The organism is Brevundimonas sp. (assembly GCF_035626975.1).
GTDB lineage: Bacteria > Pseudomonadota > Alphaproteobacteria > Caulobacterales > Caulobacteraceae > Brevundimonas.
This window is the reverse complement of record NZ_DASPMQ010000028.1, coordinates 1-52,965: the sequence shown is the minus strand read 5'-3', so window position 1 is coordinate 52,965 and position 52,965 is coordinate 1. Positions and strand designations below refer to the sequence as shown.

The 52,965-nt window shown below is 70.9% G+C and carries 62 protein-coding genes, 1 tRNA gene and 1 pseudogene; 39 read left to right on the top strand and 25 right to left on the bottom strand.

Annotated features, from left to right (window positions below; all coding sequences use genetic code 11):
• Positions 1 to 198: 198 nt before the first annotated feature.
• Genes VEB62_RS07555 through VEB62_RS07540 form a run of 4 tightly spaced genes read left to right on the top strand, consistent with a single transcriptional unit; the run spans position 199 to position 2,112 of the window.
• Complete coding sequence (locus tag VEB62_RS07555) at positions 199 to 501, top strand: metalloregulator ArsR/SmtB family transcription factor (RefSeq protein ID WP_324797557.1); 303 nt, start codon at positions 199 to 201, stop codon at positions 499 to 501.
• Positions 498 to 1,163, top strand: a complete 666-nt coding sequence (locus VEB62_RS07550; RefSeq protein ID WP_324797555.1) for an SdpI family protein — start codon at positions 498 to 500, stop codon at positions 1,161 to 1,163. The genes VEB62_RS07555 and VEB62_RS07550 overlap by 4 nt, the downstream gene beginning before the upstream one ends.
• Before the next feature lie 21 nt (positions 1,164 to 1,184).
• Entirely contained in the window at positions 1,185 to 1,484 is a 300-nt protein-coding gene (locus VEB62_RS07545; RefSeq protein WP_324797552.1) for an alpha/beta fold hydrolase, read from the top strand.
• Positions 1,465 to 2,112: an alpha/beta hydrolase gene (locus VEB62_RS07540; protein WP_324797549.1), complete on the top strand. Its 648-nt coding sequence runs from the start codon at positions 1,465 to 1,467 to the stop codon at positions 2,110 to 2,112. Before VEB62_RS07545 ends, VEB62_RS07540 begins: the two co-directional genes overlap by 20 nt.
• On the opposite strand, the gene VEB62_RS07535 is transcribed toward VEB62_RS07540, so the two are convergent.
• From VEB62_RS07535 to VEB62_RS07525, 3 genes are all read right to left on the bottom strand, one after another.
• The gene (locus tag VEB62_RS07535) at positions 2,109 to 2,288 is read right to left on the bottom strand and encodes a hypothetical protein (protein WP_324797546.1); all 180 of its coding nucleotides are present in this window, start codon (positions 2,286 to 2,288) and stop codon (positions 2,109 to 2,111) included. The genes VEB62_RS07540 and VEB62_RS07535 overlap by 4 nt on opposite strands.
• Positions 2,289 to 2,340: 52 nt before the next feature.
• Positions 2,341 to 3,672 carry a dihydroorotase gene (locus VEB62_RS07530; RefSeq protein WP_324797543.1) on the bottom strand — a complete coding sequence of 444 codons (1,332 nt, stop codon included), beginning with the start codon at positions 3,670 to 3,672 and terminating at the stop codon, positions 2,341 to 2,343.
• A gap of 167 nt (positions 3,673 to 3,839) precedes the next feature.
• Complete coding sequence (locus VEB62_RS07525; protein WP_324797540.1) at positions 3,840 to 4,796, bottom strand: glycosyltransferase family 9 protein; 957 nt, start codon at positions 4,794 to 4,796, stop codon at positions 3,840 to 3,842.
• An 84-nt stretch (positions 4,797 to 4,880) separates the two neighbouring features.
• On the opposite strand from VEB62_RS07525, the gene ygfZ reads away from it, so the two are divergent.
• Positions 4,881 to 5,675 carry a CAF17-like 4Fe-4S cluster assembly/insertion protein YgfZ gene (ygfZ, locus tag VEB62_RS07520; RefSeq protein ID WP_324797537.1) on the top strand — a complete coding sequence of 265 codons (795 nt, stop codon included), beginning with the start codon at positions 4,881 to 4,883 and terminating at the stop codon, positions 5,673 to 5,675.
• Here ygfZ and VEB62_RS07515 read toward each other — a convergent pair.
• Positions 5,672 to 6,130 carry a hypothetical protein gene (locus tag VEB62_RS07515; RefSeq protein WP_324797535.1) on the bottom strand — a complete coding sequence of 153 codons (459 nt, stop codon included), beginning with the start codon at positions 6,128 to 6,130 and terminating at the stop codon, positions 5,672 to 5,674. The genes ygfZ and VEB62_RS07515 overlap by 4 nt on opposite strands.
• Positions 6,131 to 6,217: 87 nt before the next feature.
• Between VEB62_RS07515 and VEB62_RS07510 the strand changes: the two genes are divergently transcribed.
• The 3 genes from VEB62_RS07510 (at position 6,218) to rnhB (ending at position 8,129) form a co-directional block, all read left to right on the top strand.
• Positions 6,218 to 6,871, top strand: a complete 654-nt coding sequence (locus VEB62_RS07510) for a cyclase family protein (protein ID WP_324797532.1) — start codon at positions 6,218 to 6,220, stop codon at positions 6,869 to 6,871.
• Entirely contained in the window at positions 6,868 to 7,449 is a 582-nt protein-coding gene (locus VEB62_RS07505) for a DNA-3-methyladenine glycosylase I (protein ID WP_324797529.1), read from the top strand. The genes VEB62_RS07510 and VEB62_RS07505 overlap by 4 nt, the downstream gene beginning before the upstream one ends.
• 77 nt (positions 7,450 to 7,526) lie before the next feature.
• Positions 7,527 to 8,129, top strand: a complete 603-nt coding sequence (rnhB, locus tag VEB62_RS07500) for a ribonuclease HII (RefSeq protein ID WP_324797562.1) — start codon at positions 7,527 to 7,529, stop codon at positions 8,127 to 8,129.
• 16 nt (positions 8,130 to 8,145) lie between these two features.
• Here rnhB and VEB62_RS07495 read toward each other — a convergent pair whose 3' ends face one another.
• From VEB62_RS07495 to VEB62_RS07465, 7 genes are all read right to left on the bottom strand, one after another.
• Positions 8,146 to 8,409 carry a hypothetical protein gene (locus VEB62_RS07495; protein WP_324797527.1) on the bottom strand — a complete coding sequence of 88 codons (264 nt, stop codon included), beginning with the start codon at positions 8,407 to 8,409 and terminating at the stop codon, positions 8,146 to 8,148.
• A gap of 47 nt (positions 8,410 to 8,456) precedes the next feature.
• On the bottom strand, positions 8,457 to 9,497 hold the full coding sequence (locus VEB62_RS07490; protein ID WP_324797524.1) for a DNA adenine methylase: 1,041 nt from the start codon (positions 9,495 to 9,497) through the stop codon (positions 8,457 to 8,459).
• Between the two features lie 27 nt (positions 9,498 to 9,524).
• The gene (gene pyk / locus VEB62_RS07485) at positions 9,525 to 10,961 is read right to left on the bottom strand and encodes a pyruvate kinase (protein ID WP_324797522.1); all 1,437 of its coding nucleotides are present in this window, start codon (positions 10,959 to 10,961) and stop codon (positions 9,525 to 9,527) included.
• A 90-nt stretch (positions 10,962 to 11,051) separates the two neighbouring features.
• Positions 11,052 to 11,636, bottom strand: a complete 585-nt coding sequence (locus VEB62_RS07480) for an alpha-ketoglutarate-dependent dioxygenase AlkB (protein WP_324797520.1) — start codon at positions 11,634 to 11,636, stop codon at positions 11,052 to 11,054.
• A 27-nt stretch (positions 11,637 to 11,663) separates the two neighbouring features.
• Positions 11,664 to 11,748, bottom strand: a tRNA-Leu gene (locus VEB62_RS07475).
• A 47-nt stretch (positions 11,749 to 11,795) separates the two neighbouring features.
• Complete coding sequence (locus VEB62_RS07470; RefSeq protein WP_324797518.1) at positions 11,796 to 12,095, bottom strand: hypothetical protein; 300 nt, start codon at positions 12,093 to 12,095, stop codon at positions 11,796 to 11,798.
• Between the two features lie 72 nt (positions 12,096 to 12,167).
• Positions 12,168 to 13,607 carry a M20/M25/M40 family metallo-hydrolase gene (locus VEB62_RS07465; RefSeq protein ID WP_324797515.1) on the bottom strand — a complete coding sequence of 480 codons (1,440 nt, stop codon included), beginning with the start codon at positions 13,605 to 13,607 and terminating at the stop codon, positions 12,168 to 12,170.
• Between the two features lie 169 nt (positions 13,608 to 13,776).
• Here VEB62_RS07465 and VEB62_RS07460 point away from each other — a divergent pair, with 169 nt between their 5' ends.
• Together VEB62_RS07460 and VEB62_RS07455 are read left to right on the top strand one after the other, a co-directional pair.
• On the top strand, positions 13,777 to 14,145 hold the full coding sequence (locus VEB62_RS07460) for a hypothetical protein (RefSeq protein ID WP_324797511.1): 369 nt from the start codon (positions 13,777 to 13,779) through the stop codon (positions 14,143 to 14,145).
• Positions 14,109 to 14,552 carry a hypothetical protein gene (locus VEB62_RS07455; protein ID WP_324797508.1) on the top strand — a complete coding sequence of 148 codons (444 nt, stop codon included), beginning with the start codon at positions 14,109 to 14,111 and terminating at the stop codon, positions 14,550 to 14,552. The genes VEB62_RS07460 and VEB62_RS07455 overlap by 37 nt, the downstream gene beginning before the upstream one ends.
• Positions 14,553 to 14,554: 2 nt before the next feature.
• Here VEB62_RS07455 and VEB62_RS07450 read toward each other — a convergent pair whose 3' ends face one another.
• Positions 14,555 to 14,791 (bottom strand): DUF3297 family protein, encoded by a 237-nt coding sequence (locus VEB62_RS07450; protein WP_168044841.1) that lies wholly within the window; start codon positions 14,789 to 14,791, stop codon positions 14,555 to 14,557.
• Between the two features lie 122 nt (positions 14,792 to 14,913).
• Between VEB62_RS07450 and VEB62_RS07445 the strand changes: the two genes are divergently transcribed.
• The 14 genes and pseudogenes from VEB62_RS07445 to VEB62_RS07380 all read left to right on the top strand — a co-directional run bounded on the left by VEB62_RS07445 (position 14,914) and on the right by VEB62_RS07380 (position 25,733).
• A complete protein-coding gene (locus tag VEB62_RS07445) occupies positions 14,914 to 15,774 on the top strand; it encodes an alpha/beta hydrolase family protein (RefSeq protein ID WP_324797505.1) in 861 nt (286 codons plus the stop codon).
• A 79-nt stretch (positions 15,775 to 15,853) separates the two neighbouring features.
• On the top strand, positions 15,854 to 16,402 hold the full coding sequence (locus VEB62_RS07440; RefSeq protein WP_324797503.1) for a tetratricopeptide repeat protein: 549 nt from the start codon (positions 15,854 to 15,856) through the stop codon (positions 16,400 to 16,402).
• Between the two features lie 103 nt (positions 16,403 to 16,505).
• Entirely contained in the window at positions 16,506 to 17,033 is a 528-nt protein-coding gene (locus VEB62_RS07435; protein ID WP_324797500.1) for a hypothetical protein, read from the top strand.
• A gap of 46 nt (positions 17,034 to 17,079) precedes the next feature.
• Positions 17,080 to 17,931, top strand: a complete 852-nt coding sequence (locus VEB62_RS07430) for an aldo/keto reductase (RefSeq protein WP_324797498.1) — start codon at positions 17,080 to 17,082, stop codon at positions 17,929 to 17,931.
• Between the two features lie 35 nt (positions 17,932 to 17,966).
• Positions 17,967 to 18,215, top strand: a complete 249-nt coding sequence (locus VEB62_RS07425; protein ID WP_324797495.1) for a helix-turn-helix domain-containing protein — start codon at positions 17,967 to 17,969, stop codon at positions 18,213 to 18,215.
• A 51-nt stretch (positions 18,216 to 18,266) separates the two neighbouring features.
• Positions 18,267 to 19,796, top strand: coding sequence for a UbiD family decarboxylase (locus VEB62_RS07420; RefSeq protein WP_324797492.1), 1,530 nt, complete (start codon positions 18,267 to 18,269; stop codon positions 19,794 to 19,796).
• 13 nt (positions 19,797 to 19,809) lie between these two features.
• Positions 19,810 to 20,430: pseudogene (locus tag VEB62_RS07415) on the top strand (hypothetical protein); the annotation flags it as partial.
• Positions 20,431 to 20,499: 69 nt separating this feature from the next.
• A complete protein-coding gene (locus tag VEB62_RS07410) occupies positions 20,500 to 22,332 on the top strand; it encodes a M14 family metallopeptidase (RefSeq protein ID WP_324797490.1) in 1,833 nt (610 codons plus the stop codon).
• Positions 22,333 to 22,334: 2 nt separating this feature from the next.
• On the top strand, positions 22,335 to 22,742 hold the full coding sequence (locus tag VEB62_RS07405) for an MAPEG family protein (RefSeq protein WP_324797487.1): 408 nt from the start codon (positions 22,335 to 22,337) through the stop codon (positions 22,740 to 22,742).
• Positions 22,743 to 22,793: 51 nt separating this feature from the next.
• The gene (locus VEB62_RS07400; protein WP_324797485.1) at positions 22,794 to 24,149 is read left to right on the top strand and encodes a TldD/PmbA family protein; all 1,356 of its coding nucleotides are present in this window, start codon (positions 22,794 to 22,796) and stop codon (positions 24,147 to 24,149) included.
• Positions 24,146 to 24,955 (top strand): 3'(2'),5'-bisphosphate nucleotidase CysQ, encoded by an 810-nt coding sequence (locus VEB62_RS07395; RefSeq protein ID WP_324797482.1) that lies wholly within the window; start codon positions 24,146 to 24,148, stop codon positions 24,953 to 24,955. Before VEB62_RS07400 ends, VEB62_RS07395 begins: the two co-directional genes overlap by 4 nt.
• A 22-nt stretch (positions 24,956 to 24,977) precedes the next feature.
• On the top strand, positions 24,978 to 25,232 hold the full coding sequence (locus VEB62_RS07390; protein WP_324797479.1) for a DUF4170 domain-containing protein: 255 nt from the start codon (positions 24,978 to 24,980) through the stop codon (positions 25,230 to 25,232).
• Between the two features lie 79 nt (positions 25,233 to 25,311).
• Positions 25,312 to 25,506, top strand: a complete 195-nt coding sequence (locus tag VEB62_RS07385) for a hypothetical protein (protein WP_324797476.1) — start codon at positions 25,312 to 25,314, stop codon at positions 25,504 to 25,506.
• Complete coding sequence (locus VEB62_RS07380; RefSeq protein WP_324797473.1) at positions 25,503 to 25,733, top strand: hypothetical protein; 231 nt, start codon at positions 25,503 to 25,505, stop codon at positions 25,731 to 25,733. Before VEB62_RS07385 ends, VEB62_RS07380 begins: the two co-directional genes overlap by 4 nt.
• 16 nt (positions 25,734 to 25,749) lie before the next feature.
• On the opposite strand, the gene VEB62_RS07375 is transcribed toward VEB62_RS07380, so the two are convergent.
• Together VEB62_RS07375 and VEB62_RS07370 are read right to left on the bottom strand one after the other, a co-directional pair.
• Positions 25,750 to 26,415, bottom strand: coding sequence for a protein tyrosine phosphatase family protein (locus VEB62_RS07375; RefSeq protein WP_324797470.1), 666 nt, complete (start codon positions 26,413 to 26,415; stop codon positions 25,750 to 25,752).
• Between the two features lie 142 nt (positions 26,416 to 26,557).
• On the bottom strand, positions 26,558 to 28,957 hold the full coding sequence (locus VEB62_RS07370; RefSeq protein ID WP_324797468.1) for a DUF305 domain-containing protein: 2,400 nt from the start codon (positions 28,955 to 28,957) through the stop codon (positions 26,558 to 26,560).
• 152 nt (positions 28,958 to 29,109) lie between these two features.
• Here VEB62_RS07370 and VEB62_RS07365 point away from each other — a divergent pair, with 152 nt between their 5' ends.
• The 5 genes from VEB62_RS07365 to lpxK all read left to right on the top strand — a co-directional run bounded on the left by VEB62_RS07365 (position 29,110) and on the right by lpxK (position 34,692).
• Entirely contained in the window at positions 29,110 to 30,951 is a 1,842-nt protein-coding gene (locus VEB62_RS07365; RefSeq protein ID WP_324797465.1) for an ABC transporter ATP-binding protein, read from the top strand.
• A 163-nt stretch (positions 30,952 to 31,114) separates the two neighbouring features.
• Complete coding sequence (locus VEB62_RS07360) at positions 31,115 to 31,801, top strand: lysophospholipid acyltransferase family protein (RefSeq protein ID WP_324797462.1); 687 nt, start codon at positions 31,115 to 31,117, stop codon at positions 31,799 to 31,801.
• 1 nt (position 31,802) lies between these two features.
• The gene (locus tag VEB62_RS07355; RefSeq protein ID WP_324797459.1) at positions 31,803 to 32,387 is read left to right on the top strand and encodes a GNAT family N-acetyltransferase; all 585 of its coding nucleotides are present in this window, start codon (positions 31,803 to 31,805) and stop codon (positions 32,385 to 32,387) included.
• The gene (locus VEB62_RS07350; RefSeq protein WP_324797456.1) at positions 32,384 to 33,682 is read left to right on the top strand and encodes a 3-deoxy-D-manno-octulosonic acid transferase; all 1,299 of its coding nucleotides are present in this window, start codon (positions 32,384 to 32,386) and stop codon (positions 33,680 to 33,682) included. Before VEB62_RS07355 ends, VEB62_RS07350 begins: the two co-directional genes overlap by 4 nt.
• Complete coding sequence (gene lpxK, locus VEB62_RS07345) at positions 33,679 to 34,692, top strand: tetraacyldisaccharide 4'-kinase (RefSeq protein ID WP_324797454.1); 1,014 nt, start codon at positions 33,679 to 33,681, stop codon at positions 34,690 to 34,692. Before VEB62_RS07350 ends, lpxK begins: the two co-directional genes overlap by 4 nt.
• Positions 34,693 to 34,695: 3 nt before the next feature.
• Here the strand turns inward: lpxK and VEB62_RS07340 are convergent, their stop codons facing one another.
• Positions 34,696 to 35,166, bottom strand: coding sequence for a CHRD domain-containing protein (locus VEB62_RS07340; protein ID WP_324797451.1), 471 nt, complete (start codon positions 35,164 to 35,166; stop codon positions 34,696 to 34,698).
• 103 nt (positions 35,167 to 35,269) lie between these two features.
• Complete coding sequence (locus VEB62_RS07335) at positions 35,270 to 36,589, bottom strand: metal-dependent hydrolase family protein (RefSeq protein ID WP_414641995.1); 1,320 nt, start codon at positions 36,587 to 36,589, stop codon at positions 35,270 to 35,272.
• A 131-nt stretch (positions 36,590 to 36,720) separates the two neighbouring features.
• Between VEB62_RS07335 and VEB62_RS07330 the strand changes: the two genes are divergently transcribed.
• The gene (locus VEB62_RS07330; RefSeq protein WP_324797448.1) at positions 36,721 to 37,422 is read left to right on the top strand and encodes a murein L,D-transpeptidase catalytic domain-containing protein; all 702 of its coding nucleotides are present in this window, start codon (positions 36,721 to 36,723) and stop codon (positions 37,420 to 37,422) included.
• 4 nt (positions 37,423 to 37,426) lie between these two features.
• Here the strand turns inward: VEB62_RS07330 and purD are convergent, their stop codons facing one another.
• Both purD and VEB62_RS07320 read right to left on the bottom strand, forming a co-directional pair.
• Positions 37,427 to 38,701, bottom strand: a complete 1,275-nt coding sequence (gene purD / locus VEB62_RS07325; RefSeq protein ID WP_324797445.1) for a phosphoribosylamine--glycine ligase — start codon at positions 38,699 to 38,701, stop codon at positions 37,427 to 37,429.
• Between the two features lie 112 nt (positions 38,702 to 38,813).
• Positions 38,814 to 40,355, bottom strand: a complete 1,542-nt coding sequence (locus VEB62_RS07320) for an alpha-N-arabinofuranosidase (RefSeq protein WP_324797441.1) — start codon at positions 40,353 to 40,355, stop codon at positions 38,814 to 38,816.
• A 131-nt stretch (positions 40,356 to 40,486) separates the two neighbouring features.
• Here VEB62_RS07320 and VEB62_RS07315 point away from each other — a divergent pair, with 131 nt between their 5' ends.
• Together VEB62_RS07315 and VEB62_RS07310 are read left to right on the top strand one after the other, a co-directional pair.
• The gene (locus VEB62_RS07315; protein WP_324797439.1) at positions 40,487 to 40,966 is read left to right on the top strand and encodes a GNAT family N-acetyltransferase; all 480 of its coding nucleotides are present in this window, start codon (positions 40,487 to 40,489) and stop codon (positions 40,964 to 40,966) included.
• Between the two features lie 68 nt (positions 40,967 to 41,034).
• A complete protein-coding gene (locus tag VEB62_RS07310) occupies positions 41,035 to 41,382 on the top strand; it encodes a hypothetical protein (protein WP_324797437.1) in 348 nt (115 codons plus the stop codon).
• A 52-nt stretch (positions 41,383 to 41,434) separates the two neighbouring features.
• Here the strand turns inward: VEB62_RS07310 and VEB62_RS07305 are convergent, their stop codons facing one another.
• Complete coding sequence (locus VEB62_RS07305) at positions 41,435 to 41,695, bottom strand: hypothetical protein (RefSeq protein WP_324797434.1); 261 nt, start codon at positions 41,693 to 41,695, stop codon at positions 41,435 to 41,437.
• Positions 41,696 to 41,830: 135 nt separating this feature from the next.
• Between VEB62_RS07305 and xseA the strand changes: the two genes are divergently transcribed.
• The 4 genes from xseA (at position 41,831) to VEB62_RS07285 (ending at position 45,038) form a co-directional block, all read left to right on the top strand.
• Entirely contained in the window at positions 41,831 to 43,306 is a 1,476-nt protein-coding gene (xseA, locus tag VEB62_RS07300; RefSeq protein ID WP_324797431.1) for an exodeoxyribonuclease VII large subunit, read from the top strand.
• A gap of 49 nt (positions 43,307 to 43,355) precedes the next feature.
• Positions 43,356 to 43,556 (top strand): DUF2093 domain-containing protein, encoded by a 201-nt coding sequence (locus tag VEB62_RS07295; RefSeq protein ID WP_324797428.1) that lies wholly within the window; start codon positions 43,356 to 43,358, stop codon positions 43,554 to 43,556.
• The gene (locus VEB62_RS07290; RefSeq protein ID WP_324797425.1) at positions 43,553 to 44,395 is read left to right on the top strand and encodes a M23 family metallopeptidase; all 843 of its coding nucleotides are present in this window, start codon (positions 43,553 to 43,555) and stop codon (positions 44,393 to 44,395) included. The genes VEB62_RS07295 and VEB62_RS07290 overlap by 4 nt, the downstream gene beginning before the upstream one ends.
• A 115-nt stretch (positions 44,396 to 44,510) precedes the next feature.
• Positions 44,511 to 45,038, top strand: coding sequence for a response regulator (locus tag VEB62_RS07285; RefSeq protein ID WP_324797424.1), 528 nt, complete (start codon positions 44,511 to 44,513; stop codon positions 45,036 to 45,038).
• Between the two features lie 163 nt (positions 45,039 to 45,201).
• On the opposite strand, the gene VEB62_RS07280 is transcribed toward VEB62_RS07285, so the two are convergent.
• Positions 45,202 to 46,101 (bottom strand): lysophospholipid acyltransferase family protein, encoded by a 900-nt coding sequence (locus VEB62_RS07280; protein ID WP_324797422.1) that lies wholly within the window; start codon positions 46,099 to 46,101, stop codon positions 45,202 to 45,204.
• A gap of 19 nt (positions 46,102 to 46,120) precedes the next feature.
• Entirely contained in the window at positions 46,121 to 46,903 is a 783-nt protein-coding gene (locus VEB62_RS07275; protein WP_324797419.1) for an SDR family NAD(P)-dependent oxidoreductase, read from the bottom strand.
• A gap of 107 nt (positions 46,904 to 47,010) precedes the next feature.
• Here VEB62_RS07275 and tipF point away from each other — a divergent pair, with 107 nt between their 5' ends.
• Complete coding sequence (gene tipF, locus VEB62_RS07270) at positions 47,011 to 48,279, top strand: flagella assembly cyclic-di-GMP phosphodiesterase TipF (protein ID WP_324797416.1); 1,269 nt, start codon at positions 47,011 to 47,013, stop codon at positions 48,277 to 48,279.
• Between the two features lie 9 nt (positions 48,280 to 48,288).
• On the opposite strand, the gene VEB62_RS07265 is transcribed toward tipF, so the two are convergent.
• Complete coding sequence (locus tag VEB62_RS07265; protein WP_324797413.1) at positions 48,289 to 48,630, bottom strand: Dabb family protein; 342 nt, start codon at positions 48,628 to 48,630, stop codon at positions 48,289 to 48,291.
• 78 nt (positions 48,631 to 48,708) lie between these two features.
• Between VEB62_RS07265 and VEB62_RS07260 the strand changes: the two genes are divergently transcribed.
• Positions 48,709 to 49,770, top strand: coding sequence for a hypothetical protein (locus tag VEB62_RS07260; protein ID WP_324797411.1), 1,062 nt, complete (start codon positions 48,709 to 48,711; stop codon positions 49,768 to 49,770).
• Here VEB62_RS07260 and VEB62_RS07255 read toward each other — a convergent pair.
• Both VEB62_RS07255 and VEB62_RS07250 read right to left on the bottom strand, forming a co-directional pair.
• Entirely contained in the window at positions 49,722 to 51,164 is a 1,443-nt protein-coding gene (locus VEB62_RS07255; RefSeq protein ID WP_324797409.1) for a hypothetical protein, read from the bottom strand. The genes VEB62_RS07260 and VEB62_RS07255 overlap by 49 nt on opposite strands.
• Positions 51,161 to 52,354: an aminotransferase class I/II-fold pyridoxal phosphate-dependent enzyme gene (locus VEB62_RS07250; RefSeq protein ID WP_324797406.1), complete on the bottom strand. Its 1,194-nt coding sequence runs from the start codon at positions 52,352 to 52,354 to the stop codon at positions 51,161 to 51,163. The genes VEB62_RS07255 and VEB62_RS07250 overlap by 4 nt, the downstream gene beginning before the upstream one ends.
• Before the next feature lie 208 nt (positions 52,355 to 52,562).
• Between VEB62_RS07250 and VEB62_RS07245 the strand changes: the two genes are divergently transcribed.
• A complete protein-coding gene (locus VEB62_RS07245) occupies positions 52,563 to 52,739 on the top strand; it encodes a hypothetical protein (protein ID WP_324797403.1) in 177 nt (58 codons plus the stop codon).
• A gap of 22 nt (positions 52,740 to 52,761) precedes the next feature.
• Here VEB62_RS07245 and VEB62_RS07240 read toward each other — a convergent pair.
• Positions 52,762 to 52,965 (bottom strand): glycine zipper 2TM domain-containing protein (locus tag VEB62_RS07240; RefSeq protein WP_324797402.1); only part of this gene is annotated, 204 nt, incomplete at its 5' end.

Sequence of the window (52,965 nt, the reverse complement as noted above, 5' to 3'; positions counted from 1 at the left end):
GCCGGAGGCGCTGCGGTAAGGCGTTAAGAGCGCCACCCGACGCAAGCTCCCGGAAAATCTCCGCGCGGAGCGTCTGTCTGCGTCGAAACGGTAAAACCAAACGAACTCCGGGCGCAGGCCCGGCGCTCCGCACGCCTTCCCGACCCGCTCGCAACGGGCTTCTTGCAATTAGTCATTTTCCTAATTAGCCTCCTTCCTATGAACTCGCTGTTCAAGGCTCTGTCGCATCCGGTCCGCCGCCGCATCATCGAGATGCTGCGCAAGGGGCCGATGGCGTCCGGCGACATCGCCGCCGCCTTCGACATGAGCTGGCCGACCATCACCGGACACCTCAACGCGCTCAAGGAGGCGGGGCTGGTCTCGCCCGAGCGCGCCGGGGCCTCGATCCGCTACCGGCTCGAGATTTCGGCGGTCGAGGAGGCTCTCGCCTTCCTGCTCGCCATGACCGGCGTCCGCGCGCCCGATCCAGACCCCGATCCTGACAGGAAGGACCGCCCATGACCCGCCTTTCCGCCGCCGACCGCGCCACCGTCGTGGTCACCCTGATGATCGTCGCCGCGGGCGTGTGGGTCTTCCTCGCCGGACCGCTGGAACTGATGCCCTACCACTTCGGCGCCGACGGCCAGGCGGACGCCTGGGCCGGGCGGGAGGCGATCGGCGCCGGCCTCGCCGGGCTCGGCCTTCTGACCGGGATTCTCGCGGGTGGCATGGGGGCCGCCGCGGGACGGGCGGAAGACCCCGCCCGGGTCCGGGCCCTGCGCTCCGGCCAGGTGCTGGTCCTGATCTGCCTGCTCGGCGTCAGCCTCTTCGCGGGTGTCTCAAGCGTGAGCGGCCTGACCTCGATGAGCGCCGCCGCCCCCATGGCCGGCCTGTCCGCCTTCTTCCTCGTGATCGGCGCCGTGCTCGGCCGGGTCGGGCCCAATCCGGTCGCCGGCGTCCGCACGCCGTGGAGCTACAAGAGCCGTCTCGCCTGGGACCGCTCCAACCGGCTGGCTGGCCGGCTGTTCTTTCTGATCGGCCTCGTCGGTCTCGCCGCCGCCCCCATCGCCCCGCAACCCCTGGGCTATCAGGTCCTGATCGGCGCCGTGGTCGCGGCCGCCCTCTGGTCGGTCGTCGAAAGCTGGCGCGTGTGGCGCGCCGATCCCGACCGCCAGCCCTTCTGAACCCTGCCCCGGGAGACCGCCATGCTCAGCCTGATCCTCGCCGCCGCCCTGCTGACCGACCCGGTCGCCACCCCGGTGACCCTGCCGTCGCAACCCGCGCCCCTGCACGGGACTCTGCTGAGTCCCGGGACGCCGCCGCGCGCCGTAGCCGTGATACTGCCGGGGTCCGGGCCGACCGACCGGGACGGAAACAGCCCGTCGGGCGTCAACGCCGGCTCCTACCGCCTGCTGGCCGAAGGGCTGGCCGAACACGGCGTCGCCACCCTGCGGATCGACAAGCGGCATCGGCGAGAGCGCCTCCATGGCGATGGCCGAGACTGACCTGCGCTTCTCGCACTACGTCGACGACGCCCGCGCCTGGGCCGCCGAGGCGACGTCCCGGACCGGCCGGCCCTGCGCCTGGCTGATCGGTCACAGCGAGGGCGCGCTGATCGCCCTGGCCGCCGTGGCGGAGGGAAACGACGGGATCTGCGGCCTCATCCTGCTGTCCGGCGCCGGTCGACCGGCGCGGGCGGTGATCGAGGAACAACTCGGATCGCAGTTGCCGGAGCCGATGCGGTCGCAGGCGTTCCATGCCCTGGCGGAGTTGGAGGCGGGCCGCCTCGTGGCCGATCCGCCGCCGGCGCTGGCGGCGCTGCTGCGCCCGTCGGTGCAGCCCTACCTGATCTCGTGGCTGAGACTGGACCCGGCGACCCTGATCGCCGCCTGGGACGGGCCGGTCATGATCGGCCAGGGTCTGACCGACCTCCAGACCACCGAAACCGACGCCCGCGCCCTGGCGACGGCGCAACCGGAAGCGAAGCTGGTGCTGTGGGCCGGCGTCAACCACCTGCTGAAGCCCGCTCCCGCCGACCGCGCCGCCAATTTCGCCACCTACGGCGACCCGGCCCTGCCGCTGGCGCCCGGCGTCGTGGACGACGTGGCCGGCTTCATCCTGCAGCCGCGCTAGTGGCGGCGGTCGCCCCGGTCGCCCTGACCCTTCGACGCGGCGTGTTTCGCCTGCCGTTTCTGGTCCTGGGCCGACGACCGGCCGACGTCGTCCATCTCGGTGAAACGGCCGTCGTCGTCGCGTCGGGCGTAGCGCTTGTCGCCGGGGGTCGGTTCGATCAGTTCGCGTTTGCTCATGGCGTAACTCCTTCCACCGAAAAGGAATCCGGCAGGAGTCATCCGGTTCCCGTCAGGCCAGCGTCTCCTGGAACCGCACCGGCCGCCCGTGGGCCGAGCCGATCAGATCGCCGTCGCGCATCACCACCCGGCCCCGGACGATCGTCGCCATCGGCCAGCCGGTCGCCTCGAAGCCGTCGAACGGGGTCCAGCCCGACCGCGTGGCCATGTCCTCATGCTTGATGACCCGCCTCGCCTTCAGGTCGACCAGGGTCAGGTCGGCGTCATAGCCCTCGGCCATCCGCCCCTTGCCGGCGATGCCGAACACCCGGTTGGCCCCGTGCGAGGTCAGGTCGATGAAGCGATCCAGCGTCAGCCGCCCGTTGGCGACATGGGTCAGCATCACCGGCACCAGCGTCTGCACGCCCGGCATGCCCGACGGCGAGGCCGGATAGGGCCGCGCCTTCTCCTCCAGCGTATGCGGCGCGTGGTCCGAGCCCAGCACGTCGGCGACGCCCTGCTCGATGCCGCGCCACAGGCCGGCGATATGGTAGTTGTTGCGGATCGGCGGGTTCATCTGCGCCAGCCCCTTGAGCCGCTCATAGGCCTCGTCGCCATCCAGCGTCAGGTGCTGCGGCGTCAGCTCCATCGTCGCCACATCCTTGTGGTTCGCCAGGAACTCGACCTCCTCGGCCGTGGTCACGTGCAGCACATGGATGCGCGCGCCCGTCTCCCGCGCCAGCCGCACCAGCCGGCGGGTCGACATGATCGCGCTCTCGGGATCGCGCACCTCGGGATGGCTGGTCCAGTCGCCGGTGCGGGCCAGCGGCCGGCGCTCGACCAGCCGGTACTCGTCCTCGGAATGGAAGGTGGCGCGGCGCTTCACATGGCGCAGCACCTCGCGCACGCCGTCGTCGTCGGCCACCAGCAGGGTGCCGGTCGACGCCCCCATGAACACCTTGACCCCGCAGCAGCCCGGCAGCCGCTCCAGCTCGCCCAGGAAGCGGGCGTTCTCGTGCGTCCCGCCCATGTAGAAGGCGTGGTCGGTCCACATCCGGTCGCGCGCCCGGACCAGCTTGTCGGCCAGGGCGTCCGGATCGGTCGTCGAGGGCTCGGTGTTCGGCATCTCGAACACGGCGGTGACCCCGCCCAGCGCCGCGGCGCGCGAGCCGGTCTCGAGGTCTTCCTTCCACTCCAGCCCCGGCTCGCGGAAATGCACCTGGGTGTCGATCACCCCGGGCAGCACGGTCAGGCCGGCCGCGTCGACGCTCTCGCCGGCGCTGGCCTGCGACAGATCCCCGATGAAGGCGATCCTGCCGTCGATCACCCCGACGTCGGCCATGTCGCGCCCGGCGTGATTGGCCACCTCGCCGCCGCGGACGATCAGGTCGAATGTCTGAGTCATGGACAGCCTATTACCACGCACCCAACATCCGTCATCCTCGGGCTTGACCCGAGGATCAGATTATCCGGTGCGCGGTGGGTCCATCGGGGCGCGATGTCAGGGCCGCGACGCAACGCACAGCTCGCCACCCTCGTCTGATCCTCGGGTCAGGCCCGAGGATGACGGCGTTAAACGCCCCGCTCCGCCAGCAGCTTGCGAGCCGCCTTCAGCACGCGCTCGGCGGGCAGGTCGTTCATGTGCAGGATGGCCTGGTCCAGACGCGGATCGATCTTGCGGTATTCGTCGACCGAGCGCGGCCCGCGCACCGCGACCCCGCCCCACGGCCCCCGCTCGACCTCGTCCGACGGGCCGTAGGCGGCCACCACCGGAACGCCCGAGGCCACCGCCAGATCGGTCCACAACGAGTCGCCACCGAGGTACAGCGCGCTCCGGCCCACCGCCGCCACAATCTGGAGCGGCGTCAGCCGGCCCTGCAGTTCAATGGTGCGGTGGCGCGGCAGGGACAGACGGATGGTGTGGGCGGCGTCGCGGTCGGTTTCGTCGCCGACGACCAGCACGCGGCCGCCCTCCAGCGGACCGCCCTCGCCGACCAGGCTGGAGGCGACCTTGGCGAACCGCTCGGCGGGCCAGCGCCGGCCCATCCATTCCGCGCCCGGGCCGACGGCCAGCATCGGGCCCTCCCCCGGCGGGATCAGCGCCTCGACCGAGGCCCGGGTGGCTTCGGAGACGAACAGCCGGGGCGCGGGAACCTCGTCCAGCTGCAGCACCCGCGCCGCCAGCTCCACGGCATGCACCCCCGGCTCGCGCTCGCCGCGCACCGCCCGCTTCTGGCGCTTCAGCTTGCCGGACAGGGCCGAGCCGCGCATGTCGACCACGCAGCCCCAGTGGGTCGCCCGCACCTGGTTCCACAGGCCGATCCAGTCGAGCCGGCTTTCCTTCTCCAGCACGATCAGCCGGTCCAGCCGGGGGGTGTCAGCGAACAGCGGGGCGCTGGCCGGGGATCCCACAATGGTGAGGCTCGCCTGCGGCATGGCCTCGACCAGATACGCCAGCACGCCAGACGACAGCACCGCGTCCTGCGCGCCCGCCTCGGCGATATACAGGATGGGAAAACGGGCCGTCATGATTGGACCGTATACGGATTCTCCGCTTCCATCAGCGTTTCACGGGGTGTGGTCCACAGGCGCGCGACACCCTATCTGGTCCGTATGACGACCCACATCGCCCGCCTCGACAGCCGCGCCCTGATCCGGGTCTCCGGGCCCGACGCCCGGCCCTTCCTGCACAACCTGCTGACCCAGGACGTCGAGACGCTGGCCGCGGGAGACCTGCGCTTCGGCGCCCTGCTCTCCCCGCCGGGCCGGCTGCTGTTCGACCTGTTCCTTTGGGGGGAGGCCGACGGGGTGGTGCTTGACGCCGCCGCCGACCGCCGCGAGGCGCTGCTGCAGCGGCTGTCGATGTACAAACTCCGCGCCCGGGTCACGGTCGAGGCGGATGACCGACCGGTCCTCGCCTGCTGGCCGGACATCGCCGGGGGCTTCACCGCCGACCCCCGCGCGCCGGGGCTCGGCGGCCGGCGCTGCGGCGGCGGGATCGATGCGAACGCCACGGAGGCCGACTGGCAGGGACACCGGCTCGCCCTCGGCGTTCCCGATCCGGCGCTCGACGCGCCATCCGACAAGGCCTACCCGATCGAGGCCGATTTCGACCTGCTGAACGGCATCGATTTCCAGAAGGGCTGTTTCGTCGGCCAGGAGACCACCTCCCGGATGAAGCGCCGCGGGGCGATCAAGACCCGCATGCTGCCGATCGCCTTCGACGGCCCGCCCCCGGCCTCTGGAGCGGAGGTGCTCAACGGCGACCTCCGCGCCGGCGAAGTGCTCAGCGGTCGGGACGGCGCCGCCATGGCCCTGCTGCGGCTGGACCGGCTGGACGGATCCCTGACGGTCGATGGCCGGCCGGTCGAGGTACGTTGGCCGATGTGGATGGAGCGCCCGGCCTAACCGGCCCCGGACGCGAGCACGATCCGGCCGTAGCAGCCGCTGATATAGGGCGCCCCGCCGGCTACATGCTGCGGCGGCGGACAGGTCGTGATGGTCCCGTTGTTCAGCGGCACTACGTAGATGCGGCTCTCGCCGGGCGTGACGCCCCCGGAGCGATGGCCCATGCAGTCGGGGGCCCCGTTGGTCTCCAGCGTCTCGCTGACGATCCAGTGGCCATCCCGGTCGGTCTCCGTGCGGTAGCGCTTGCGCACCCGCTCCTGACCGCTCTCGACCAGCATCACGCCGTCGGGACCGAACTCCCAGGTCTCCATGCACACGGGCTGCCCGTCCCGCTGGTCGAAGGTATGGAACAGGTACAGCCCCTCCAGCGTGAGCGGCTCCCGGTCCTGCGCCAGGGCGGGCGCCGGCGCGCCGATCGTCAGCACCGCCAGTCCCACCGCTATCCGTCTCATCATCCATCCCTCCCCGCTCGACGCGAACGTCACAGGAAGCATAGGGTCGCGACGGCTTCAATGCCGCCGCGCCCCACGAGGACCCGACCCATGCCGCTCATTGATCTCAGCCACACGATCGAGGCCGGCATGATCACCTACAAGGGCCTGCCGGCGCCGCTGGTCTGCGACCACCTGAGCCGCGAGGCCTCGCGGGCCAACTATGAGCCCGGGACCGAATTCCAGATCGGCCGGATCGAGATGGTCGGCAACACCGGCACCTATCTGGACAGCCCCTTCCACCGCTACGCCGACGGCGAGGACCTCAGCCAGGTCGGACTTGAGCGCGTCGCGGGCTTGCCCGGGATCTTGGTCCGGGCGCCCGACACGCAGGCCGTGGACGTCGACCGCTTCGAGGGCCGCGATCTGCGCGGCAGGGCGGTGCTGGTTCACACCGGCTGGGCCCGCCACTGGCGCACCGACGCCTATTTCGAGGACCACCCCTTCCTGACCGAGGCGGCCGCCGCCTTCCTCGTCGAGGCCGGCGCGGCCCTGGTCGGCATCGACTCGCACAACATCGACGACACCCGCACCCGCGCCCGCCCGGCGCATACCCTGTTGCTCGGCGCCGGCATCCCGATCTGCGAACATATGCGCGGCCTGGAGCTGCTGCCCGACGCCGGCTTCCGCTTCACCGCCGCCCCGCCGAAGATCAAGGCCTTCGGGACGTTTCCGGTGCGGGCGTTCGCGGAGGTGGCGGTATGACCGTCCATCGCTGCGCCTGGTGCGGGACCGATCCGCTGTACGTCGCCTATCATGACGAGGAGTGGGGCGTGCCCGAGTACGACGCCCGCGCCCTGTGGGAGAAGCTGGTGCTGGACGGCTTCCAGGCCGGGCTGGCGTGGATCACCATCCTGAGAAAGCGCGAGGGGATGCGCGACGCCTTCGACGGCTTCGATCCGGAGAAGGTCGCCGCGTATGGCGAGGCCGACATAGAGCGGCTGCTGGGCGACGCCCGCATCATCCGCTCCCGCGCCAAGATCAACAGCGCCATCAAGGGGGCGCGGATCTGGCTGGAGATGCGGGAGAACGGCGAGGACTTCAGCGAATGGCTGTGGTCGTTTGTCGGCGGCGCCGCGATCCAGAACCAGTGGCCCGACAGCGGCGCCCGCCCGGTGGCGACGCCGGAGTCCGAGGCCATGGCCCGGGCGCTGAAGAAACGGGGCTTCACCTTCTGCGGCCCGGTGATCGTCTACGCCTTCATGCAGGCTGTGGGCATGGTCAACGATCACGGGATCGAGTGCTTCCGTCACCGGCAGGTTCGTGCGATGGCCGACCGGTGAAGACCCCGTCGAAGAAACCCGCCAAGGCCAGGCCCGCCGCGAAAACGCCGGCGAAGGCGTCGCGCGGCTTCCCGACCCTGGCGCTCGAGACGGTGCTGATCCAGTCGTGCGGCGGCCCGGTCTGTGGCGTCGACGAGGCCGGGCGCGGCCCGTGGGCGGGGCCCGTTGCGGCGGGGGCGGTGATCCTGAACCCCGACGACCTGCCCGGGGGCATCGACGACTCCAAGGTCCTGACGGCCGAACGGCGCGAGGCGCTGGAGATCGAGATCAAGGCCCGGGCCATCGCCTGGGGCGTCGGCTTCGCCTCGGTCGAGGAAATCGCCGAGCTCAATATCCTGCACGCCACGGGACTGGCCATGTGCCGGGCGGTCGAGGCGCTGGCGGTCCAACCGGTCGCGGCCCTGGTCGACGGCAACTACCGCTTCAAGCTGCCCTGCGATGTGCAGACGGTGGTCGGCGGCGACGGCCTGTCGCTGTCGATCGCGGCGGCCTCGATCCTCGCCAAGACGGCGCGCGACCGGCTGATGATCGCCATGGACGCCGACTATCCGGGCTACGGCTTCGCCTCCCACAAGGGCTACAACGCCCCGGTGCATCAGGCGGCGTTGAAGGCGCTGGGCCCCTGCCCGGCTCACCGCCGCGGCTGGGCGCCGATCCGGGCGCTGCTGGAAACAGACTGAGTCCGCATCCCGCGGATCAAAGGGCCATCATGCCGCCCAGCAAGGCGCCCATCAGGGCGGCGATGATCCCGCCGAGCACCACGACCAGCCAGCCCGGAATGCCCTCGACCATCTCGGCCAGGGTCGGTTCCGGGCCGGGCGCGACGTCGTTGGCGATTCGGCCGTCGAAACGCGCCGGCGTCGGCGGCCTCCAGGCGGCGGGCTCGAAGGCGTCCGCTGCCCGGCCATAGGCGTGATGAGCCTGAAGGCGGCTCGAGGCGGCAGTGGTTATCCGTTCCATGCCGGACTCAACGGCCCGAAGGTCAGGGGCGTTCCGTACGCCCGCGCTCAGGCCGCGTCCGCGAGATTCACCCGCCGGTCGCTGACCACGAACAGGTACTCGACATTGCGCAGCCGCCCCACCGTCCCGACCTTGTCGCCCTTGGGATTGTGGATGCCGATGCGGGCGCCGACGTAGCGCGGCCGGGCGATCTCGATGACCTGCACCTCGCCGCGGCCCGACAGCATCTCGACCAGTTGATCGCGGCCCAGATAGCCCTCGTCGTTGAACGACACGATCAGGTTGGGGGCCTTCACCCCCTCGATCACCGTCTTGAGCGCCGGGGCGATCCCGGGCCGGCTGTTGAAGGCGCTCTTGCGGGTGCGGACGTCGATCCGCTTGTTGGCGATCCCGTAGGTCTCGGGCCTGTCCCACAGCACCAGGCTCTCCCAGCAGTGGTAGTTGCCGAGGTAGGAATGCTGGTTGTAGGGCGGGTCCAGATAAACGAGGTCGGCCTCGACGGCCGGGGCCAGTTCGACGGCGTCGGCGCGGGTCGCCTTGCAGGGTCCCGCCGCCACGCCCGGCAGGATGTCGGGCATCCTCAGCTCCAGCGGCTTCAACGCCCGGCTGGCCCATGATTTCATGTAGGCCATCTGCAGGCCGGCGGTGGAGTCGACCCGGTCGGCGGCCTCCATGAGGCTGACCAGGGCGATGGCCTCGAGCTCGGGCTCCAGCGCCAGGGCCGCGATGCGGTCGCGCATGGCGTCGATGCGGGCGCCGTTCTCCGGCGTGAAATAGCGGGCGTCCTCGCAGAAGGTCTTCGTAAACCAGCCGGGTTCCGGCGCCAGGGCCCGGAGCTCAGCCAGCACCGCTTCGGCCCGCGCCAGCCAGCGCTCGCGGTCGGCCTGGACATAGGCGGTGGCCAACACATGGGCGTAGGCGTTGTGGTCGTTCGACCAGACCCGGAACCCCTGCCCTTTCAGGGCGTGACCGACCCGCGCGGTGCCCGAGAAAAGATCGCACACCGTTCCGCCGTCCGGCAGGGCCGCCGCCACCGCTGCCGTCACATGGCCCAGCAACGCACGCTTGGAGCCGATGTATTTGATCATGCCGACCCTTTGGAACGACGTTCCGGGCTAGCCCTTGCGGCCGCCCTTGGCCGGAGCATGGGCCAGTCGCAGCAGATTCGCAGCCCCCGGAGCGCCGAAGGGGGTTCCGGCGAGGATCAGGACGCGCTGCCCCGGTTCGGCCAGGCCGTATTCGACGGCGCCGGCGACGGCGTCCTCGGTGACGTCCTCCAGCGAGGCCGGCTCCTTGCCCAGCCGGTTCTCCAGGCCCCAGACCAGCGACAGGCGGCGCGCCGTGTCGGGATTGGGGGTCAGGGCCAGAATGGGCTGCAGCGGCCGTTCGCGGGCCATCCGCCGGGCCGTGCCGCCCAGGGTGGTGAAGACCACGATGCAGGCGGTGGACTGGGCCTCGGCCGCCTTGCGGGCCGCGGCGACCAGGGCGTCGGCGTCGATGTCGTCCATGCCGGCGTGTTCGGCGTCCATCAGGCTGGGCCAGATCGGATCGCGCTCCACCCGTTCGATGATCCGGTTCATGATGCCCACCGACTCCAGTGGATAGTCGCCCGACGCCGTCTCGGCCGACAGCATCAGGGCGTCGGCGCCCTCGTACACGGCGTTGGCGACGTCGGAGGCCTCGGCCCGGGTCGGGGCGGGGGCGCTGGTCATCGATTCCAGCATCTGGGTAGCCACGATCACCGGGACGCCGCGCTGGCGGGCGGCGCGGATGATCTGCTTCTGGACCACCGGGACCTCTTCGGGATCCAGTTCGACGCCGAGGTCGCCGCGCGCGACCATCACCCCGTCGCAGTAGTCGAGGATGCTCTCAAGCTGGCTCAGCGCCTGCGGCTTCTCGATCTTGGCCAGGCAGGCGGCCCGGCCCTTCACGATCTGCTTCAGCTCGGCCATGTCCTCGGCCTTCTGCACGAAGCTGAGCGCCACCCAGTCGACGCCGATGCGCAGGGCGAAAGCCAGGTCCTCACGGTCCTTCGGGGTCAGCGCCGAGACCGGCACCACCGCCTCCGGCACGGCCACGCCCTTGCGGTCCGACAGTTTCGAACCGCTCTCGACGGTCACGTCGGCCCAGTCGTCGGTGCGCTCATTGACCCGCAGCCGCACCCGGCCGTCGTCGAGCAGCAGCAGCATGCCGGTGCGCAGCGCCTTGAAGATCTCCGGATGCGGCATCTGCACCCGCGTCTCGTCGCCCGGCGTCGGATCGAGGTCGAAGCGCATCTTGTGGCCGGGCTTCACGTCGATCTCGACGTCGGCGAACCGGCCCAGCCGCAGCTTGGGGCCCTGCAGGTCGGCCAGCACGCCGAGTGGCCGCTTCAGCGCCAGCTCGGCCCCGCGCACGGCCTTCAGCGCCGCCGCGTGATCGTCATGCGAGCCATGGCTGAAGTTGAGGCGAAACACGTCGACCCCGGCCTGGGCCAGGGCCTTGACCGTGCCGGGCGCCCGGCTGGCGGGTCCCAGGGTCGCGACGATGCGGGCGCGCCGGGCTCTTTTCATCGAATATCCATACGGCCTGAAGGGGAAGAAGCCCCTTGTGCCCATGAAAGCGCGCCCGGTTAAGGTCGGTTCGCTGGCGGAAACACGAAGTTATGCGCCGCGCCCCCGGCGCAGGGTGCGGAAGGTCACGGAATACCGCAGCCGCTCGCCCGGCGTGATGCTGTGCTGCCAGTCCCGCCGGGCCGCGCCATCCAGCAGATAGGCCGAGCGCGGCTCGAGCGGCAGCGACGCCCGCCGCCAGCCGTCGCCATCTCGCCGGCGCAGCCTCAGCACCGCCGGCGAGACAAACGACAGGCCGATCACCTTGTCGAACTCGGGCCGATCGCGATGCCAGCCGATGCCGGCGCCGGGCGCGTATTCGGTGACCATGGCGTGCTCGAGGGCGTCGGGGTCCAGCCCCGCGAAGGCGGCGGCGGCTCGCCGCGCCGGCTCCAGGAACCGGGGTATCGGCTCGGCGTCCCTCAGCGCCGAGGCGCTGAAGTCGTAGCGCGAGCCGAACGAAACGACCCGGCGATTGCCCTTGAACCCATGGAAATCGAAGGCCCGGAACGGCAGGTCGGCGAAAGCTTCGACAAGTCGGTCAACCTCGGGTGCGGAGATCACATTCTCCGCGTAGCGGAGCCCCTCCGGCAGCGCCGGCGGTGCATCGAACAGGCTCAATTGCTCACGCGCCATGGCCCCGTAACGCACGGCGCGGACGCATGGTGCGAGCGGCGGGGATCGAACCCGCATGACCGAAGTCGAGGGATTTTAAGTCCCTTGCGTCTACCAGTTTCGCCACGCTCGCGACGGCAATCGTCTAGCAGCGCGATGTGGGTTCGACCATGCGGTCCGTCAGTAGCCCGAGGCGGATCCCGTCGCCATGACGCCGGCGATGCCCACCACCCACAGGATGCAGATCAGCAGGGCGATCCCGGAGGTGACGGCTCCCCCGATCGCGAGTCCCCGTCCGGTCGGCTTGTTCATGGACAGCAGCCCCATGATCAGCCCGGCCGGGGCCAGAATCCACGAGAGCATTCCGATGACCGGAATGAAGGCCATGAGCAGCGCCACGATGCCGACCACCAGCGAGGCGATGGCCAGACCGTTGCTCGGCGGCGGGGAATAGGGGTTCTGGTTGAAATCGTCGCTCACGGAGGCCCTCCTGTGATGAACCGGATTCGCCGACCGTCGCACGCCGGGCGGTGCGGTCAAGCTTGAAAGAGCCTAGTGCGCTGCTGCCTCCGCCGCCTCCGCCGGCCGCATCGCCCGGAAATCGACGTCCGAGTCCGCGATCAGCCAGACCAGGGCGGCCCAGGCGGCGACGTTCTGGTTCAACTGCTCCGGATCGATCTTGTCCAGCGTGTCGTCCGCCGTGTGGTGCAGGTCGAAATAGCGCGTGCCATCCTGGTTGAGGCCGAACACCGGCACCCCCGCGCCCGCCAGCGGGCCGATGTCGACCCCGCCGTGCAGCTCCGGTTGGGGCGAGGGCAGCACGCCGATCGGATACAGCACCCGCGCCGCGGCCCGGGCGAAATCAGAATTCTGCGCGCCAGGCGGCAGGCCCAGCGCATAGACCCGGTCCGCGCCGAAATCGCTTTCGCCGGCGATGACGTGCTTCTCCACCGCCGCGCCGATCCCGCGCAGATAGGCGCCGCCACCGTTGCCGGTGTCGGTCGGCTGGGCCACTTCCTCCGAGCCGTACAGCACCACGCGGATGGTCCGGGCCGGACGACGGCCGCTTTCGGCAATGGCCCTGGCCGCCGCCAGGGTGATGGCCCCGCCCGCGCCGTCGTCGATGGCCCCGGTGCCGAGGTCCCAGCTGTCCATGTGCGAGCCCAGCACGATGATCTCGTCCGGCCGCGAACGCCCCACGATCTCGCCGATCACGTTCTGCGACACGGTCTCGTAGGTGTGGGCCGTCGAGGACAGGCTGACGCGCACCGGGTCATCCATGCCGACAAGGCGCGTCAGCTGATCGGCGTCAGGGGCGCTCAGCGCGAAGGCCGGCAAGGGCACGCGGCCCTCGACGTAGCGGGTCGTGCCGGTGTGCGGCATGCGGTGCTCGTCCGAACCGGCCGAGCGCATCAGGAAGGCGACCGCGCCCTTGGCCGCCGCGGCGGCCGGCCCCGCGCCCCGGATGCGGCTCAGCGGGCCATAGCCCGACCCGTCCTGCATCCGCACCATCTGGCCGGCGTCGACAAAGGCGATCTTGCCCGCCAGCGATCCGGCCGGGGCGGCGTTCAGCGCGTCGAGGCTGTCGAACCGCGCCACCTCGGCCTCGATCGTCCCGTTGGTGCCCGGCGAATGGCCCAGCGCCGCCACGACCAGCCGCTGCGGATGGGCGCCGACGATGAAGGCGCTCTCCTCGCCACGCTCCCAGCCGACCAGCGGGAACTCCTCGATGCGCACGTTCTGGAAGCCCTGCGCCTGCATGTAACCCGCGGCCCAGGCCGAGGCGTCCTGCTCGGCCTTGGACCCGGCCGGCCGCGGGCCGAAGCGGGTGGTCAGCTGGGTGACGTAGTCCAGGGCGATGTTCCGCTCCAGCGCCGCGTCACGGATCGCGCCGGCCCGCTGGACGGTGGCGGCGTCCTGCGCCACCGCCGGAGCGGCGATGAACGTGAGCGCCAGCGCGCTGGCGGCGAGAAGTCGGGCGGACAGGGACATCGGTAACTCCGGGACTCAGAAGGAGGCCGAACCTAGACCGCGCACACCGGAGCGAGAAGCGGCCCGGGCCGGAGTTTTCTCCGCCGCCGCATAAGCAGGGCTGGTCGCTCCTGACGGGGGTCCCGGCGGCATGCATGAAACCACCGCCCCCCTCATTCGCTCTGTGGTCATGCGCGCCATCCTTGTCGCCCTGTGCCTCGTCGCCTGCAGCCCGGCCGCCCCGGCCCCGGATGCACAGCGGCCGGTCGCGCCGTCGCCCGCGGAAGCCCCGGCGCCGGCCGACATTCGCGGCGAATGGCGGCTGACGGCCATGAACGGCCGCCCGGCCCCCGCGCCCGACGACACCGACTCGATCCACCCGATCCTGATGACGGTGGGCGACTTCACCTTTCGGGCCCGCTCGCAGTGCGTGGCCTTCTGGCGGCGCTATGAGCGGGAAGGAGACCGGCTCGTTGTCACCGACGCCAATCCCGGGGCGATGTGCGCCCGCGGCCTGTCGCCATGGGAAACCGGTTCAGCCGCACCCTGTCGGCGGTGACCCGGGCCGAACGCGATGACGGAACCCTGCGGCTGACCGGTCCGGGCACGAGCCTGATTTTCGAGGCCGCGCCGCCTCCGCCCCGGCCTGACATCACCGGCCGCTGGCGGCTGCATGTCTTCCACGGCGTCGCCCCGCCCGCCGGGTCCGAGCCGATCGAGATCACGATCACGGATGGGCGGATCGACGCCAACGCCTGCGTCTTCGAAGACTGGCGCTATCGGCAGGACGGAACGCTGATGGAGGTGACGCCGGACGCCGGAGCGGTCTGCGAACGCATGACGACCCCGTGGGAAGAGCGCTTCGGCGCCTTCATGGACCGCGTGAACCGCGCGACCCTCATCGAAGGCGGCGCGCTGATCCTGGACAGCCCGTCGGAGCAGGTCGAATTCCGACGGGCTCCGTAGGGCTATTCGCCCTTGATGTAGGGCTCGACCGGTCCCTGCAGCTTGACCGTCAGGGCCTTGCCGCGGCGGTCTACGCGGTTGCCGACGGCGAGGCGCACCCAGCTCTCGGAGACGCAGTATTCCTCGACATTGGTCTTGTCTTCGCCCTTGAAGCGGACGCCGATCCCCTTGGCCAGCAGGTCGGCGTCGTGGAACGGGCTGTCGGGATCGACGGACAGGCGGTCGGGAAGGTCGGTCATGGTCGGGCGCTCGGCGAAGGACAGGTCGCGGCCTTTAGCCGAGGATGACGCCCACTCCAAGAGAGCTTGACCTGACGCCGCGTCAATCGGCTAGGTTCGTTGCGAATAGCTACGGACCTAGGATGAACGACCTCGTCACCCGCGATTTCACCGCTTCCGCCGCCGACGGCTATCCGCTGTCGATGCGGCTGATCTCGGCTGAACGGCCGACCGTCGCAGTGCTGGTCAGTTCCGGCACCGGATTTCCCAAAGGCTTCTACGACCGGTTCGCCCGACATCTGGCGGGCAGGGGCGCGGCGGTGCTGACCTACGATTTCCGCGGCATCGCCGGATCGCGGCCCGAGAATCTCGCGGCGATGAAGATGGACTATCCGGACTGGGGGCGGCTCGACATGCCCGCCGCCCTCGACGCCCTGATCGGGGCCGCGCCGGGGCTGCCGATCGTCCATGTCGGCCACAGCGTCGGCGGTCATTTCCTCGGCTTCATGCCCAACCAGCATCGCATCGCTCGCCACGCCTTCGTCTCGGTCGGCAGCGGTTACTGGGGCCGGCACCACCGGTCCTACAACCCGCTCGAGCTGTTCTTCTGGTTCGGCTACGGCCCGTGGAGCCTGTTCCGGCGCGGCTATATCAGAGGCGGGGGCCTGTGGGCGGGGACGGATTTGCCGCGCGGCGTCTGGGAGACCTGGCGGCGCTGGTGCCTGAAAGAGCCCTATTTCCGCGACGAGTTGAAGGACCGGCTGAAGCCGCACCATTTCGAGGCGGTGACGGCGCCGATCCGTTCGTGGATCTTCACCGACGATCCGATCGCCACCCCGGTCACCTCGCCGATCCTGCTCGAGGTCTATCCGAACGCTCCGCGCGAGGTGGTGGTCCGTGCGCCGTCGGACTACGAAGTCGCCCGCATCGGCCACGAGGGCGCCTTCCGCCGCGGCATGGAGCCGCTGTGGGACGAGATGTTCGACTGGCTCCGGGCCGGTTGACGCCGCCCGGCGCATTGCAGGTGACGGCGCGGCGCGCCCCGTGCTAGCGCGTGGGAGGTATTGTTCGGGGGAGCAGCCGTTGCGTGTCGTGAATCTCGTCGTCGTGGCCCTGGCGCTTGGCTTGGCCGCTTGCGGATCGCCGAAGGCCGCGGCGCCGCTGCCGGCCAGTCTGGAGGACGGCGACAACTGCTTCGCCCAGCGCAACTGGAACTGCGCCGCGGCCAACTACCACGGCTACCTCAAGACCTACCCCAATGACCCGGCGGTCAACGCCAAGGCGGGCATCGCCTACACCCGCGCCGGCCATCACCGCGAGGCCGTGCCGTTCTACAAATACGCCGAGGGCCTGGGCGTGATCACCTATGACATGTACGCCGGCTATGCGATCAGCCTCGATGCCACGGGCGACCTCGACGGCGCCATCCGGGCCAACAGAAAGGCGCTGGAGCTCGTCCCCAGCCTGGTCGACGTGCGCGGCAGCCTGGCCGCCCAGCTGGTCCGCAAGGGCCAGCCCGGGGACGCGGTCAAACTGCTCGAGGAATTCGACGCCCTGTTGAAGCGTAATGGCCAGCAGCCCTATTTCACGGCCCAGATCGCCTCGATCAAGCAGACGGCCGGGCTGAACTAGCCCCGGGGCCGCTGCGCGACCGGCCCGCCGACGGACGGCGTCACCGCACGTTAAGTTGACGCCCCGGGGCCGACAGGTTCCTTCTTCCCTCCGGGAGGACCTCATGATCCACGCCATCCTGTTCGCGGCCCTGCTGCAGACCGTCCCGCCCGCCGCCCCTCCGGCGGCGCCCCCGCCGCCGCCCGTCGACTGCGCCGACGCCGACCACAGCGCCTTCAACTTCTGGGTCGGGGACTGGGACGTCAGCGCCACCGGCACGGCTGCCGTGGTGGCGCGCAGCACCATCTCCTCGACCGCCGGCGGGTGCGCCATCGAGGAGGATTACCGCCAGACCGTGGGGCCCGGCGGCGCGCCGGCGACCTATCACGGGGTCAGCTTCAGCGCCTACGACGCCCGGCGCGGCGGCGTATGGCGCCAGTTCTACATGGACAGCGGCGGGGCGGTGACGGTGTTCGAAGGCGGCCCGCGCGACGGCGCCATGGTGCTGGAGGCGCCCGGCCGGCCCGGCACGATCCAGCGAATGACCGTCTCCCCCGAGCCCGACGGGTCGGTGCGGCAGCGCGGTGAATCCTCGACTGACGACGGCGTCACCTGGACACCCGGCTACGATTTCACCTACCGCCGCCGTTGACCGGCCGACCGTCGCGCCTAGGTAAGCGGGTCTTCCGGAGCCCGCCATGATCACCCAGCCCGCCATCACCGTCGACGGCCACGCCATCCCGCTGCTCGGCTTCGGCACCTGGATGCTCGAGCCCGACGACGCCCGGCGCATGGTCGCGGAGGCGCTGCGCATCGGCTACCGGCACATCGACACGGCGTGGATCTATCGCAACGAGGCGGCCGTCGGCGACGGCATCCGGGACGCCATCGAGGCGGGCCATGTCGCCCGCGGCGACCTGTGGCTGACCACCAAGATCTGGGTCGACCATTTCCACCGCGACCCCCTGCTGAAGCAGGCGGAGGAGTCCGCCGCCAGCCTCGGCTTCACGCCCGACCTGCTGCTGCTGCACTGGCCCAGGAAGAAACCGGCCTTCGCCGAGACGCTGGGAGCCCTGAACGACGCGAAGGATCGCGGGCTGACCCGGACCATCGGCCTGTCCAACTTCCCGTCCGCGGAATTCCGCCAGGCCCAGGCGGTGTCGAAGGCGACGCTGGTCACCAATCAGGTCGAATATCATCCGTACCTGAAGCTCACGACGCTGCTGGAAACCGCCCGCGACCTCGGCTCCTCGATCACGGCCTGGTCGCCGCTGGCCCAGGGCAAGATCGCCGACGATCCGACCCTGAACGAGATCGGCCGGGCCCACGGCAAAACGCCCGGTCAGGTGACCCTGCGCTGGCTGATCCAGCAGAACGTCATCGCCATTCCGCGCACCGCGAAGGAAAGCCGGGCCGCGGAGAATTTCGACATCTTCGACTTCGCGCTGACGCCCGAACAGATGGACCGCATCCACGCCCTCGCCCGCCCCGACGGCCGCCTCGGCGACTGGATTGATCCCGCCTTCAAATGGGATCAGGAATGGGCCTGACACGCGGCGAATGATCGCGTGACGGGAGAACGCTGATGGGCTCGGTTCTGGGCTTTCCCGGCGTCGATCCGCTGGACGCGGCGGTCGGCGCGAGGCTGAAGCGATGGCGGGAAGAGCGGGGCATGGCGCTCGGCGATCTCGCGCCCCTGCTGCACATGTCGCTCGAGGAAGTCCGCCGCGCAGAGGCCGGCCGCGGCCATCTGACATCCGCGCAGGTCGGCGCCGCGACCACCGCCCTGCACCTGCCACTGTGGGCGCTGGTCTCCGACACACGGGCGTATTGATCGCGTCCAGGGGCAGGTGACAGCCGCCGCGCGTCCGCCTAAGCCTCGCCCATGGCCTACAAATCGCTCCGCGACTTCATCGCCCTGCTGGAAGCCGAAGGCGAACTGGTGCGCGTTTCGGAACCCGTCTCCACGCATCTGGAAATGACCGAAATCCAGACCCGGCTGCTCCGCAACGGCGGCCCGGCGGTGATCTTCGAAAAGCCGGTGATGCCGGACGGCTCGATCAGCCCCATCCCCTGCCTCGCCAATCTGTTCGGCACGGTGAAACGCGTCGCCATGGGCGTGACGCTCGACAGGAAGACGCGGACCACGGCCGGGGAACTGCGCGAGGTCGGCGAACTGCTGGCCTTCCTGCGCAATCCGACCCCGCCACGCGGCCTCGGCGACGCCATGGAGATGCTGCCGCTGGCCCGGACGGTGATGTCGATGCGGCCCAAGGTGGTGAAGAAGGCCCCTGTGCAGGACGTGGTCCTGACCGGCGACCGGATCGATCTGACCTCGCTCCCCGTCCAGGGCTGCTGGCCCGGCGAACCCGCGCCGTTGATCACCTGGGGCCTGGTCGTCACCAAAGGGCCGTCAGACACGGCCGAGGACGACTTCAACCTCGGCATCTACCGCATGCAGGTGCTGGGCAAGGACAAGGCGATCATGCGCTGGCTGGCCCACCGCGGCGGGGCCCAGCATTACGCCCGGCACAGGAAGGCCGGTAAGAAGGAGCCCCTGCCCTGCGCCGTCGTTCTGGGGGCCGATCCGGGGACCATCCTCGCCGCCGTCACCCCGGTGCCCGACACCCTGAGCGAATACCAGTTCGCCGGCCTGCTGCGCGGGGCCAAGGCCGAGCTGGTCCCCTGCAAGACCGTGCCGCTGATGGTCCCGGCCCAGGCGGAGATCGTGCTGGAAGGCCACGTCCTGCTCGATGAGCACGCGCCCGAAGGCCCCTACGGCGACCACACCGGCTACTACAATTCGGTCGAGACCTTTCCGGTGTTCCAGGTCAGCGCCATCACCATGCGCCGCGACCCGATCTACCTGACCACCTTCACCGGCCGTCCGCCGGACGAGCCCTCGGTGCTGGGCGAGGCGCTGAACGAGGTCTTCATCCCGCTGCTGCGCGCGCAGTTTCCGGAGATCACGGACTTCTGGCTGCCGCCCGAGGGCTGCAGCTACCGCATCGCCGTCGTCTCGATGAAGAAGGCCTACCCCGGCCACGCCAAGCGGGTGATGCTGGGCGTCTGGAGCTATCTGCGGCAGTTCATGTACACCAAATGGGTCATCGTCGTGGACGACGACATCGACGCCCGCGACTGGAAGCAGGTGATGTGGGCCATCTCCACCAAGATGGACCCGGCCCGCGACATCACCGTCATCGAGAACACCCCGATCGACTACCTTGACTTCGCCAGTCCCGAGAGCGGCCTCGGCTCCAAGATCGGCCTCGACGCCACCGACAAATGGCCGCCCGAGACGAAGCGCGAATGGGGCGAGGAAATCCGCATGGACACGGCCGTGGTCGAGCGGGTGTCGGAGATGTGGGACCGTCTGGGCCTGCCGGGCGACGGCGCGCCCATCTGGAAATAACCTCCATCCCGGCAGGCGGGACGTCCTGATCGAGCTGTTCGAGCGCGAGTTCGTCGAGGGGCAGGAGTCGGTCGGGATGAGCCTGATCGGCCAGTTCCGCGACCTCGACGATCCGGACCGCTTCGTCTGGCTGCGCGGCTTTCCTGATATGGAGGCCCGGCGGCGTTCGCTGGAGGCCTTCTACTTCGGCCCCGTCTGGCAGGCGCACCGCGAGACGGCCAACCCGACCATGATCGACTCCGACAACGTCCTCCTGCTCAGACCGCTGGATGAGGCCTTGGGCTTCACCCCCGGCGAACGGGGACCGCGCGGCGCCTCCGGTCCGGGCGCGGGCCGGATCATCGCCGGCGTCCACGCCCTGGACGGACGTGACGATCCCCTGCCGGACCGGTTCCGGCGCGAGGCCGTCCCCCTCCTGCGGAACGCTGGCGCGGCCTCGGTGGCGGTCCTGGTCGCCGAGGCCGGTCCGAACCCCTTCCCGCGCCTGCCGGTGCGCGAGGGCGAACGGGTGCTGGTCTGGTTCGCCGCCTTCGCCGATCCGGCGGCGGCCGACGCGACGCGCCTTCTCTTCCCGGACCAGTCTGTCCAGCGCCTGCGCCTTGAGCCCACGGCCCGGTCGCGCCTGCATGGATAAGCCCCGCCTATGGATAGGCCTCGCCTTACGGGGTTGCCTCCCACGGACGGACGGCGGATTAGGAAAGCCATGCGCTCCACCCTGATCCTCGCCGCCCTCGCGGCCCTCGTGTCGAGTCCCGTCATGTCCCAGTCCGCGTCCCCGACCATTCCCAACGCCGCGCCATGGGATCAGACCTTCCTGCCGCCCGCGCCGGACTGGGACGGCGCCAGCCGCGCCCTGCTGCGCGACGCCTCGGACCCGTGGGTGACTCCGTTCGAGGCCGACCCGGCCCACGACTTCAGCCCCACCTACGCCGACACCCGCGCCTGGTTTGACCGGCTCGACGCCGCCTCGGACCTGATCCGCATCGAGCAGTTCGGCGTCTCGCCCGAGGGCCGGCCGATCTACGCCGTCATCGCTTCGAAGGACGGCGCGGCCTTCGATCCCGCCAAGCCCGTGCTGCTGGCCCAGGCCGGCATCCACCCGGGCGAGATCGACGGCAAGGACGCGGGCATGATGCTGCTCCGCGACATCGCCTTCAACGGCAAGGACGAGCTGCTGGACCGGGTCAACCTGATCCTGATCCCCATCCTGTCGGTCGACGGCCACGAGCGCGCCAGCGCCTACTCCCGACCCAACCAGCGCGGCCCCCGCATCCAGGGCTGGCGCAACACGGCGGCCAACCAGAACCTCAACCGCGACTATCTGAAACTGGACCAGCCCGAGATGCGGGCCGTGCGCGGCCTGATCCTGAAGTACCGCCCCGACCTCTACGTCGACATCCACGTCACCGACGGCATGGATTACCAGTATGACGTAACCTACGGATATAACGGCGAGAACGGCATCTATTCCCGCTCTCCGGCGACCGCTGCCTGGCTGGATTCCGCCTTCAAGCCCGCCGTCAACGCCGCGCTCGAGGCCCAGGGCCACATCCCCGGGGAACTGGTCTTCGGCCTCGACGGCGATCCGAAGGCGGGCCTGTCCGACGGCGGCCTCGGCGAGCGCTTCTCCAACGGCTGGGGCTCGGCCGCCCACGTCCCGACCATCCTGATCGAGAACCACAGCCTGAAGCCGCACGAGCAGCGGGTGCTCGGAACCTATGTCTTCCTCGAACAGGCGATGCGCCTGCTGGCGACCGAAGGCCGCGACCTGCGCGCCGCCATCGCCGCCGACAGCGCCCTGCGCCCGGCCGAGATTCCCGCCAACTTCGTCCAGGACGCCCAGCCCTCGACCACCCGCGCCTTCAAGGGCATCCGCTACGAGATGTACGACAGCCCCGCCTCCGGCCGGCCGGAGATCCGCTGGCTGGGCGAGCCGGATCCCGAACTGTGGCGGATGCCGTTCTACTCCTCCCACCCGACCCTGACGCTGCGCCGCCCCGAGGCCTATTGGGTGCCATCGTATCGCGCCGACATTATCGAACGCCTGCACATCCACGGCGTGGCCATGGAGACCCTGGACGCCCCGCGCACGGTGTCCGTGAACATGCTCCGCCTCGACGACCCCAAACTGGCGACCCGCCCCAACGAGGGCCATGTGCCGGTGACGGTCACCTCGGTCACGCCCGAGCGCCGCGACTGGACGTTCCCCGCCGGCTCTGTCCGCGTTTCCACCGACCAGCCGCTGGGCGACGTCGTCGTCCTGCTGCTGGAGCCGCAGTCGTCCGAGAGCTTCTTCGCCTGGGGCCTGTTCCCCGAGGTGCTCAGCCGCGTCGAATACATCGAGGGCTACGCCATCGCCCCGCTGGCCGAGCGCATGCTGGCCGCCGACCCGGCGCTGAAGGCCGAGTTCGAGGCGAAGCTCGCGGCCGACCCCGCCTTCGCCGCCGACGGCGACGCGCGTTTGCAGTGGTTCTACGAGCGAACCCCGTTCTATGATGACCGCTACCGGCTCTATCCGGTGGGGCGGGAGAACTGACCATGCATAACCATCTGACCGCCGTGCAGGCCGCGAGCGCCTGGAGTGGGGCGCTGATCCTGCTGATGATCGTGCTGTCGATCCGGGTGGTCATGAGCCGCCGCCGGCTCAAGGTGCTGTTCGGCGACGGGGGCCTCGACGAGATGACCCTCGTCACCCGCACCTTTGGCAATGCGGCGGAATACATTCCGGTCGGGATCGGCGCCCTGATCCTGCTGGCGCTGACCGGCAACCAGACCTGGGTGATCCATGCTGTCGGCGGCGTTCTCCTCATTGGCCGTCTGGTTCACGGGTTCGGCCTTCGCTTCGGCAAGGGGCCGGGCATCGGCCGCATCATCGGCATGACGCTGACCTGGCTGCCGCTGCTCGCCGCGGCCGCCATCCTGATCATCCGTCCGCATCTGCCCTGAACCACGCAGGGCTCCGGTTGCGTCGCGCGGGCGGCCCGGCCATATCGGGGCATGTCCGATAGCCTGCCGTCCTCCGCCTCCCCCGACATCCTCTCCGATCTGGTCGCCGCCGCGCTGAGGGCCGGCGCCGACGCCGCCGAGGCCGTCTCCGCCGAACGCGCCGCCCTGTCCGTCGGGGTCCGCAACGGTGCGCTGGAGGACGTCGAGCGCGAGGAAAGCCGCGACCTCGGCCTGCGCGTCTTCATCGGCGGGCGTCAGGCCACCGTCTCCGCCTCCGACCTGTCCGAGGCCACCCGCGCCCGTCTGGTCGAGCGCGCCGTGGCCATGGCCCGCCTCGCCCCCGAGGATCCCTACGCCGGCCTGGCCCCGCAGGACCGGCTCGCCCGCGACCCCTTCGCCGATCTCGACCTGTTTGACCCGACCGGGCGCAGCGCCGCAGAGCTGGAAGCGGTGTCCGCCGAGGCCGAGGCCGCCGCCCTGGCCGTGCCCGGCGTCGTCCGCTCCGAGGGCGGCCACGCCTCCGCCTCGTCCAGCCGCTGGCGGCTGGTCACCTCGCACGGCTTCGACGGCGCCTATCACGGCTCGGCCTTCTCTCTGGGCGTCGGCGTCATCGCCGAAAAGGACGGAGCCATGGAGCGGGGCGGCGAGCACCGCGCGACCCGGCATCTTTCGGACCTGCCCTCGGCGGACAGCATCGGGGCCGAGGCGGGGCGCCGCGCCGTCGCCCGCACCGGCCCGCGCAAGATCGCCTCGACCACCGCCCCGGTGATCTTCGAGAACCGCCTCGCCATGCAGATCCTGTCGCCGCTGATCGGGGCCATCTCCGGCCCCTCGATCGCCCGCGGAACCTCCTTCCTCAAGGACCGCCTCGGCCAGCCGGTGCTTCCGAAGGGCGTCAACCTGGTCGACGACCCCTTCCGCCCGCGCGGCATGGGCTCGACTCCGTTCGACGATGAGGGAATCGCCGTGTCGCGCCAGTCGCTGATCGAGGACGGCGTCCTGACCACCTGGCTGCTGAACACCGCGGCCGCCGCCCAGCTGGGCCTGACCTCGACAGGACATGCCTCGCGCGGCCTCGCCGGTCCGCCGGGGGTCTCGGCCCACAGCCTGCATCTCGAACCCGGAGACCGCGATCTCGACGGACTGATGGCTGACGCCGGAACGGGGCTGCTGGTCACCTCGATGTTCGGCCCGTCGCTGAACGCCAACACCGGCGACTGGTCGGCGGGAGTGTCCGGCTTCTGGTTCGAGAACGGCGAGATCGCCTGGCCGGTCAGCGAGATCACCGTGGCCGGCAAGCTCATAGACCTCTACGCCCGGATGCAGCGCGGCTCGGACCTCGAGTTCCGCGGGGCCAACAACAGCCCGTCCCTGATGTTCGACGCCGTCGCCATCGCGGGCAAATGAGCGACCCCGTTCCCGACCTCGCCGCCGACCTCGACCTGATCCGCGCCGCCGCCCTCGCCGCCGGCGAGCTGGCTCTGGCCGAGCGCGAGGCCGGGCTGAAGATCTGGTCCAAGTCGGGCGGCTCCCCGGTCACTTCGGCCGACATGGCCGTCGACCGCCTGCTCCGCGAGGCCCTGCTCGGCGCCCGTCCCGACCATGGCTGGCTGTCCGAGGAGACCGCCGACACGCCGCAGCGCCTGTCCGTCCGCCGCATCTTCGTGGTCGACCCGATCGACGGCACCGTCGCCTATATGAAGGGCAAGCCGTGGTGGTGCATCCCGATCGCCATCGTCGAGGACGGCCGGCCGGTCGCCGCCGTCATCCACGCCCCGGCCCTGGGCGAGACCTTCACCGCCGTGCTTGGCGGCGGCGCGGCGTTGAACGGACGGCCGATCACCGCCTCGGACACCGCCGACCTCGACGACGCCTCCGTGCTGGCCGACGCGCGGCTGATGGAAGGCCCGCACTGGCCCGAGCCGTGGCCGGTCATGCGCTTCGAAAAGCGCAACGCGATCGCCTACCGCATGGCCCTGGTCGCCGCCGGTGCCTTCGACGCCGCCATAGCCCTGACCCCCAAATGGGACTGGGACGTCTGCGCCGGGGCCCTGATCGTCGAGGAGGCGGGCGGCAAGGTCAGTGACCACCACGGCGGCGCCTGGCGCTTCAACCAGGCCGATCCGCGCCAGAGCAGCCTGGTCTGCAGCGCCCCGGCGCTTCACCCGTTGATCGTGCGGCGCACAGCGCCTATTCCGCTCGCGCCCCGCTAGTTTCTTCCCCACCGGACGCCCCATGACCAAGCCCGCCGACGCCGAAGCCCCGCAGTTGCTGCATCTCGTCATCGGCGGCGAGCTGCGCCACCTCGACGCCCCGGTGTTCCGCGACCTGTCCAAGGTCGAGTTCGTCGGCGCCTTCCCCAACTACGAGGAAGCCCGCAAGGCGTGGAAGGCCCGGGCCCAGGCGACGGTGGACAACGCCCACATGCGCTATTTCATCCTGCACGCCCACCGGATGATCGATCCGCGCGGCGACGCCGGCGAGCACTGATCGGGGCCCGGGCAGGGAACCCGCGCCGGGACTGGAGCGCTTTCAGCCTGTGCTGTAACGTCCGCCCGGGAGAGACCCCATGCTGACCCCCTCACTGATCATCCTGGCCCTGCTGGTGCTGGGCGTCGGCATCGTCATCTGGGCCGCGCGCCGCAAGCCCGCCGGGCCGTCCCCCGGCCCCGACGAGGCCGACACCGCCTGGAACGATCCGATCACCCCGGCCGAGACACCGACCCATCCGGCGTCTACGCCTCGTCAGGACCCCCGCCCATGACCCTGTTCGGCCGCACCCTCGGCGGCGAGGAAATCGCCAGCCTGGTCTTCCTGCTGATGGCCCTGGTCATATGGGTCATGGCCTTGCAGGGCGAGCGGAATTGGGCGCGCTGGTTCCGGCGCTGGGAAGCCGATCGCAAGGGGCGGCGCGACGCCGAGCTGTCGATGGAACGCAACGGCGACCGCCCGCCGCCCTCGTCCGACGGTCCGCGCGGTCCGTGGGGCTGACTTTGGCCGGGGAGGCCTACTCCCGCTTCAGCAGCTTCTCGGTCAGCACCGTGCCCCACCAGCCGGCCTTGAACTCGGCCCGGATCGCCTTCGGGTCGTAGGCGTCGCTGTCGATCCAGTCGATGAAGCTGACCCCCGTCGGCTCGACCTCGCGCAGGTATTTCTCCAGCGTGTAGTCCAGCACCCCGGTCAGCCCTTCGCGGTGGTGCAGGTATTTCTTCGACAGCTGCGCGATGGCCACGGAGATCGGCTCGCCCAGATGGAAATGCCGGTACAGCACCGCCATCATCCCGGCCCGGTCCGCCCCGGACTTGCAGTGGATCAGCACCGGATACTCAATGGTCCGGAACAGCTCGCGGGCCCGGTGGATGCGGTCCCTCTGCGGCGGATCGCGCGAGTCCAGCGGCGCGTTGATCAGCGTCAGCCCCAGCCGCTCGCAGGCGTCCTTCTCCAGCGCATAATAGGCCTCGTCCCGCGCCCCGCGCAGGTTGATGACCGTCCGGATCCCCTTCGACTTCCAGTACGCCAGCTGCCGTGGCGACGGCTGGTTGGTCCGCACCAGGTCGGGCCCGAGCCAGTGGGCGTTCATGAACCACCGCCGCAGGAAGGCGTGGTCCTTCCAGACATAGTCCCACCGCGCCTTGAACCGGCCGGCGCGGGTGGAAAGGTCGTAGCGCGTCATGGCTCCGGAGATAGCCGCCGACGCCTCCGAACGCCACCGGGCGAGGCAATACATTCAGGGCGAGACACGCGCGACAATCGCGCCCGCGACATCCGGGACATGCGTGACACCCTCGACATGCGGCGAACCGGGTCCCCAGCCGTCAACGGAGCGCGTTGGCGATCCCGGTCAGGGTTTCCCGCAGCGAGGCGATCCGCCGGGCCGCGACCGCGTCGCCGGCCGGAGCCTGCAGGCGGCCCGCCAGCGCCGTGAGCGTCGTCGCCGCGCCGGCGTCCGACCGCTCCGCCGCGTCCAGCGCCGTCCTCAACTCGGCCACGGTGGCGGCCGGCAGGGTCCCGCTCCGCTCCAGCTGGTCGACATAGGCGCGCGCCACCGTCGGGTGGGCGGGCCAGCGCACCGGGTTCTGCTGCTGCGGGTTGAAGGTCCCGCCCTGGTCCGCCATGGCGGCGGCCGCGATCTCGGTCGCCGTCAGATGTTCGCCGGGCTGGAGCGTCAGCACGTCGAGGCCGCGAACGATCTCGGTCCCGTAGATGCGTCCGCCGTACCAGTAGGTCGACCAGTAGCCGCCCAGGATCGAGTGCTCCGCATCCACCGGGCCGCGATCGAAATACGCGATCTCCACCGGGTTGGCGGAGTCGGTGAAGTCGATCACCGACAGGCCGCCCTGGTACCAGGCCTGCACGAAGATATCGCGGCCCGGCACCGGCACGATCGAGCCGTTGTGGGCGACGCAGTTCTCCTGCTCGGTCTGGGCCGCCGGCAGCTTGAAATAGCCGCGCCGCTCCAGCTTGCCGTCAACGATGTCGTAGATGGCGTCCGCGCCCCAGGTCATGGGGTCCTGCACACGGCAGCGCGGCCGGCCCCCGCCGCCCCACTCGTCGGTGAAGATCACCTTGGTCCCGTCGTTGTTGAACGTCGCCGAGTGCCAGTAGGCGAAACCCGGGTCGGTCACCGCGTCGATGCGGCGTGGCTTCCTGGGATCGCTGATGTCCAGGATGATGCCGTTGCCCGAACAGGCGCCCGCCGCCAGCTTCGCGCTCGGGAAGACGGTGATGTCGTGGCACTGGTCGGTGCGGCTGGTGTTCTGGGTTCGCTCGCCATGGTCGCCGCCCTCCCACAGGCCGGCGATGCGGCCGGTCTCGTCGTCGGCGAAGACGCGCGGGCTGTCGATGATGCGGGCCCGCGACGGATCGGCCACCGGGATCTCGATCACGTCGATGCTGAACAGCGCCGTGCGGGGATCCCCCGGCACCGCCCCGACACATCCCGGCAGCTCGGCCTCGTCGCGCACGGACGATGTGCCCGAGTTGTAGACGATGATCGAGCGCGGGTCGGACGAGACCACCGAATGGGTGTGCGAGCCCCGGCAGGTCTGCACCTGACCGACCTGCGCCGGCCGGGCCGGATCGGCGATGTTGAAGATGCGCAGGCCGCGGAACCGCTCGGGACTGGCCTCGCCGGTCACGCCCTGACGGCCGCAGTCGACGCGGCCGCTGGTCTGCTCGACCGACATCAGCAGCAGGTCGCCGACGATTGACACGTCGCCCTGCCCGCCCGGACAGACCACCGAGCTGATCAGCCGCGGCTCCGCGCCGTCGCCCAGCCGGTAGAGGTTGAAGCCGTGGTAGTTGCCCACCGCCAGCAGGTCTCCGGAGAAGGCCATGTCGGTGTTGGCGAAGCTCAGGAACGGTCCGCGCTGGCCGAAACGGTCTTCAGGCGCCTCGCGCCCCGAGCGGGCTTCATCCGCGGTCTCCGCCGGAATGGGCGGAGGCAGGCCGGCCGGGTTCTCTGTGTCGAAGAAGCCCGTCGGCTTGGGCAGGCTGGCGACCAGCGTCACATTGCGGGCCGCCTGCGCGGCGTCACGGAAGCCCGGGGCCAGGGTCGAGCGCGGGTCGTCCGACAACCCGCGGAGCAGCGCGGTCATGCGCCGGATCTCGGCCTGCTGCTCGTTGGTGACGTCGTTGGCGAACTCGAACAGCGCCGGATCGTAGGCCGAGCCCGGCCGCGCCAGCAGCGCCGCGACCATCTCCACGGCCCCTTCGTGATGCGCGATCATCCGCTCGAGGAACAGCCGGTCGAAGGCCGGGCCGCTGGCGGCGGCGAGGGCGGACATCTGCTCGGGCGTGGCCATGCCGGGCATCGTGGCGTGACCCGCGCCATGGCCGGCGCCGTGCCCCGCCCCATGCATGCCGTGGTCGGCCCCGGCCGCCGCGCTCTGGCCCCGCTCGCTCAGCCAGCCCTGCATGAAGGCGATCTCGTCCGCCTGCGAGGCGTCGATCCGGCCCGCCACATCGATCAGCGGCTGCCGGTTGGTGCGGTCCTTGACCAGGGCGGCCATCTCCACCGCTTGCTGGTGGTGCACGATCATGTCGTGCATGAAGCGCACGTCGTCGACGGAATAGCGGTTGGCGGCGAGCCGCACGGCCTCCTCCGCGCTCAGCGTCCGCGCCGGCTGGCCGGGCGCGCCCGGCTGGATGATCGGCACGTCCTGCGCCATGGCCGCGCCCGCCGCGGCGACCAGACCGATGAGCGAACAGCCCATCAGGAGACCGATGGAATTCACACGCCGTGCCGACATAGGCCTGTTCCCCTGAATCGAAGATCACGACCCTAACATGGCATCTCTGGAGGGCCAGCGGGATCAGCAGCCCCTTCCCGCTTGACTTCCTTACCGGCCCGTCCGACCTCGGACCGATGACGACGCCCGCGCCCGCCGCCGACGAACGAGAGCCGCTGCGCCCGTTGCTGGCCCGGATCTGGCGCGACTATCTCTCGCATCACCGGACGGCGCTGTTCCTGTCGATCGCCTGCGCCGCCGTGGTCGGCGTCATGGCCGCCACCGTGCTTCAGCTGCTCGAGCCGGCCATCGACGGCCTGTTCCTCGGCAAGCCGGTGACCATCTGGGGCCTGTTCACCGTGCCGCCCGGCCAGGCCCTGACCGGCATCCCCCTGATCATCATCGGCGCCGGCCTGATCTGGACCGTCGCCGCCCTCGGCCAGGCGGCCCTCGTCAACCGGCTCGGCCACGGCATCGTCGGCGACATCCAGGTGCGGTTGTTCGGCTCGATGATCCGCGCCGACCTCGCCCGCTTGCGCAGCCAGCATTCCGGCGGCTTCGTCTCCTCGGTGCTGTTCGACGCCAACCTGGTGCGCGAGGCCTTCACCAACGGGGTGGTCAACTACACCCAGCACGCCCTGACCCTGGTCACCGTGCTCGCCTACATGGCCTGGACCGACTGGCGCCTGACCTCGATCGTCTTTCTCGGCGCCCCGATCATCGCCTTTGTCATCCGCCGCTTCGGCAAGCGGATGCGCAAGGCCACCACCGGGGCGATGGTCGAGACCTCGAACCTGTCGACCGCCCTGATGGAGAACCTCGACGGCGTCCGGCTGATCAAGATCGAGAACCGCGAGGCGGCCGAGGAGGCCCGCGTCGGCGAGGTCGTCGCCCGTCGGCAGCGCCACGTGATCAAGTCCGCCGACAGCCGTGCCTTCGCCGGCCCCTTCTCCAACCTCGTGGCCATGTTCGTGGTCGCCGCCGTCATGGCCTACGCCGGCTGGCGCGCCCGCGACGGGGCGATGACCGTCGGGGCCTTCGCCGCCTACATCGGCCTGCTGATGGCGGCGGGCCAGTCGCTGCGCCAGGTGACCAATCTCCAGACGGTGATGGCCGAGGGCCTGACCGCGGCCCGCCGCCTGTTCGGCGCCCTCGATATCCAGCCGGAAATCCGGCAAGCGCCCGACGCCGCGCCCCTGCCCCCTGGTCCGGTCACCATCGCCTTCGACCGCGTCAGCTTCGCCTACGCCCCGGCGGCCGAGGGCGGGGCCCCGACCCTGTCGGACGTGTCCCTGACCGTCGCGCCCGGCGAGACCGTGGCTCTCGTCGGACCCTCGGGCGGCGGCAAGAGCACCATCCTGAGCCTGCTGCCGCGCTTCTACGACGTCACCGCCGGCGCGGTGAGCCTCAACGGCCGCGACATCCGCGAACTGAAGCTGCACGACCTGCGCTCGCGGATCGCCCTGGTCACCCAGGAGCCCTTCCTGTTCGACGACACCCTCGCCGCCAACATCTCCTATGGCCGCCCCGGCGCCTCGCAGGCCGAGATCGAGGCCGCCGCCGCCGCCGCCGCCGCCCACGACTTCATCACCGCCCTGCCCGAGGGCTATCTGACCCGCGCCGGCGAGGCGGGCCTGCGCCTGTCGGGCGGCCAGCGCCAGCGCATCGCCATCGCCCGCGCCTTCCTCAAGGACGCCCCCATCCTGCTGCTCGACGAGGCCACCTCGGCCCTCGACACCGAGAGCGAGGCCCTGGTCCAGGCCGCCCTCGAGCGGCTGATGCAGGGCCGCGCCACCCTGATGATCGCCCACCGCCTGTCGACCGTCCGCAACGCCGACCGCATCTACGTCGTCGAGGCCGGCCGGATCGTCGAGACCGGCTCGCACGCCGCGCTGGTCAGGAAGGGCGGCCTCTATGCCCGCCTCGCCCGCCAGCAGTCGCTGGACGGCGAGCCGGTGACGGTGGAGGCGGTTTCGTGACTCACGCTGGATTGGTGGAAGCCTCCCTTGCCCCTGGAGGGGGGAAGGGCCGGGGATGGGGGTGGCGGCGGTTGCCCTCGCTCGGTGGAGGTCAGCGACACCGCGCCTGCAGCTTCGTCCTCCACCCCCGTCCCAACCCTTCCCCCCTCCAGGGGGAAGGGCTTTGAGGCCGCTCCGCAATCCGGCGATCCAGAGCGTCCTCGCCTGGATCCTCGCCCGGTGGATGCGCTTCTGCTACGCGACGATCCGCTGGGAACACCACAATCAGGAGCTCGCCGAGGCCGTCTGGAAACAGGGCGGCGGGGCCCTGGTCGTGTTCTGGCATTCGCGCACCTCGCTGGCGCCGTACAGCTGGCCGCTCGACCGCGCCCCGCCGGTCAAGGGCGTGATCTCGCGCAGCGCCGACGGCGAGTTCGTGGCCAAGGCCGTGGCCCAGCTCGGCATCCCCGCGGTCCGCGGCTCGTCGTCCAACAAGGCCAAGGCCGACCGCGACAAGGGCGGAACCCAGGCCCTGCGCGACGGCCTGCGCCAGCTCAAGGTCGGCGGCCTGGCCATCACGCCCGACGGCCCGCGCGGCCCTGTGCGCAGCATGGCCGAGGGCCTGCCGCTGATGGCCAAACTGTCGAAGGCCCCGGTCCTGTTCCTCGGCCTGTCGTGCAACCCCGCCATCCGTCTGAAGAGTTGGGACAAGGCCCTGATCCCCCTGCCCTTCGGCAAGGGCGCCGTGGTCTGGGACGTCTCGCGGTTCCCCGCGGGGGCGGAGCTCGCCGACGTCGTCGCCGACTGGACCGAACGCACCACAGCCGTCGAGGCCGCCGCCGACGCCGTCACCGGGCTGGAGCGGGTCTGAGGTGGGCGAGCGGCCGGACATCGCGTTCGCCGAGGCGCCGGTGCTGGAGACCGCGCGCCTGCGCCTGCGTCCCTGGCGGAGCGGCGATCCGGGCGCTTTCGCCGCCCTGAACGCCGACGCGCGGGTGATGCGTTATTTCCCCGGCCTGATGAGCGCCGCGGAGAGCGACGCCCTGACCGCCTCGATCCAGGACCGTTTCCGCGCCTGGGGTTTTGGCTTCTGGGCGGTCGAAACCGACGCTCTTCCGTTCGCCGGCTTCATCGGCCTGTCGCGCCCGGCCTATGAGGCGCCCTTTCTGCCCGCGGTCGAGGTCGGCTGGCGTCTGGATCCGCGGTGCTGGGGCCAGGGTCTCGCCACCGAGGGCGCGCGCGCCGCGATGGCCTTCGGCTTCGGCCGGCACGGCCTCGACCAGATCATCGCCGTGGCGCCCCGCGCCAACACGCCCTCGATCCGGGTGATGGAGCGCCTCGGCATGACCGCCGACGCCGCCGGGGATTTCGACCACCCGGCGCTGACCGCCCATCCGGACCTCCGTCGCTGCGCCCTCCACCGGATAGACCGCCAGACCTTCGAGGCGACGGCATGAGCCCCGCCCTGATCGCCTACCGGCTCCTGACCCGGCTGTTCGAGCCGCTGGTCCCGCGCCTGCTCGACGCCCGCGCCAAACAGGGCAAGGAGGACCCCGCCCGGGTCGACGAGCGCCTCGGCCTCGCCTCCGCCGCCCGGCCGGCCGGAAATCTGGTCTGGCTGCACGGCGTCAGCGTCGGCGAGACCCTGTCCCTGCTGCCGGTGGTCGAACGCCTGCGCGAGCGCCGCCCCGACCTCGGCCTGCTGGTCACATCCGGCACCCTGACCTCGGCCACCCTGCTGGCCAGACGCCTGCCCGCCGGGGTTCTGCATCAGTTCGCGCCCGTGGACACGCCCGGCGCCGTCCGCGCCTTCCTCGACCACTGGCGGCCCTGCGCCGCGGTCTTCGTCGAGAGCGAGCTGTGGCCCAACCTGATCCTTGAGGCGCGCCGCCGCGACGTGAAGCTGGTCCTCGCCAGCGCCCGCATCACGGAGAAGACCGTCGACGGCTGGCGCCGCTTCCCCGGCGCCGCGCGCGAAATCCTGTCGGCCTTCGACCGCGTCCTGCCGCAGGACGAGACCTCCGCCGCCCGGCTCGAAAGCCTCGGCGCCCGCATCGACGGCCATGTGAACCTCAAGCTGGCGGGCGCGGCCCCGCCGCACGACCCGGGCGCCTTCACCCGCCTCAGCGCCGCCATCGGCGACCGCCCCGTGGTCGTCGCCGCCAGCACCCACGACGGCGAGGAGATCGCCCTGGTCCGCGCCCTCGACAAACTGGCCGACCGCCTGTGCCTGATCCTCGTGCCCCGCCACCCCGAGCGCCGCGGCGACATCGCCGCCGCCCTGACCCGCGACGGCTACCGCTTCGCCCTGCGCTCGGACGGCCGCGAGCCCGACCGCGACACCGACCTCTATGTCGCCGACACCCTCGGCGAGATGGGCCTGTTCCTGCGCCTCGCCGACGTCGTGGTCATGGGCGGCTCCTTCTCCGCCGCGCTGGAGAAGCCGCCCGTCGGCGGCCACAACCCGCTCGAGCCCGCCCGCCTCGGCAAGCCCGCCGTCACCGGCCCGGACATGAGCAACTGGGCCGCCGTCTCCCGGGCCCTGGTGGACGCCGGCGGCCTGGCCGTGGTCGACGCCCCGTGGGACCTGGCCCCGGTCATCACCCCTCTGCTGGTCGACGAAAAGGCCGCCAGGGCCATGGGCGAGCGCGGCCGCCGCGCCGCCGCCGAGGCCGGCTCCGGTCTCGACCGGCTGTGGGACGGCCTGGCGCCGCTGCTGCCGCCCGCGCCGCCCCGGAGCGGCCGGCGATGAAGCTCAACACCCCCCGCTGGTGGTACGACCGCGAGCGCCGCCACGCGCCGATGACCCGGATGCTGCTCAAGCCCCTGTCGTGGGTCTGGGCCGCCGCCACCGCCCGCCGCATCGCCCGCGCCGCGCCGTACGATCCGGGCGTCCCCGTGATCTCGATCGGCAACCTGACCGTCGGCGGCTCGGGCAAGACTCCGGTCGCCCGCGAGATCCTGTGTCTGCTGCGCGCCGACGGCGTCGACGCCCACGCCCTGTCGCGCGGCTACGGCGGGCGGCTGGAAGGCCCGGTCCGGGTCGATCCCGCCGTCCACACCGCCGCCGACGTCGGCGACGAGCCGCTGATGCTGGCGCTGGACAGCCCCGCCTGGATCGCCCGCGACCGTGTCGCCGGGGCCCGGGCCGCCGCCGCCGCCGGCGCGCGGGCGCTGGTCCTTGACGACGCCCATCAGAACCCGGCCCTGGAGAAGGCGCTCAGCCTCGTCGTCGTCGACGGCGAGACCCGCGACCACGAATGGCCGTTCGGCGACGGCTCGGTCTTCCCGTCGGGGCCGATGCGCGAGCCGCTGAAGGCCGGCCTCGCCCGCGCCGACGCCGTGGTCGTCCTGCTCCCCGCCGACGCGCCGGGGGCGGATCCGGAGCTGATCGCCGCGTTCGGCGCCCTGCCCGTCTTCATCGCCCGCCTCCAGCCCGCCGCGCCGCCGCCGCCCGGGCCGCTCATCGGCTTCGCCGGCATCGCCAAGCCGTGGAAGGTCGAGCGCTCGCTCAAGGCGGCCGGGGCCGACCTCGTCGACTTCGCGCCCTTCCCCGACCACGCCGCCTTCCGCGAACAGGACCTGCGCTTCCTCGCCGACCGCGCGGAGCAGTTCGGCGCCCGGCTGATCACCACCGAGAAGGACTGGTCCCGCCTGCCGCCCGCGTGGCGCGCGCGCGTGATCAGCTGGCCCGTCAAGGCGACATTCGAGGACCCGGCGGCCGTCTCTGCGGCCCTGCGGGCGGCCCTGGCCGCCGGCTGACGGTCAGTTGACGAGCTGGCCGCGCACCGCGCCGTTCGGATAGGGGGCGTTATGGACGTTGACGTAGAAGGCGGCGGGCATGGCGAGAATCTCCGCCCCGAGTGACGCCGCGGCGTCAACGCATCCCGAACTCGAGCCGGCTGTCGGCGCGGTCAGCGTGACCACCACGGGTCCCGCCACGCCCAGGCCGCCCCGGTGGATGTGCGCCGCGGTCGCCGGCGCGACCCCGGTCACCGACAGGTCGTAGCAGACGCGGCCCGCCGCCAGCGGATCGATGCGGATCGTCGCCGAACCGCTGCCGTCGGGGTCGCCCGGCCCCGGCGCCTCCGCGGCGCCCGTCATGGCGGCCGTCAGGACTGTGGAGCCGTCCATGCCCAGGTCCGCCGACGTGCAGGCGGCCAGCAGGAGCGATGGGGCCGCGACGGCAAGGATGGCCAGGCGGCGGCCGGAAAACGGAGGGGAGTCGGGGGTCATGATGGCGTCCTCGCTATTGGCATGACGCGCAGGACTCTGCGGCCTGCGCCCTTCCAACACCGGCGTTCTCCAACGGTTCCCCGCGGTCGCCGGCTGGCGCCCGTCAATCGGCCCGGTGGACCACGCCGCCCTTCATCACGAACCGCACCCGCTCCAGCTCGGTCACGTCGGCCAGCGGATCGCCGGCCACCGCGATCAGATCCGCGGGCATGCCGACCGCGATCCGCCCCGCCTCGCCGTCGATGCGCAGGTGCGCCGCGGCTCCGACGGTCGCCGACTGGATCGCTTCCAGCGGCGTCAGCCCGGCCCGCACCAGCAGGGCGAACTCCTGGGCGTTGTCGCCGTGCGCTGAAACCCCGCTGTCGGTGCCGAAGGCGATCCGCACCCCCCCCTCATGCGCCCGGCGGGCCATATCGAGCATCTTCGGTCCCGCCTCCAGCGCCTTGGCCGTCTGGGCCGGGGTGAAGAAATTGTTCGGCCCCGAGGCCACCCGCGCCACGAAATCGCCGGCCAGCAGGGTCGGCACCAGATACGTCCCCTCGCGCCGGAACAGCCGGATCGACTCGTCGTCCAGATAGGTCCCGTGCTCGATCGAGTCGCCGCCGGCGCGCAGGAAGCTGTTGACCCCGTCGCCGCCGTGCGCGTGCGCCGTCACCTGCCGGCCCATCCGGTGGGCCGCGTCGACGATGGCCGCCAGCTCCGCGTCCGAAAACTGCTGCCCCAGCCCCGCCGCCGTGTTCGACAGCACGCCCCCGGTGGCGGTGATCTTGATGATGTCGGCCCCCGACCGCACCTGCAGCCGCACCGCCCGCATGCAGTCCTCGGCGCCCGAGCAGACGCTCTCGGACGACAGCAGATGCATGACGTCCTCACGGTAACCGTTGATGTCGCCGTGGCCGCCGTGGATCGACACCGACTGGCCCGAGGCGATCACCCGCGGCCCCGGCACGTCGCCGCGCCGGATGGCGTCGCGCAGGGCGAACACCGACTCATTGGTCCCGCCCAGGTCGGCCACGGTCGTAAAGCCGGCCAGCAGCGTCCGGCGGGCATGCCGCGCGCCGACCATCGTCCGTTCCGCGTTGGACTGGGTGACCGTCTCCAGCCGGCCGTTCGGGTTCTGCTGGCTGGTCAGGTGCACATGGCTGTCGATCAGCCCCGGCAGCACGAAGGAGTCGCGCAGATCGACGATCCGGCCCTCGCCCCCGTCGCCCGAAACGAAGCCGTCGCGCACTTCGACGACCTGGTTCCCTCTGATCACGAGAGTTTTATCGCGCTGCACAACGCCGGTTTGGGGATCGGCCAAAAGCCGCCCCACTTGCACGAACGTCGTTCCCCCGGCGGGAGAAACAGGGGCGCCGGCGGGCGTTTGCGCTGCAACGCCCCCGGCCAGAAACACGGCGGTCGCCGCCAACAGCGATGTGATCGACTTCACGAAACCCCTCCGGAACAACCCTTGCACCTTAGACGGCTGTCCGTTTCCGCCAAGGCTCAGGTTGCTCCGGACGTCATGATTTGAAACAACCCGTGACTTCTTGAACGTGCGAGGGGCGTCGCATGCAGTTGGCGAGACGTGGATTCATTCTGGGCGGCGCGGCTCTGATGTCGGGGTGCGCCACGGCGGCGGCCCGTCCGGCCGCCGGCTTCGTCCCGATCCAGGTCGCGCAGGCCCCCGCTGTCCAGATCCAGCGCGCGCCCCAGGTCATCACCTCCCAGCTCAACTCCACCCGCCCGCTCGATCCGCGGGGGTCGGTGCGCCGGGAGCTGATGGAGCGGGCCACGGCCGCCCTCGACATCCACAGGGACCGCATCACCCAACGCGACCGGATGTATCTGGTCGACTTCAAGAAATTCTCGGGCGACGAGCGCCTGTACGAGGTCGACCTGCACGGCGGCGCCGTCACCCTGATGCGCACCAGCCACGGCCGCGGCTCCGACCCGGCCCACACCGGCTTCGCCGAGCGCTTCTCGAACACCCCCGACAGCTACATGTCTTCGGTCGGCGCCTACGTCACCGCCGGCGCGGGCTACGGCGCCCAGCAGGGGCCCAACGTCCTGCTCGACGGGCTCGAATACACCAACAACCTGGCCCGCGAGCGCGCCATCATCGTCCACGGCGCCGACTACGCCGACCCGGCCTTCCTCGCCCGCGAAGGCAAGCTGGGCCGCAGCTACGGCTGCTTCTCGGTCGCCCACCACGACCTGCCGGTGCTGCGCGAACGCATGGGCGAAGGGCGCCTGCTGTTCGCCTGGGCGTGAGCCCCTACTCCCGCTCCATCGCCCGCCACCCGATGTCCGTCCGGTGGAACCCGCCCGGCCAGTCGATCTTCTTGACCGCCGCATAGGCCCGCTGCCGCGCCTCGGCGATGTCCTTGCCCCGGGCGCAGACGTTCAGCACCCGCCCCCCGGCGGCGACCAGCTGGCCGTCGTGGCGGCGCCGGGTTCCCGCGTGGAACACCTGCACGTGGGGACCGAAATCCTGCTCGGCCCCGCGGATGATCGACCCCTCCAGCGGGCTGTCGGGATAGCCGCTGGCGGCCAGCACCACGCAGATCACCGTCTCGGGGCGGAACCCCGGCGCCGCGACCCGGCTCAGGTCGCCGCGCGCGCAGGCCAGCAGCAGGGGCACGATGTCCCCGTCCAGCCGCATCATCAGCACCTGGCACTCCGGATCGCCGAAGCGGGCGTTGAACTCGACCACCTTGGGCCCGGCTTCCGTGGCCATCAGCCCGACGTACAGCACGCCGCGGTAGGGCATGCCCTCGCGCGCCATGCCCCTCATCACCGGCTCGACGACGGTCCGTTCGGCCGCCTCGACCAGTTCCGGCGTGAACACCGGCGCGGGCGAATAGCTGCCCATGCCGCCGGTGTTGGGTCCCAGGTCGCCGTCATAGGCCCGCTTGTGGTCCTGCGCCCCGCCCAGCAGCAGCGCCCGCTGGCCGTCGCAGACGGCGAACAGCGAGCCCTCCTCGCCGTCCATGAACTCCTCGATCACCACCCGGGCGCCGGCCGTGCCGAAGCGCCCGCCCAGCATCCGTTCGATCTCGCCCTCGGCCTCGCGCTTGTTGGGGCTGATCGCCACCCCCTTGCCCGCGGCCAGCCCATCGGCCTTGATCACATAGGGCGGCTTGAACACCGACAGCGCCTGCCGCGCCTCGTGCAGCCGCTCATAGACGCCATAGCCGGCGGTCGGGATCTCGTGCCGCTCCATGAAGGCCTTGGAGAAGGCCTTGGACGTCTCCAGCTGGGCCGCCTTCTTCGTCGGGCCGAAGCAGGGGATGCCGGCCACCGCCAGCCGGTCGGCCAGCCCGGCCTCCAGCGCCGTCTCCGGCCCCACGACCACCAGATCGGCCTTCATCTCGCGCGCCAGGGCGCACAGGCCGTCCGCGTCGGTGACCTTCAGCGCGACCCGCTCGCCCAGCCTGTCCATGCCCGGGTTGCCCGGGGCGATGACCAGCCGCCGCACGAGGGGCGACTGGGCGATCTTCCACGCCAGGGCGTGCTCGCGTCCGCCCGATCCCACCAGCAGGATATTCATCCCCCGGGCAATGACCGCACCCGCGAAGGCGGTCAAGCGCCGAGCGCGATCAACCGGTCGTTACCGCGGCCGCCTTGGGCGAAGCCGCGGCGCAAACGCGTCCGGCCCCCCTTCATTCGAGCGTCAGCACCACCAGGGCCTTGGCGGGCAGCCGCACGGTCAGCCGGCCGTTCGCGAGGGTCGCGTCCCGGAACGCCCGCGGCTCCACCGCCCGCGGCGCGTCGAAGTTGTTGTGCGCGTCCATGGCGTCGGCGGTCAGCACCCGGCCGGACACCGTCCGCGCCGATCCGCCCGCGACCGACACCGACAGCTCGACCGCCTGGTCCGGATCGAGGTTGACCAGGGCCAGATGGATCTTGCCGTCCAGCCCCCGCGCCGCCGTGCCGTCGACCGCCTTCAGCGACCCGTAGGCCGGCGACTGGATAGTCAGCGGCAGCACGGTGGCGCCCTGGAACGGCTTGTACATTTCGAAGGCGTGATAGGTCGGGGTCAGCGCCATGCGCGGCCCGTCGGTCAGGATCATCGCCTGCAGCACATTGACCATCTGGGCGATATTGGCCAGCCGCACCCGGTCGGCGTGGCGGTGGAAGATGTTGAAGTTCACCGCGGCCAGCAGCCCGTCCCTGAGGCTGTTCTGCTGCTGCAGGTAGCCGGCGTTCGTGCCCGGCGTCGGGTCGTACCAGGAGCCCCATTCGTCGACGGCCAGCACCGTCTTCCCGGCGGGATCGGTCTGGTCCATCACCGCGTCATGGGCGGCGATCATGCCCTCGATCCGGTAGGTCTGGACGAAGGTGGCCGCCCATTCGGCCTCGTCGAAGCCGAGCGCCGCCCCCTTCGCCGCCCAGTCGGCGGTCGGCAGGGTGTAGTAGTGCAGCGACAGGGCGTCGAAATTGCCGCTCCCCGAGGCCATCAGGGTGCGCGTCCACTCCACATCATCGGAGGTGGGGCCGGCGGCCACGACGGTCGTGCCCGACTCGCTGGGCGTGACGAAGCCGACATACTGGCGCATCAGGTCGGCGTAGAACGGCGCCTTCATCCGTCCACCGCAGCCCCACGGCTCATTGCCGATGCCGAGGTAGTCGATCTTCCACGGCTCCTCCCGCCCGTTGGCGCGGCGCATCTCGGCCAGGCGCGAGCGGCTCCTCGAGGTGATGTATTCGACCCACTCCGCCGCCTCCTGCGGCGTGCCCGAACCGACGTTGATGCTGAGATAGGTCTTGGCCCCGATCAGCTCGGCGAACTCGAAGAATTCGTGCGTGCCGAAGGCGTTCCTCTCCTCCTTGTTGCCCCACCAGCGGTTCAGGGTCACGGGGCGCTCGTCGCGCGGTCCGATCCCGTCGCGCCAGTGGTAGATGTCGGCGTAGCAGCCGCCCGGCCAGCGCACGACCGGGACCTTCAGCGCCCTCAGCGCCCCGACGACATCGTTGCGGAACCCGCGGGTGTTGGGGATGTCGGAGCCCTCGCCGACCCAGATCCCCTCGGCGATCCCGGTCCCCAGCTCTTCCATGAACTGGCCATAGACCTCCGGCGCGATCACCGGCCCGGGCTGGTCGAGCCGCAGTTCGCCGCTCGCATTCAGGGTCTGCGCGGACGCGGCTCCCGCCGGCAGGGCCAGCGCGAGGGCGACGGCGAGGCCCGGGAACAACCTTGTCATGACAGCCACGCGCCCCTCCAGGTTTTTACAAATGATCGTATTTTGACCAGTGGTAGCGGTAACACCCGGAGTAATCAATGTGGCGGCGGCGTCCCGATTGCATGCGGTGCGGAACTTTGCTCCCTGAGGCCATGACCGCCGGCTTCCGCATCCTCCCCGTCCGCACCGCGGATGACCTGCAGGCCACGGCCGACCTGTTCGCCGGCTACGCCGCCTCCCTGCCTGTCGACCTTGGCTACCAGGATTTCGGCGGCGAACTGGCGGCCCTGCCCGGGAAATACGCCCCGCCGGCCGGCGAGCTGTTCCTCGCCCGCGACGGCGACGGCGCCCCGCTCGGCTGCGTCGGCCTGCGCCCCCTCGCCGACGACGGCTGCTGCGAGATGAAGCGGCTGTTCCTCCTCCCCGCCGCCCGCGGTCTCGGCCTCGGCCGCGCCCTGACAGAGGCCGTGGTCGATCAGGCCCGGGCGCTCGGCTACCGCGAGCTCCGCCTCGACACCCTCGCCAGCATGACCGCCGCCCAGGCGCTCTACGGCAAGATGGGCTTCGAGCGGATCGCCCCCTATTACGCGCCGACGCCGGAGGGGACGGTGTTCATGGGGCTGGAGCTGTAGGCCGGCTTTCGCCTATTGCGGACTTGGGCGGAGTGGACAATCCTTCCGGGAATCCGGAGGGAATATTCATGTTTGCGAGTTTGATGGTCTTGTTCGCCTTGGCGGGCGATCCGCCTCAGGAGGCCGCCGCGCCGCGACTTTGGACCGGCGATGAGGTTACCTTTCTGGCGCGCCCGCAACCCGAGTTTCCAACCCGGGCAAGGTCGAGCCGGGGCGAGGCCCGGTTGATCTGCACCGTTACGGCAAGGGGCGCGTTCAGCGATTGCCAGATCGAGACCGAGACGCCCAAAGGGAACGGTTTCGGCAGCGCGGCGATGGCCGCCATGCATCGGGGCGCCCGGATAGAAATGTCTGCGGACGGCCCTACGGAAGGCGATCGTGTGGACGTCAGCATCGCGTTCTCGAACGGTCGGTAAGGGGTTTCCGGACCCGGAGTCCGCTGACCGCCCTCGCAACGGCCGCCAGGGATCAGGGGGCTTCGCCAGCCTGATCCGCCGACACCACGTTCGACACCCGCTCCCCATCGACGATCACCGCGACGATGCTGCGGCTGTTCTCGATCCGTGTCAGCGGGTTGCGCGCCAGCAGCAGCACATCCGCCTCATACCCCGGGGGGACGCCGGTGATGATCATCGAACCGGCGGCGGCGGGGGTCGCCGGCGAGGGCGGCGTATCGACGACGGGCGGGGCGGGGCCGAGGCGCAGGACGCCGCCAGCAGGGCCAGGCACGGCAGTGCGATCGCCAGCGGACGCATCGGCAATCTCCCTCGATCCGCCAAGGCTTGACGCACCCGCATTGCGGCGGCCACCGAAATGGCCGGCACGGCCGTTTCCCCCGCCCCTCGCCCCCGCTAGTCTCCCCCGATGAGCGACGACTCCTACGTCTTCGAGGGCCCGGCCGACGAACCGGCGGCGCCCCGCGACAACAATCCGCCCCAGACGGTCTCCGAGCTGTCGTTCGCCCTCAAGCGCACGCTCGAGGACCGCTTCGGCCACGTCCGGCTTCGCGGCGAGATCTCCAAGGTCAACCACCACGCCTCGGGCCACGTCTATCTGACGCTCAAGGACGACAAGGCCGCCATCGACGGCGTGGTCTGGAAGGGCCAGGCGCGCGGGCTCGGCGTGCGGCCGGAGACCGGGCTCGAGGTCATCGTCACCGGCAAGATCACCTCCTATCCGGCGCGGTCGTCGTACCAGATCGTCATCGAGACCATGGAGCCGGCCGGCGCGGGGGCCCTGCTGGCCCAGCTGGACCGGCTCAAGGTCAAGCTGCGGGACGAGGGCCTGTTCGACCCCGCCCGCAAGACCCCGATCCCGACCTTCCCCGCCGTCATCGGCGTCATCACCAGCCCGACCGGGGCGGTGATCCGCGACATCCTGCACCGCATCGCCGAGCGCTGGCCGTGCCGGGTCATCGTCTGGCCGGTCGTGGTCCAGGGCGAGGCCGCCTGCGGCCAGGTCTCCAACGCCATCCGCGGCTTCGACGCCCTCAAGCCCGGCGGGCCCATCCCCCGCCCCGACCTGCTGATCGTCGCCCGCGGCGGCGGCTCGGTCGAGGACCTGTGGTGCTTCAACGACGAGGGCCTGGCGCGCGTCGTCGCCGCCGCCTCCATCCCGATCATCTCGGCGGTGGGGCACGAGACGGACACCACCCTGATCGACTTCGTCTCCGACCGCCGCGCGCCCACGCCCACGGGCGCCGCCGAGATGGCCACCCCGGTGCTGGCTGATCTGCGCGCCGCCGTCCTCGACCTCGACCGGCGGCTGGTTCGCGCCGGTGGACGCCTGATCGAGGAGCGCCGCACCCGGCTGCGCTCGATCGCCCGCGGCCTGCCCGTCCGGCCGGAAGACCTGCTGGCCCTGCCCCGCCAGCGGCTCGACCACGCCGGCAGCCGCCTCGGCTCGGCCCTGCACCGCAACGTCGCCGTGCACGAGCGCCAGCTAATCACCGTCGCCGGCCGCCTGTCGCCCGCCGTGCTCGACCGGGCGCTGGAACGCCGCCGCGACCGCCTCGGCGCCGCCGCCGCCCGCTTCACCCCCACCCTGCCGCGCCGGCTCGAGCGCGACGGCGACCGCCTCGCCGCCCTCGCCCGCGCGCTGTCCAGCCTCAACCCGAGAACGCCCAAGCCCGGGTTCGCCCGCGTCGACGCGGAAGACGGGGCCATGATCGCCGCCGCCGCCGCCCTCCAGCCCGGCCAGGCCGTCCGTCTCGTCTTCGCCGACGGCTCGCGCGGCGCCCACATCGACGGCGAGAGCGACGGTCCGCCGCCCGTCCGCGCCCGGCCGGCCGCCCCGCTCCGCCCGAAGGCGCCGCCGCCCGGACAGGGCGACCTGTTCTGACAGGCGAAAGCTCTAGGCGCCGCCGTCGCGAGCGGGCTAGCCTGACGGCATGAGCGACACCCCAGCCGAACCCGCGACCCTCCACTACGGCGACGGCGAATTCGCCGTGCTCAAGCCCGGGCGCTTCGTCATCTGCGCCGTCAGCGGCAAGCCCATCGCGCTGGAGGTCCTGCGCTACTGGTCGGTGGCGCTGCAGGAGCCCTACGCCGGAGCCGATCAGGCCCTGCAGCGGCTGATGCCGGCGCGATGACCCCTGACCGCCGCGCCCTCCTCGCCGGAGCCGCGGCGCTCGCCGCCCCGGGCGCCGCGCGCGCCCGTTCCCCCGCCCGCCAGACCGATGACCTCGTCCTGACCGGCCGCTTCGTCCAGGGCGGCCACGCGCTCGGCCGCACCTGGCCCCGCGCCCTCGTCTTCGTCGACGGCGAGGCCCTGACCGCCGCCTCCGCCGGCGGCGCCTTCGTCGTCGGCTTCGACCGCGACGCCCCCGCCAGCGTCGAGATCGAGGCCCGCGCCGACGGCCGCACCGCGCGCCGCACGCTCGAGATCGCGCCGGGCGTCTTCCCCATGACGCGCGTCGACGGTCTCCCGCCCGCCACGGTCGAGCCGTCCGACCCCGCCCTGCTGGCCCGCATCGCCCGCGAGACCGAGCTCAAGGCCGCGGGCTTCGCCGGCCGCCTCGACGCCGATCATTTCCGCGACGGCTTCGTCTGGCCGCTTTCGGCGTTCCGCGTCACCAGCCGCTGGGGGGCGCAGCGCGTCCTCAACGGCACGCCGGCCCGGCCGCACTACGGCATCGACCTCGCCGCGCCGGCGGGGACCGTCATCCGCGCCCCCGCCGCCGGCCGCGTCACCCTGGCCGAGCCGGATCTGCATTTCGAGGGCGGCCTGGTCCTGATCGACCACGGCCAGGGCCTGATCACCGCCTATCTGCACCAGTCGCGTCTCGACGTCCGCGCGGGGCAGGACGTGCGGCGCGGTGATTCGGTCGGCCGCGTCGGCATGAGCGGCCGCGCTACCGGTCCGCACCTGTGCTGGCGCATGAAATGGCGCAACCGCAACCTGGACCCGTCGCTTCTTGTCGCAATCTGAGGGCGAGTAAGCGGTTACGCGGTTCCCTGATCGCCGGTCAGTCATGGACCGGTAAGCAATCGGCCCCTAGGCTTCGCCATTCGCGCGCCGCAGGGCGCTTATCCGGCCAGCCCTCATGCCATCCCTCGCCGCCATCCAGGTCCTCCTCGTCGACGACAATCAGCACATGCGGGCCATCGCCTCGGCGGTGCTCAAGTCCGCCGGCATCCGCAAGGTCGTGGAAGCGGCCGACGGCGGCGAAGGGCTGGAGATGCTGCGCCACCATGCCGTCGACCTGGCCATCGTCGACTACAAGATGTTCCCGCTCGACGGCGTCGAGTTCACCCGCCTGGTCCGCAACAGCCCCGACAGCGCCAACCCCTATCTGCCGATCATCATGATGACCGGCCATTCGGGCAAGGAGCGCGTCTATGCGGCGCGCGACGCGGGCGTCACCGAATTCCTCGTCAAGCCGATCACCGCCAAGGCCGTGCTCGACCGCATCCAGTCGGTGATCTGGAAACCGCGGCCGTTCGTGAAGACCGAGGGCTATTTCGGGCCGGACCGCCGCCGCGTCGCCGCGCCGGGCTACCGCGGCCCCTTCCGCCGCGCCATCGACGCCGCGCGCGAGGCCGCCGACACCGCGAACATCGTCACCATCTAGCGTCCACCTCCGTTATCCTCGGGCTTGAGCCGAGGATAAGATGCAGGGCGGGACTGTGCGATAGAGACGGCCCCGCGAGCGTGACCGCAGGCCTTCCACCGGGCGCCGGACGGTCTGATCCTCGGGTCAAGCCCGAGGATGACGGGGAAAGTGAGCACGGGCCCTACTCTTCGGCCTTCAGCGCCGCATAGACCCGGTCGGGCCAGCGCTTGTGCACCCAGAACCAGTCGACCGGGCTCTCGCGCACCCGGTCCTCGATGAAGGTCGTGATCGCCTGCACGCCCCGGGCGATGTCGGCCTGCCGGTCGCCGGTGTTCTCCAGCGCGATCGGCTCATAGACGGTCAGGCGGAACCGCACCCCCGGCAGCCTCACCACCGACATCGGCTGCAGCACCGTTCCGAAACGCAGCGCCAGCCGGCTCGGTCCCGGCGCCGCGTTGACCGGCTGGCCGAAGAAGGTCGCCTCCGGCCCCTCCGAGAATTTCTGGTCGTTCATCAGCGCCACGGACTCGCCCCGCGCCATCCCGGCCAGCAGTTCGCGCGCGCCGTCCCCGCCCTTGGGCGCGAACAGCCTCACCCCGTACCGCGCCCGCGCCGCGATGATCTGGGCGTCGACATAGGGGTTGTTGGCCGCCCGATAGGTGATCTGGCACGGCACGCCCGCCCCGACGATGGTCGCCGCCAGGGTCTCGATATTGGCGAAATGCCCGCCGACGAAGACCACCGGCTTCCCGGACTCCCGGATCGCATGCAGCCGCTCCAGTCCGACCACCTCGATGCGGTTCTCGGCCACCAGCCGGTCCATTACCGCGGTCTCGGCGAAGGCGCGGCCGGTCTGTTCCCACTGCGCCAGCGCCAGCCGCTCGCGCGCGTCGGCCGCCATGTCGGGAAAGGCGATACGCAGGTTCCGCATCACCGTCCGCTGCGTCCCCGTCCTCGGCCCCAGCGTCCGCAGCAGCCAGCCGCCCAGCCCCGACGCCCGCTCGACGCCCAGCAGCCGCATGAAGCCGATGAAGCCCGCGAACCCGACCGCCTCCAGCCGCCAGATCAGATCCTGGCGCAACCCGACCGGCTTCTGACCCTCACCAGGCAATGGTGATCCCGCCGTCCACCACCAGCGTCTGGCCCGTCATGTAGCTCGACGCCTTCGAGGCCAGATAGACCGCCGCCCCGGCGATCTCGTCGGGCTGGCCGATGCGCTTCAGCGGGGCGGGATCCGTCACCTGCTTCAGCAGCTCGGGGTTCTCCCACAGGTATTTGGCGAAGTCGGTCTGCACCAGGCCCGGCGCGATGGTGTTGACCCGCACGTTCGACGGCCCCCACTCCACCGCCAGGTTGCGGGCCAGCTGCATGTCCGCCGCCTTGGAGATGTTGTAGGCCCCGATCAGGGCGTTGCCGCGCAGGCCGCCGATCGACGAGACGATGATCACCGACCCGGCCTTCCGCTCCAGCATCTGCGGCGCGACCATCTGGATCAGCCAGTGGTTCGAGACCACGTTGTTCTGCAGGATCTTGCCGAACTGCTCGTCGTTGATCCCCGCCATCGGCCCCGCATAGGGATTGGTCGCCGCGTTGCAGACCAGGATGTCGATCCGGCCGAAGGCGGCGTTGGTCTCGTCGACCAGCCGCTGCAGCTCCGCCTTCGAGGCGATGTTGGCCGGGACCGCGATGGCCCGCGGTTCGCCGTCCTTGGCGCCGTGCTTCGCGTTGATCGCGCTCGCGACCTCGTCGCACGGCCCGGGCTTGCGCGACGAGATCACCACCTTCGCCCCATGCTCGGCCAGCCGTTCGGCGATGGCCTTGCCGATGCCGCGCGAGGAGCCGGTGATCACCGCGACCTGGCCGGTCAGATCGAACAATTCCATCGTTAACCTCGAAGAGTGGGGAGAATCCGTGCACCAAGCCTAGGCGATCTGTCGTGATACCCCGATACTCGGGCGATTCCATCCGGGAAGGCGGAACAACCGTTTCCATGCGCGCCCTGACTCAAGGCTTCCTGTTCTTCGGCTATCTGTTCCTGGCCATGACGGTCGGCGCCTTCGTGTGGCGCGCGGGCCTCGGGGCCGGCGCGGGCGCGGCGGCCGGCATCGCCGCCCTCGGCCTGCTCGCGGCCATCCACACCTGGGTCTCCGGCAAGGCCGAGCGCGCCTCGCTCAAGAAGGAGATCGACCAGGTCCGCGAGGCCCACCGCCTGCTCGCCGACGCCATGGAGTCCACCCAGGGCGCGCTCACCGAACTGGCCCAGGCCATCGAGACCGGGGCCCTGTCCTCGACCGAACAGCTGTCGGGCGAGGTCCGCATGCTGGAATCGCTGATCCAGCAGATGAGCGAGTCGATCGACCAGCGCGTCTCCCAGCCGACGCCCTCCAACACCTTCGAGGCCCGCCACCGCGAGCAATCGAACGTCCTGCTCCAGACCATCCACGAGGCCTTGGCCGAGAACCGCGTCGACCTCTACCTCCAGCCGGTCGTCTCCCTGCCCCAGCGCCGGACCATCTTCTACGAGAGCTTCACCCGCCTGCGCGCCGCCGACGACCGCGTCATGATGCCGGCCGAATACCTGTCCGCCGCCGAGGGCGAGGGCCTGGTCCCGGCCATCGACAACCTGCTGCTGTTCCGCTGCGCCCAGATCGTCCGCCGCCTCGCCCGTCAGGACCGCAAGGTCGGCGTCTTCTGCAACGTCGCCCTGTCCTCGCTCGGCGACGAGACCTTCTTCCCGCAGTTCCTCGACTTCCTCAGCGAGAACCGCGACCTCAACCAGGCCCTGATCTTCGAGCTCGGCCAGGCCACCTTCGACGCCCGCGGCGCCGTCGAGGCCCGCAACATGGCCAAGCTGGCCGACCTCGGCTTCCGCTTCTCGATCGACAAGGTCCAGACCCTCGACCTCGACTTCGCCGACCTGCAGCGCTCCGACGTCAAGTTCATGAAGGTCGCGGCCGACCTGCTGATCGAGACCCTGCTCGACACCGACGCCGCCTCGGCCCTGCCCAGCCTGCGCGACATCTCCGCCGCCGACTTCGCCGGCCTGACCCGCCGCTACGGCATCGAGCTGATCGCCGAAAAGGTCGAGAGCGAACGCCAGGTCGTCGACATCCTCGAACTCGACATCTCCGTCGGCCAGGGCCACCTGTTCGGCGAGCCCCGCGCCATCAAGGAGGCCGTGCTGGCCGAAACCGACCCCCCGGCCGACTTCATCCGCTCGACCCTGCGCAGCGCCGACCACCGGCGGCGGATGGGGTAGGAACGGCCGTCAGGACGCCTCGGTCGGATAGTCGACGATCACGGTCTCGTCGCGGATGGCCTGGACCAGGGATGTGATCGCCGTGTGCACGGGATGGTCGTGGTAGGCCTCCAGCGCCGCCCGGCTTTCAAAGTCGCAGATCAGCACCACGTCGAACGAGTTCGCCCGCCGCCGCGTGTCGATTCCGACCTCGAGACGCCTCATGCCGGGAATCCGTCCCCGCATGGCCTCCAGCCGGGCTTTGAGCAGGATCGCGTTTTCAACCGCCGAGCCCCCCTTCGCCGTCTCCAGCAGCCGCCACATCACCACATGGGTCATGGGCTCGCCGGGGGCGTCGTCGACAAGGTTCATGTTGCGCTCCACCGTTGCGGGTGAATTACTGACGCTCTCCGCCAGACCGGGCAAGGGGCTGGATGTAACCGAGGTCCGATGACGACGCCGGCCCGCTTCGATCACGACCGGCTGCCGCGGATCGACTACGGCCGCCACCCCGCCTATCGCGGGCGGGGCTCCCGCCTCGCCGCCCTCGCCCTGTTCGTCCGCGGGGCCGGGATCGCCCTCGGGCGCTGGCTGATCGACCTTGAGCACCTTCCCAAGCCGCCGTCGGGCGCCGATCGCCGCCGCTGGCTGGCCCGCAACGCCCACCGGCTGGCCGCGGGCGCCGTCCGCCACAACCTGCGCCGTCTGGGCGGTGCGTCCGGGCCCCGCCTCGCCGCCGGCCCGGGCGCGGACATCGCCGGGACACTCGCGCGCGACGGCGTCCACGCCTTCCGCCTGACCGACGACGAGAAGGCGCGGCTGGAAGCCCTGACCCGGCCTTGGTTCGAGCAGTTGCGCCAGACGGTCTCGGCCGGCGTCCGGCATTTCGACGACAACCGCCTGTGGATCGACGAACAGGCGTCGCCCGAGGTCTACGCCTGGTTCCGGGCGCTGATGGACCGGAGCGGCGTGATCGCGGCCGCGTCCGCCCGGCTCGGCCGGCCGGTGACCGTGGCCCACCTGATCCCCCAGATGAACACCCCCGCGACGGATTTCTGGACCGGCCAGTTCGCCGACGTGGGCGAGCCCGATCCGGCCTGCAACTACTGTCACGTCGACACGGCCTGGGGGATCGCCAAGATGATCGTCTACGTCGGCGAGGTCGGTCAGACCACCGGCCCGTTCAGCTATGTCCGGGGCAGCCACCGGGCCCGCGACCGCTTCTGGGGACGGCTGATCCGCAAGGCCAACGACTACGCCGGCCTGTCGTCGACGCGACCGGCCGCCCGCAGCCTGTTCGCGGCCCTGCCCGCCTGGCTGCAGCGCAAGGCCGCCTTCGGCCCGGATCTGCGCGACGACCACCCCATGGCCGCGGCGCTGCTGCGGGCCGAGACCCGGTTCACCACCGATGAGGCCGACGCCATTCTGTTCGATCCCGACGGCGTGCACCGGGGCGGCATGGTTCAGTCCGGCGAGCGGCGGGTGGTCGGCGTGCTGCTCGCCGAGGCCTGATCGATCATCTTGCCGATCGCGTCGGCGATCCGGGCGACGTTCTCCGGATCCAGCGACGTCGGGTCGACGAGAGGCTCGATCACCGTTCCGGGATGGCTGTTCGAGATCAGCCACGCCAGATAGCGCAGATCCGCCTCCGGCTGGTGCTCCAGCGGCGGCGCGGCCAGGGCCGCTCCGACCTCCCACGGCGCGTTCAGCCTGCGGCAGGTCGAGAAGCCGGCGATGAAGATGTCCGACAGGATGGCCGTCTGCCGTCCGTACATCGCGGCCTCCAGCGACACGGTCCCCGACAGCGACACCGTCAGCTCGGCAGCCTTGATCAGGGCGTGGCTGTCGACCCACGGATCGATCAGGCGCACGCCCGGCAGGCGCTTGATCCGCTCCAGCGCCGCCGGTCCGCGCAGGCCCAGGCCGGTCGGGTGTTCCTTGACATACAGCCTGACCCCCAGCGGCAGCGACCGCGCGATGTTGCGGACGGTCTCGTGGGTCGAGACGAAGTGCGGCGCCTCGACGTCCAGCGTATGCTCCGGCTCATAGTTCAGCGCGTAGAAGACGAACCGCTCGCCGGGACGGGGCTGTTCGAACAGCCGGTTCCAGACCCGCGCCAGCCGGCGGTGATTGATCGGCGTCATGTGGTAGCGGAGGTCGAACAGGGCGCTTCGCAGCGTGTACATGTAGACGTCGTGGCGCGAGACGATCAGGGCCCGGTGCAGGAAGCCCCGCGCCAGCCGCTTCAGAAACCCCGCGCCGATCGCCGGCGGGCCGCTCCTGGCCTCGACCTGGCGCATCTTGGCGCCGCTCGTCACCCGATCCCGGATCGCCCGCGCCTCCGCCAGTTCCGCCCCGGTCACATCGGCCGGAGTCGGCGCGCCGGTGATGTGCGGACGCGCCTCGATCCGGGAGTCCCACAGCATGAATCGGCGAGTGGGCATGCGGAACTCGAACGGGGCGGCATAGCGGCCGCCACGCGTCCTGAGCAGCGCCTCGGCCAGCAGGTCCGGGACGTTGTCGGGCTGGCCGATCGCCAGCCCGATGTCGTGCCGGTCGATGAAGGCCTTGAGCTCGGCGTGCACATAGGCGGCGTAGCGGAGCGCGAAGTCCTGGCGTTCCGAGCGCAGAAACCGGTCCATCAGGATGATGTCGGAGACGCGGATGTCCGCCGTCGCCTCCAGCCGGGCCAGATCCTCCAGCGGGGCCGCGATGTCCGCGGCCCGCGCCCCCTGGCGGGTCAGCCACAGGATCCGGTCGGCGGCGAAGCCCGCGGCCAGCGCCTTGCGCCGGTATTCGTCCCGCGTGACCGCGAAGAACGCCCTGTGACCCCGGCGCTCGAGTTCGCGACCGGCCGCGATCCACGTCTCCGTCCGCTCCCAATTGGACAGGAACAGCAGATTCAAGGCGAGGCCGACCGTCTGGAGGACGGGGCGGATCGGGCCCGCCGTCCCGCGTCGACGATCAGTTCGATGACGCGGTCCTGGTCGTCGGCGCCCAGGCTGATCGAACTGGGCAGGGTCAGGGTCTGCGCATGCAGGGCCTCGGCCACCCGGCCTCCGACCCGGACCGCTCCGGCATGGGCTTCGGACTGGTGCAGCGGTTGATAGAGCGGAATGGTCTCGACATCGTGCTCGCCCAGCTGCCGCAGCAGCTGGCGCGCGTCGAGGCCGAACAGGTCCGGATCGATCCGGATGCAGGTCAGCCAGAAGGTCCAGAACTGGTCCGCCGGCTCGTCCGGCAGGGTGACGCCCGGCTGGCCCGACAGCCCGTCCCGGTACCGCTGCGCGATCTGCCGCTTGCGCGCCACATGATGGTCGATGCGGTCGAACTGGGCGCAGCCGATGGCGCCGTGGATGTTGGTCATGCGGTAGTTGTAGCCGATGGTCCGGTGCAGGGTTTCCACCGGATCGTCCTTGGCCTGGTTGATCAGATAGCGCGCGCGCTCGGCCAGGGCCGGATCGTCGGTGACCAGCATGCCGCCGCCGCCCGCCGTGATCAGCTTGTTGCCGTAGAAACTGTAGCAGCCGACCCGCCCGAAACCCCCGACCATGCGGGGGCCGAAGCGCGTGCCCAGCGCCTGGGCCGCATCCTCGATCAGGATCAGATTGTAGCGCTCCGCCAGCGCCTGGAACGCCTCGACATCCGCCGGCATGCCGAGGAAATGCACCAGGACGATCGCCGTCACGGGCCGGCCCGTGGTCCGGTTGATCAGCCGCTCGCCGTCGAACCGGCACGCCTCCTCGCAAAACCTGCGGGTGGCCTCGGGATCCATCTGCCAGTGATGCTCGGCGACATCGACGAACACCGGATGAGCCCCGCAGTAGGCGATGGCGTTCGCGGGCGCGATGAAGGTCAGGGTGGTGATCAGGACCTCGTCGCCCGCCCTGACGCCGGCGATCATCAGGGCCGTGTGGATCGCCGCCGTGCCCGAGTTGGTGCCGACCCCGAAGCGCGTCCCGACATAGTCCGCGATCTGCGCCTCGAACCGGGTCGCGAACCGTCCGCGGATCAGTTCGCCGGCGGCCAGCGCCTCACCCAGATTGGCCAGTTCCTCGGACCCGACGGTCGGCTCGTATACGGCTATTCGCGACATCGAGCCCCCTCCCCGCCGGGGCGAGCCTAGGACAGTTTGCCGATGCTGGCGAGAGAACCGCGCGGCGCGGCCGCACGCGCCCGGGCCCGGTCATCGCGCATCCGGCCGGGGTCCTGGTGGCCCGCTCGCCGGACCCGGTTCGTCCCCGGAGCGTTGATTATCCGGAACCCGCCCGGCCTCCAGCGGCCCGGGCGCCGGAGGAGAGCCCATGGCGGATATGGAAGCACAGGTCGTGGAGGCGCTGCGGACCGAACTGGAGCGCCAGGCCGAGGCCACGAACACCCTGATCGTCACCCAGGCCGACGGCGCCCTGACGGTGTACGGCGTCGTCGATCTCGAGGCCCTGGCGATGGCCGTCGTCGGCGCGGTGGCCGGCGGCCCCTAGGTCGCTACCGGGGCGGCGTCCCTCACCAGCGCCGGTCGTCGTCGCGCCAGTAGACCCGCTCGCGGCCATAGCGGTAGTCGCGGTTGTAGCCGCCGAAGCCGTAGCCGCAGGGATCGTCCTCCTCGGACAGTTCGCGGCCGATCAGATAGCCGGCGGCGGCCCCGATGGCGGCGCCCGCCTCCCGGTCCTCACGTCCGGCCACGGCCGCGCCGATGGCACCGCCCAG

Excerpts from the sequence above, each read along its gene's own strand:
- VEB62_RS07555 (WP_324797557.1), top strand. The coding sequence starts at position 199 with ATGAACTCGCTGTTCAAGGCTCTGTCGCATCCGGTCCGCCGCCGCATC.
- VEB62_RS07550 (WP_324797555.1), top strand. The coding sequence starts at position 498 with ATGACCCGCCTTTCCGCCGCCGACCGCGCCACCGTCGTGGTCACCCTG.
- VEB62_RS07545 (WP_324797552.1), top strand. The coding sequence starts at position 1,185 with ATGCTCAGCCTGATCCTCGCCGCCGCCCTGCTGACCGACCCGGTCGCC.
- VEB62_RS07540 (WP_324797549.1), top strand. The coding sequence starts at position 1,465 with ATGGCGATGGCCGAGACTGACCTGCGCTTCTCGCACTACGTCGACGAC.
- VEB62_RS07535 (WP_324797546.1), bottom strand. The coding sequence starts at position 2,288 with ATGAGCAAACGCGAACTGATCGAACCGACCCCCGGCGACAAGCGCTAC.
- VEB62_RS07530 (WP_324797543.1), bottom strand. The coding sequence starts at position 3,672 with ATGACTCAGACATTCGACCTGATCGTCCGCGGCGGCGAGGTGGCCAAT.
- VEB62_RS07525 (WP_324797540.1), bottom strand. The coding sequence starts at position 4,796 with ATGACGGCCCGTTTTCCCATCCTGTATATCGCCGAGGCGGGCGCGCAG.
- ygfZ (WP_324797537.1), top strand. The coding sequence starts at position 4,881 with ATGACGACCCACATCGCCCGCCTCGACAGCCGCGCCCTGATCCGGGTC.
- VEB62_RS07515 (WP_324797535.1), bottom strand. The coding sequence starts at position 6,130 with ATGATGAGACGGATAGCGGTGGGACTGGCGGTGCTGACGATCGGCGCG.
- VEB62_RS07510 (WP_324797532.1), top strand. The coding sequence starts at position 6,218 with ATGCCGCTCATTGATCTCAGCCACACGATCGAGGCCGGCATGATCACC.
- VEB62_RS07505 (WP_324797529.1), top strand. The coding sequence starts at position 6,868 with ATGACCGTCCATCGCTGCGCCTGGTGCGGGACCGATCCGCTGTACGTC.
- VEB62_RS07495 (WP_324797527.1), bottom strand. The coding sequence starts at position 8,409 with ATGGAACGGATAACCACTGCCGCCTCGAGCCGCCTTCAGGCTCATCAC.
- VEB62_RS07490 (WP_324797524.1), bottom strand. The coding sequence starts at position 9,497 with ATGATCAAATACATCGGCTCCAAGCGTGCGTTGCTGGGCCATGTGACG.
- pyk (WP_324797522.1), bottom strand. The coding sequence starts at position 10,961 with ATGAAAAGAGCCCGGCGCGCCCGCATCGTCGCGACCCTGGGACCCGCC.
- VEB62_RS07480 (WP_324797520.1), bottom strand. The coding sequence starts at position 11,636 with ATGGCGCGTGAGCAATTGAGCCTGTTCGATGCACCGCCGGCGCTGCCG.
- VEB62_RS07465 (WP_324797515.1), bottom strand. The coding sequence starts at position 13,607 with ATGTCCCTGTCCGCCCGACTTCTCGCCGCCAGCGCGCTGGCGCTCACG.
- VEB62_RS07460 (WP_324797511.1), top strand. The coding sequence starts at position 13,777 with ATGCGCGCCATCCTTGTCGCCCTGTGCCTCGTCGCCTGCAGCCCGGCC.
- VEB62_RS07455 (WP_324797508.1), top strand. The coding sequence starts at position 14,109 with ATGGGAAACCGGTTCAGCCGCACCCTGTCGGCGGTGACCCGGGCCGAA.
- VEB62_RS07450 (WP_168044841.1), bottom strand. The coding sequence starts at position 14,791 with ATGACCGACCTTCCCGACCGCCTGTCCGTCGATCCCGACAGCCCGTTC.
- VEB62_RS07445 (WP_324797505.1), top strand. The coding sequence starts at position 14,914 with ATGAACGACCTCGTCACCCGCGATTTCACCGCTTCCGCCGCCGACGGC.
- VEB62_RS07435 (WP_324797500.1), top strand. The coding sequence starts at position 16,506 with ATGATCCACGCCATCCTGTTCGCGGCCCTGCTGCAGACCGTCCCGCCC.
- VEB62_RS07430 (WP_324797498.1), top strand. The coding sequence starts at position 17,080 with ATGATCACCCAGCCCGCCATCACCGTCGACGGCCACGCCATCCCGCTG.
- VEB62_RS07425 (WP_324797495.1), top strand. The coding sequence starts at position 17,967 with ATGGGCTCGGTTCTGGGCTTTCCCGGCGTCGATCCGCTGGACGCGGCG.
- VEB62_RS07420 (WP_324797492.1), top strand. The coding sequence starts at position 18,267 with ATGGCCTACAAATCGCTCCGCGACTTCATCGCCCTGCTGGAAGCCGAA.
- VEB62_RS07410 (WP_324797490.1), top strand. The coding sequence starts at position 20,500 with ATGCGCTCCACCCTGATCCTCGCCGCCCTCGCGGCCCTCGTGTCGAGT.
- VEB62_RS07405 (WP_324797487.1), top strand. The coding sequence starts at position 22,335 with ATGCATAACCATCTGACCGCCGTGCAGGCCGCGAGCGCCTGGAGTGGG.
- VEB62_RS07400 (WP_324797485.1), top strand. The coding sequence starts at position 22,794 with ATGTCCGATAGCCTGCCGTCCTCCGCCTCCCCCGACATCCTCTCCGAT.
- VEB62_RS07395 (WP_324797482.1), top strand. The coding sequence starts at position 24,146 with ATGAGCGACCCCGTTCCCGACCTCGCCGCCGACCTCGACCTGATCCGC.
- VEB62_RS07390 (WP_324797479.1), top strand. The coding sequence starts at position 24,978 with ATGACCAAGCCCGCCGACGCCGAAGCCCCGCAGTTGCTGCATCTCGTC.
- VEB62_RS07385 (WP_324797476.1), top strand. The coding sequence starts at position 25,312 with ATGCTGACCCCCTCACTGATCATCCTGGCCCTGCTGGTGCTGGGCGTC.
- VEB62_RS07380 (WP_324797473.1), top strand. The coding sequence starts at position 25,503 with ATGACCCTGTTCGGCCGCACCCTCGGCGGCGAGGAAATCGCCAGCCTG.
- VEB62_RS07375 (WP_324797470.1), bottom strand. The coding sequence starts at position 26,415 with ATGACGCGCTACGACCTTTCCACCCGCGCCGGCCGGTTCAAGGCGCGG.
- VEB62_RS07370 (WP_324797468.1), bottom strand. The coding sequence starts at position 28,957 with ATGGGCTGTTCGCTCATCGGTCTGGTCGCCGCGGCGGGCGCGGCCATG.
- VEB62_RS07365 (WP_324797465.1), top strand. The coding sequence starts at position 29,110 with ATGACGACGCCCGCGCCCGCCGCCGACGAACGAGAGCCGCTGCGCCCG.
- VEB62_RS07350 (WP_324797456.1), top strand. The coding sequence starts at position 32,384 with ATGAGCCCCGCCCTGATCGCCTACCGGCTCCTGACCCGGCTGTTCGAG.
- lpxK (WP_324797454.1), top strand. The coding sequence starts at position 33,679 with ATGAAGCTCAACACCCCCCGCTGGTGGTACGACCGCGAGCGCCGCCAC.
- VEB62_RS07340 (WP_324797451.1), bottom strand. The coding sequence starts at position 35,166 with ATGACCCCCGACTCCCCTCCGTTTTCCGGCCGCCGCCTGGCCATCCTT.
- VEB62_RS07330 (WP_324797448.1), top strand. The coding sequence starts at position 36,721 with ATGCAGTTGGCGAGACGTGGATTCATTCTGGGCGGCGCGGCTCTGATG.
- purD (WP_324797445.1), bottom strand. The coding sequence starts at position 38,701 with ATGAATATCCTGCTGGTGGGATCGGGCGGACGCGAGCACGCCCTGGCG.
- VEB62_RS07320 (WP_324797441.1), bottom strand. The coding sequence starts at position 40,355 with ATGACAAGGTTGTTCCCGGGCCTCGCCGTCGCCCTCGCGCTGGCCCTG.
- VEB62_RS07315 (WP_324797439.1), top strand. The coding sequence starts at position 40,487 with ATGACCGCCGGCTTCCGCATCCTCCCCGTCCGCACCGCGGATGACCTG.
- VEB62_RS07310 (WP_324797437.1), top strand. The coding sequence starts at position 41,035 with ATGTTTGCGAGTTTGATGGTCTTGTTCGCCTTGGCGGGCGATCCGCCT.
- xseA (WP_324797431.1), top strand. The coding sequence starts at position 41,831 with ATGAGCGACGACTCCTACGTCTTCGAGGGCCCGGCCGACGAACCGGCG.
- VEB62_RS07295 (WP_324797428.1), top strand. The coding sequence starts at position 43,356 with ATGAGCGACACCCCAGCCGAACCCGCGACCCTCCACTACGGCGACGGC.
- VEB62_RS07290 (WP_324797425.1), top strand. The coding sequence starts at position 43,553 with ATGACCCCTGACCGCCGCGCCCTCCTCGCCGGAGCCGCGGCGCTCGCC.
- VEB62_RS07285 (WP_324797424.1), top strand. The coding sequence starts at position 44,511 with ATGCCATCCCTCGCCGCCATCCAGGTCCTCCTCGTCGACGACAATCAG.
- VEB62_RS07275 (WP_324797419.1), bottom strand. The coding sequence starts at position 46,903 with ATGGAATTGTTCGATCTGACCGGCCAGGTCGCGGTGATCACCGGCTCC.
- tipF (WP_324797416.1), top strand. The coding sequence starts at position 47,011 with ATGCGCGCCCTGACTCAAGGCTTCCTGTTCTTCGGCTATCTGTTCCTG.
- VEB62_RS07265 (WP_324797413.1), bottom strand. The coding sequence starts at position 48,630 with ATGAACCTTGTCGACGACGCCCCCGGCGAGCCCATGACCCATGTGGTG.
- VEB62_RS07260 (WP_324797411.1), top strand. The coding sequence starts at position 48,709 with ATGACGACGCCGGCCCGCTTCGATCACGACCGGCTGCCGCGGATCGAC.
- VEB62_RS07250 (WP_324797406.1), bottom strand. The coding sequence starts at position 52,354 with ATGTCGCGAATAGCCGTATACGAGCCGACCGTCGGGTCCGAGGAACTG.
- VEB62_RS07245 (WP_324797403.1), top strand. The coding sequence starts at position 52,563 with ATGGCGGATATGGAAGCACAGGTCGTGGAGGCGCTGCGGACCGAACTG.